Genomic DNA, 56,147 nt, shown 5'->3' with positions numbered 1-56,147 from the left:
GGCGCCAGGCCGATGTCATCGACCGCAGCCAGCTGCCGCCCGAGCAGGCCACGCCGTTGCCCTGAATGTCAGCGAGGTGAGCTAATGTCCGCATTCGCCCGATAGCGAACGCGATCATCGGTGTTCGTCGCCGAGTTCGGCATGACGCCTGGCGCGTTCCGGCGACTCGCCCTGAGGGCAGGGCAGAGGTTTCGCGGGTACAAGATGGGCGAGCGCGCGGGCGATAGAATCGCTGAAACCGGGGGACTTCCATGAAACGAGCGCTTCTTTGCCTTTGCCTCGCCACGGCCTCGTGCGCCGTGGCCGCCGCCGATCGAGAGCCGTTCCAGCAGGCCCAACAGGCGGTCGAGAAAGGCGAGTACAAGGCCATCACCAGCATCCTGGTCGCGCAGGACGGCAAGGTCGTCTACGAGCACTACTTCGACGAGGCCGGAGCGCAAGGGCGCCGCAACACGCGTTCGGTGACCAAGACGGTGGCGGGAATGCTCGCCGGGCTGGCGATCGAGGACGGCAGGCTGGTCGGCGCGTCCGCGCGCATCTTCGACGTGCTCCCGCCCGATCGCCGGCAGAAGATGCTCAACCCCGATCCGCGCAAGGAGGCGATCCGGGTCGAAGACCTGATGACGATGTCGTCCATCGTGGAATGCAACGACGACGATCAGTTCTCGCGCGGCAACGAAGAGCGGATGTATCTGATCGAGGACTGGGTGCAGTTCTACGCCGATCTTCCGGTGCAGGGCTTTCCTGGCTGGATGCCGAAACCGGCCGATTCGCCGCACGGCCGCAGCTTCCGTTACTGCACCGCCGGCGTGAGCGCGCTGGGCGAGGTGATCCAGACCGCCGTGCGCGAGCCGCTGCCGTCCTACGCGCAACGACGCCTGTTCGATCCGCTCGGCATCCAGGCGCCCGAGTGGCAGTTCTCGCCGCTGGGCCTGGCCCAGGCCGGTGGTGGCCTGGGGCTGCGCACGCGCGATCTGTGGAAGCTGGGCCAGCTGTATCTCGACGAAGGGCGCGCCGGCGGCAAGCAGGTGGTTCCCGCGGCATGGGTGCGTCAATCGCTGTCGCCGCAAGCGACCGCGCGCGACGATGCCGATTACGGCTACCTGTGGTGGCTGATGAAGATTCCCGACGGCAATGGCGGCGTCATCACGGCGCCCACGATGGCCGGCACCGGCGGCAATGCGGTGTACCTGCTTCCGCCGAAGCGGGCCGTGGTGGTCATCACCACGACCAATTACCGCGAACGGCAATCGCATGCGCTGACGCTCAAGCTGCTCACGCAGGAATTGATGCCCGGCCTGTAACGGACCCGCCCGAAACGCTGCGTGCGAATGCGCACGCAAGCGTGGCCGGCCCCGGCATGCATGAGCTCACCCGAACTTTCATCGTGCAATGGCAGCTGCGCTGACGGCCAACCCTCCATCACAGGTGCTCAGGGAATGAAGAGACTCCACCTTCTTGTTCTGGTCGTTTCGATGCTTGCCACCGCCGCCTGCGGCCGGGCATCTTCGCTCCATGGCCAGTGGGCCGTGGACGTCGAGGCGACGATCGAAAAGGCGAAGGACGCCGGCATCCCGGCTTCGCAGTCGCCTCGCATTCGGGAAATCTACGACGGGGGGCAGCTGGAGATAACGCGCGAAACGCTGGTCATGAGGGTCGCCGGCTATCCGGAGGCCGTTGCCCGCAATTACAAGGTCTTCGCCGAGGCGGGCCCCTGTTACATGCTGGAGATCGACGGCGCGCCCGGCGTGCACAACTACTGCGTCGAGAACGGCCGTCTGATCGTGAACGACCCCGGCGCGAAGATGGCGATTGTCTTCAAGCAGGCGTAGTGCATCCGTGCGAAGCCGCGGGCGCACTTCGCAGTCAGCGTAGCCGGCACGGGGCGCATGTTCCGGGGACTGTGGCTCGCGCCCCTTCCCGGGTTACGCTTGCCGCGAACCTTGGCGAGGTGAGGAGAGATCCCATGGCTGAAGATGTTGCCGCTGCCAACGTCAACCGCTCGTACCAGCTCGCGGCGTCGAGCATCGCGATCTTCACGTTCCTGCTGTTCTTCCTGTATCCCAAGTACACGGCCGGCCAGATCGACGGGTTCGTATACCAGGCCGCGTTGATCGCGATGGGCGTGGCGACGTTCGGGTTCGCGTTCTCGTCCTTCTACTACTACGGCGCATCGCTGGCCGGTCGTATCGACGATGACGAACGCGCCCGCTACTCGCGTCGGGGCGATCGCCTGTGGCTGATCGGCTGCATCCTGCTGTTCCTCACGCCGAGCCTGATCCTCTACACGGTCGGGCTGCTGATCGTCGCGGCGGCATGGTTCGCTCTGTGGCTGGTGTACGTGCTCTTCGTGATGCGTCATTTCCCGCGCATCCAGAGTGCGGGAAAGGACTGAGGGCGCAGGCGCAGGCAGTCCGATGCCTGAATGCGCCCGTGTTGTTCGCGAAGATCGCATTCACCGCTCCGGCACGGAGCCTTCAGTAGGGTGCCTGCTTCTCCGGGAGGCACCGACGATGACCAGGCCATTCGTACTCACTGTCGCCGCGCTCGCGTTGATGCTCGTGGGCGTCGCGCAGGCGCAGGTTCGTACCGAGCGCGTGCAGTTCGCCAAGGGCGCGTCCTCGAAGACGATCACCGGCAGCATCAAGGGCGACGAGAGTGTCGATTACCTCGTGGGCGCCCGTGCCGGCCAGACGCTCTCGGTCACCTTGAAGCCGGGCAATGCATCGAACTACTTCAACGTGCTGCCGCCCGGCTCGGACACGGCGCTGTTCGTCGGCTCCTCGTCGGGAAACACGTACAGCGGGCGCCTTCCGGCCAATGGCGACTATCGGGTCCGCGTGTATCTGATGCGCAACGCCGCACGCCGCAACGAGGCGGCCAACTACACGCTGACGATCGGCGTGACGGGCGCTGCGGCATCGGCGGCACCCGCGGCACCGGCCGGTAGCGCGGTGGTGACACCCGGCAACATGCCGGCGTTCTGCCGCGGCGAAGTGGCCGGCAACTACGGCACGCGGCCGGCCTACGTGAAGACCGATCCGGTCGTGCGACGCAAGGATGGAGGCAGCTCCATCACCGGCACCGTCGACAAGGGCAACGAAGGCGTGAAGCGGTTCGAATGCCGGTTCGACGCGAAAGGTCGCTTCATCGACGTCATGGCGCTGACCAGCGACGGCGAATGAAGCGGCGCGACATGCCCGCTCGGCCGCGAGGGTAGCGGCCCCCACGACCCGGCGACGAACCGACTAGACTCGGCATCCATCGCTCATGGGGGGAGCCATGGACCCGTACCAGTCGCCGACCCGAAACATCACCGTCGCCGAGATGCCACCGCTTCGGTGGCGAAGAATGCTGGTATGGGCCGTGCTGATCTTTGCCGCTGCGATGAGCATCGCGACGATCAGCGGCCTGAGCATGGCGTACTGGCCGCTGTACGGTGGCTCCATGGAGGAGGCCGTGGCCAACGCGCGGCTCGTTCGTCGGATCCTGTACGTCGTGGTGGGGGCGTTCCTCTACTGGCGATTCGCCGCCCCCATCCGCTCCCGGCGACTGTTGCACGTGGTCGTGCTCTACCTCCTGGTCCAGCTCGTCGACATGGGCGTCATGCGGTTCTTCATGGGGGCCACGCTGCGCGAATTATTCGATGTGGGGGCCCTGGGTCGTAGCCTGATGGCGGCCGCGCTGGGATACGCCGCGGCCCGTCTGGGATCGGGCCCGCGATCGGCCGCGCTTTCCGCCCGCTGAGCAGGCCGCCCGACTCGGCACATTCCTGCGCGCCGGAACCCCGGCGCCCGAGGACGTACTCCACAGTTCGGACTTCGTCGTGCCTCCGGGCACGCGCATCTAGTCCGTTCGTCACTTGACGCCCCCCGATCCGGCTCCCCACAGTCGGCGAGTTCTTGTCTCGTTCGTTCGCCCGCCGCGCCGCACCGGCGCCACCGGGCCCATTTGGGGGTACGACAACAGTGGATAGACGCTCCTTCCTTACGATGTCCGGCATTGGCGTGGCCGGCTTGATGATGCCGTTCGGCAAGTCCATCGCCGCCGAAGCCCTGCTCACCACGATGGACGTGGGCAAGAAGAAGGCCCTGGCCGACGCCGCGCTGCAGTCCGCCACGTCCGCCGGCGCGACCTACTGCGACGTGCGCATCGGCCGTTACCTGCGCCAGTTCGTGATCACCCGCGAGGACAAGGTCCAGAACGTGGTGAATACCGAGTCCACCGGGATCGGCGTGCGCGTGCTCGTCAACGGCGCGTGGGGCTTCTCCGCCACCAACGATCTGAGCACGCAGGGCGTGGTCAAGGCCGCGCAGCAGGCCGCCGCGATCGCCAAGGCCAACGCGAAGATGCAGAGCGCGCCGGTGCAACTGGCCAAGACGCCGGGCGTGGGCGAAGTGTCGTGGAAGACGCCCATCCGGAAGAACTCGATGGAAGTGCCGCTCAAGGACAAGGCCGACCTGCTGCTGGGCGTGAACGCCGCGGCCATCAACGCAGGCGCGAACTTCGTCAACTCCATGCTGTTCCTGGTGAACGAGCAGAAGTACTTCGCCTCCACCGATGGCAGCTACATCGACCAGGACGTGCACCGCATCTGGGCGCCGATGACCGTCACCGCCATCGACAAGGCCACCGGCAAGTTCCGCACGCGCGACGGTCTGTCCTCGCCGATGGGCATGGGCTTCGAATACCTGGACGGCGCGGCTTCGGGCAAGGTCGTTTCGCCCAACGGCGTGGTCAACTACGGCCTGTCGTACGACATGATGGAAGACGCCGTCGCTTCGGCGAAGCAGGCACGCGCCAAGCTCAGCGCGCCGTCGGTGAAGCCGGGCAAGTACGACCTCGTGCTCGATCCGTCGCACACCTGGCTCACCATCCACGAGTCCATCGGCCACCCGCTGGAACTGGACCGCGTGCTCGGCTACGAAGCCAACTACGCCGGCACCAGTTTCGCCACGCTGGACAAGCAGCGCGAGAAGTTCCAGTACGGCAGCGGCAACGTCAACGTCTTCGCCGACAAGACGCAGGTCGGCAGCCTGGGCGCCGTCGGTTACGACGACGAAGGCGTGAAGACCAAGAAGTGGGACCTCATCAGCAACGGCAAGCTGGTGGACTACCAGACCATCCGCGACCAGGCCCACATCCTGGGCAAGACCGAATCCGACGGCTGCTGCTACGCCGACTCGTGGTCGAGCGTGCAGTTCCAGCGCATGGCCAACGTGTCGCTCGCCCCGGGCAAGAACAAGCTGTCGGTCGCCGACATGATCAAGGACGTCGAGAACGGCATCTACATCATCGGCGACGGCTCGTTCTCCATCGACCAGCAGCGCTACAACGCGCAGTTCGGCGGCCAGCTGTTCTACGAGATCAAGAACGGCAAGATCACCCAGCAGATCGAGGACGTGGCCTACCAGATCCGCACGCCGGAATTCTGGAACGCCTGCGTCGCCGTCTGCGACGAAAGCGACTACCGCCTGGGCGGTTCGTTCTTCGACGGCAAGGGCCAGCCGGGCCAGGTCTCGGCGGTCTCGCACGGTTCGAGCACGGCGCGCTTCAACGGCATCAACGTCATCAACACCGCCCGCAGCCTCGGCTGATCGCGCGCTGGAGAATCACTAAATGAGCATCTTCACCGAAGAACAGTCCAAGGCCATCCTGGACAAGGTCATCAAGCTGTCCAAGGCGGACCAGATCAGCGCCACGCTGTCGGGCTCCATCGACGGCAACATCCGTTTCGCGCTGAACAACATCTCCACCAGCGGCATCGTGGACAACACCGAACTCGCCGTGGAAGTCGCCTTCGGCAACCGCGTCGGCACGGCGACCATCAACGAGTTCGACGACGCCGCGCTGGAACGCGTGGTGCGTCGCGCCGAAGACCTCGCCCGCCTGGCGCCGGAAAACCCGGAGTTCATGCCGGCCATCGAGAAGCAGACCTACAAGCCCAGCCCGACCTTCAGCGAATCCACGGCCGCCATCACGCCGGAATACCGCGCGAAAGTGGCGGCCGATTCGATCGGTCCGTGCAAGGGCGAGAAGCTGATCGCGGCGGGCTTCCTGGAAGACGGCCAGAACTTCGTGGCCATCGCCAACAGCCACGGCAACTTCGCCTATCAGCGCGGCGGCACGTTCAACTACACCTGCACCGTGCGCACCGAAGACGGTCGCGGTTCGGGCTGGGTCGGCCGAAACCTCAAGGACGCATCGGACTTCAAGGCCGACGCCGACATCCGCACCGCCATGCGCAAGGCCACCGAATCGGCCGAAGCCAAGGCGCTGGAGCCGGGCAAGTACACGGTGATCCTGGAACCGGCGGCCGCCGCGGGCCTGATCTCGTTCATGATGAATTTCTTCGACGCGCGCCAGGCCGATGAAGGCCGCAGCTTCCTGTCGAAGAAGGGCGGTGGCAACAAGCTGGGCGAACAGGTCTACGACTCGCGCGTGAACATCAGCGCCGATCCGTGGGACCCGCGCGCGCCGGTGCTGCCGTGGGATTCGGAAGGCCTGCCGCGCGAGAAGATGGCGATTGTCGAGAACGGCAAGGTCGTCGCGCTGAACTACTCGCGCTACTGGGCCAAGAAGCAGGGCAAGCGCGCCGTGGGCGAGCCGGGCAACCTGCTGGTGGCCGGTGGCGACAAGTCCACCGCCGACCTCGTTCGCGGCACGCAGAAGGGCATCCTGGTCACGCGCACCTGGTACATCCGCATGGTCGATCCGCAGACCGTGCTGCTGACCGGCCTCACGCGCGACGGCACGTTCTACATCGAAAACGGCCAGATCAAGCACCCGGTGAAGAATTTCCGCTTCAACGAGTCGCCGGTGATCATGCTCAACAACATCGAGGAACTCGGACGCCCGGTGCGCGTGGCCGGCGATGAATCCTCGTTCGTGATGATGATCCCGCCGATGAAGCTGCGCGATTTCACCTTCACCTCGCTGTCGGATGCGGTTTGACGCAAAGGGTGTTCGATCGTGCAGCGTCGTGATTTCCTCCACCTGACCGGTGCAAGCGTCGCCGGCATGCTGTTGCCCCATACCTCTGCATGGGGCAACAGCATCGCCGCCGAAGCCTTGCTGGAGCCGGTCGACACCGTGCGTCGGCGCAAGCTCGCCGACGCCGCCCTCACCACCGCGAAGGCCGGCGGCGCGCAGTACTGCGACGTGCGCGTGGGCCGTTACCTGCGCCAGTCGGTCATCACGCGCGAGTCGCGCGTGGAGAACATCGTCAACGGCGAGTCCTCGGGCGTCGGCGTGCGCGTGCTCGCCGACGGCGCGTGGGGTTTCGCCGCCACGCACCTGCAGACGCCCGAAGCGGTGGCCGATGCCACCCGCACCGCGCTGTCGATCGCCAGGGCGAATGCGCGCAACCAGACGCGCAAGGTGGAACTCGCGCCCACGCCGGGCGTCGGCGAAGTGCGCTGGGCCACGCCGATCCGCAAGAACGGCATGGAAGTGCCGATCAAGGACAAGGTCGACCTGCTGCTGTCGGTGAACGCCGCGGCGATGAAGGCCGGCGCGGATTTCTTCAACTCCACGCTGTTCCTGATCAACGAGCAGAAGTACTTCGCCTCCAGCGACGGCAGCTACATCGACCAGGACATCCACCGCATCTGGCTGCCCGTCACCGCCACCGCGGTGGACAAGGCCAGCGGCAAGTTCCGCACGCGCAACGGCCTGTCCGCGCCGATGGGCATGGGCTACGAGTACCTGGACGGTGCGAAGTCGGGCAAGTTCGCGCTGCCCGGCGGCATCACCGCTTACGGCACCAGTTACGACGTGATGGAAGACGCGGTGGCCGCCGCGCGCGACGCACGCGCCAAGCTCAAGGCGCCGTCGGTGAAGCCGGGCAAGTACGATCTCGTCATCGACCCGAGCAACCTGTTCCTCACCATCCACGAGAACGTGGGTCACCCGCTCGAACTCGACCGCGTGCTCGGCTACGAAGCCAACTACGCCGGCACCAGCTTCGCCACGCTCGACAAGCGCGATGCGGGCTACAAGTGGGGCAGCGACATCGTCAACTTCGTCGCCGACAAGACGCGTCCGGGCAGCCTGGGCGCGGTGGGTTACGACGACGAAGGCGTGAAGACGAAGCAGTGGGACCTGGTGCGCGACGGCGTCCTTGTCGACTACCAGGCCACGCGCGATGAAGCGCACATCCTGGGTCATGCGCAATCGCACGGTTGCAGCTACGCCGATTCGTGGTCGAGCGTGCAGTTCCAGCGCATGGCCAACGTCTCGCTGATGCCGGGCAAGACGCCGCTCAGCGTCGCCGACATGGTCAAGGACGTGGAAAACGGCCTGTATATCCACGGCCGCGGCTCGTACTCCATCGACCAGCAACGCTACAACGCGCAGTTCGGCGGTCAGCTGTTCTACGAGATCAAGAACGGAAAGATCACCGGCCTCGTCGAAGACGGCGCGTACCAGATCCGCACGCCGGAATTCTGGAACGCCTGCGTGGGCATCTGCGACGAGCGCGACTTCCGCCTCTACGGTTCGTTCTTCGACGGCAAGGGCCAGCCGAGCCAGGTCTCGGCGGTTTCGCACGGCGCGGCCACGGCACGGTTCAACGGCGTCAACGTCATCAATACCGCGCGGTCGATATGAACCGCGCGCAGTTCCTCCGCCTGATGCTGGGGGGCGCGGCAGCGGCGCTGCTGCCTCCTCTGGCACGGGCGGCGGGCGCGGAGTACGACTTCTGGCTGACCCGCCTGAAGTACGACTCCGGCGACTGGGACGTGGACCAGCGCATGCCGGCGAACCTGGTCACCTCGCTGATCGACTACACCACCCTGCGCGTGGACCCGAAGGAGCATGTGATCGCGCTGGCCGATCCGAAGATGCTCACCGCGCCGTTCTGCTACCTCGCCGGCCACAAGCTGGTCGAGTTCAACCCGGCCGAGCGGCGCAACTTCGAACGCTACGTGCGCAACGGCGGCTTCGTGTTCGTGGACGATTGCAACCACGACATCGACGGCTTGTTCGCCAAGTCGTTCGAAGAGCAGATGGCGTCGATCTTCGGGCCGAAGGCCTTGAAGAAGCTGCCGAACAACCACGCGCTGTACCGCAGCTTCTTCCAGTTCAAGGACGGCCCGCCGGCCACGACCTTCGAGCTCAATGGTTGGGGCGACGACCTGGTGCACGATTATCTGAAGGGCATCGAGATCGACGGCCGCCTGGGCGTGCTCTACAGCAACAAGGACTACGGTTGCGAGTGGGACTACGACTGGCGCAACAAGCGTTTCCTGGCCGAGGACAACACGAAGTTCGCGGTCAATATCGTGATGTATGCGTTGAATAGCTGACACCCCGGTCGTCATTCCCGCTTTCGCGGGAATGACGAGCAACGAGCGAAGGCGGACCGAAACGACATGAACGACACCCTCACCGAAGCCGACCTCAAGGCGCAGCTCGAGAAGCTCGGCACGCTGCGCAACGCCATCGCCCAGGCCATCGTCGGCCAGGACGCCGTGGTCGAGCAGCTGCTCATCGGCCTGCTGGCCGGCGGCCATTGTTTGCTGGAAGGCGTGCCGGGCCTGGGCAAGACGCTGCTGGTGCGCTCGCTCGGGCAGGCGCTGGAGCTGCAGTTCCGCCGCGTGCAGTTCACGCCGGACCTGATGCCCAGCGACATCCTCGGCACCGAACTGCTGGAAGAGGACCACGGCACCGGCCATCGCCACTTCCGCTTCCAGCCGGGCCCGATCTTCACCAACCTGCTGCTCGCCGACGAGCTCAACCGTACGCCGCCAAAGACGCAGGCCGCGCTGCTGGAAGCGATGCAGGAGCGCACCGTCAGTTATGCCGGCGTCACGCATTCGCTGCCGGCGCCGTTCTTCGTGCTCGCCACGCAGAACCCGATCGAACAGGCCGGCACGTACCCGCTGCCGGAGGCGCAGCTCGACCGCTTCCTGCTGCACATCCGCGTCGACTACCCGACCGAGCGCGAGGAGCGCGACATCCTCGCCCAGACCACCGGCACGCACTCGGCGCATGTGCCCAGCGTGATGCACGGTGAGGAAGTGCTGGCGTTGCAGGCACGCGTGCGCGAAGTGCATTTCGGCGAAGACCTGCTCGGCTGGGTGACGCGACTGGTGCGCGCGACACGCCCGGGTGAGGCGTCGCCCGTGGAAGTGAAGCAGTGGGTGAAGTGGGGCGCCGGCCCGCGTGCGGGCCAGTCGCTGGTGCTCGCCGCCAAGGCGCGCGCGTTGCTGCACGGACGCCTTGCTGCCACGCGCGAGGACATCGCCGCGCTCGCCGCGCCCGTGATGCGTCATCGCCTGCTGCTGTCCTTCGCTGCCGAAGCCGAACAGAAGGGCGCCGACGACGTGATCGCCGCGCTGCTGCGCGCCGTGCCGTTCAACGCCTGATCGAAACGCACGCGTGAACACGCCCGGCACCCGCATCGCCGACTTCATTCCGCCGCAGGTGCGCGCGCGGTTGAAGGACCTGCGTCTGACCTCGCGACGCGCGGTCGGATTGCAGGGGCTGGGCCTGCATCACAGCCGCAGTCGCGGCGCCGGACTGGAATTCGCCCAGTACCGCGCGTACGAACCCGGCGACGAACTGCGCCAGATCGACTGGAAGCTCTACGCGCGCTCGGACCGCTTCTTCGTGCGCGAGGCAGAGCGCGAAAGCCCGCTGGCCGTATGGCTGCTCATCGATGCCAGCGCGTCGATGGCGCAGGAAGACAAGGCGCGGCCGGGCTGGTCGCGGCTTGCGGCGGCGAAGGGACTGGCGGCGTGCATCGCCGAACTCGCGCTGAAACAGGGCGATCGTTTCGGCCTCGTCGCGTTGCGCGACGACGGCGTGCGCCTGCTCGCGCCCGGCGCCGGATTGCGCCAGCGCGACCGCTTCCTGCTGGAACTGCACGGCTTGCAGGCACGCGGCCGCTGGCCGTCGCCGGAGCAGTTGCGCCCGTTGTGGGAGCGCATCGGCGCGGGGGATCTGGTCGCATTGCTCAGCGACGGTTTCGATGACGGCGCGATCGAGGTGATGACGCGACTGGCCGCCGCGCGCCGCGAAGTGCTGGCGGTGCGCATCCTCACCGCCGAGGAGCGCGACTTCCCGTTCCAGGGCGGCCACCGCTTCCACGATCCGGAAACCGGCGAGGAACTGCTCGGCGACGGCGCGGCGATGCGCGCCGACTTCCTCGCGCGCTTCGTGCAGGCGCGACGCGAACTCGATGCGCGGCTGGACGCCAGCGGCATCCGCCATGCCGAATACGTCCTCGACCAGCCGCTGGACCTGCCGCTGCGTCGGCTGTTCGGCGCGCGCGACGCGGCGGAGTACGCGTGAGCCTGGCGTTCCTGATCCCTGCCGCACTGGCCGCGCTCGCGGCGCTGCTGCTGCCGCTGCTCATCCACCTGGCGCGGCGCAGCGAGCAGCGTCCCACCGAATTCGCCGCGCTGCGCTGGCTGCGGCAGAAGCCCAAGCCGCGCCACCGCATCCGCTTCGACGAATGGCCGCTGCTGCTGGTCCGCCTGCTGCTGGTGGCGTTGATGGCGGCGTTGCTGGCGCGGCCCGTGCTGCACGGCGGCGAGAGCGAGGCGCCGTATGTCGCGGTCGTTCCGGGTGTGGATGCCGCGCAGGTGCGAGCGTCCGTGCCGGTCGCGGCAAACGCGCGCTGGCATTGGCTGGCGCCGGAGTTCCCGCAGATCGACACGCAGCCCGCCGCCTCGAACGCGTCCATCAGCAGCCTGCTGCGCGACCTCGATGCCCATCTGCCGCCGGGCGTTGCGCTCACGGTGATCGCGCCCGAACGTTTGCAGGGCGCGGACGCGCAGCGTGTCGTCCTGTCGCGTCGCGTCGACTGGCGCGTAGTGCCCGGTGCGATGCCCGCGCCTGCGGCCTTGCCCGCCACGCGGGCGCCCGACCTCGTGGTGCGCCATGGAGTGGGCGCGGAGTCCGCGTTGCCCTATCTGCGTGCCGCCGTCGCCGCGTGGCAGCCGCCGGGCAACGCGCCGGTTGCGCTCGATACTGCGCCCGTCGCGCAGGCATGGCCCGGCAAGACGAAGCATCTGGTGAGGCTCGCTCCCGGCACGGTGCCGGCGAACGTGCGCGACTGGACTCGCGCGGGCGGAACGTTGCTGCTGGCTGCGAACGCCAGGCTCGAAGACGCACCGCCCATGGCCGCGCTGTGGCGCGACGAGGCGGGCGATGCGTTGATCGAAGGTGCCGCGTACGGACACGGCCGCGTGCTGCGCTTCACGCGCGCGCTCGTGCCGCAGGCGATGCCGGCGTTGCTCGATGCCGACTTCGCGCAGCATCTGCGCCGCGCGCTCGAACCCGCCGGGCCGCCGCCCGCACGCGTACTGGCGAAGGCCCATGCGCCCGCCGACGGCGGCGCCGTATTCCCGATCGCGCCGCGTGACGTGCAGCCGTGGCTGGCCCTTGCGATCGCGTTGCTGTTCCTGGTCGAACGCTGGCTGGCGACGGGCCCGCGCAGGGCGGTGGCGCCATGAGTGCGGCGAACCTCCTGCAGCACGCCTGGCAACAGGCACGCACGCGCCGCGCGCTGGATGCCATCGCGTGCGTGCTGCCGTGGGCGCTGGTCGCATCGACGGTGGCGTGGCGATGGCACGGCGTCGTGCTTGCGTCGACGGTGTTCGTCGTTGGCGTGGTCGCGGCGATCGCCTTCGGCGTGCAGCGTGCGCGCAAGCTCGACACGCGCTGGCTGGTGCAGCGCCTGGACGCTGCGCGTGCCGACATGGAGGACAGCGCCGACCTGCTGTTCGCGCCGGATGCCGGGCTGACAACTCTCGAACGCCTGCAACGCGAACGCCTGCAGACGCGCCTTCGGCACGGAGCGGCGCCCGATCTGCGGCCGCGCTGGTCGCTGCGCGCGATCGTGCTTTCGGCGGCGCTGGCGATGCTGGCCGCGGCGGCGGTGGTCTTCTGGCCCGCGCGACCGGCGCAGATGTTCGACGACGTCGTCGCGCAACTCAGCGGCGAAGCGGCGGCGCCCACGCACACGCGCATCGTCGAACAGAACCTGCGCGTGACACCGCCCGCGTATACGCGCCAGGGCGCGCGCGACGAACCCACGCTCGACACGCGCGCTCCGCAGGGAACGCGCCTGCAATGGGCATTGCGACTGGCCCCGCAACCCGCCGCAGCGGAACTGGTCTTCCACGACGGCCGCCGTGTCGCGTTGCGGCGCGACGGCGAGACATGGCGCGGCGACCACGTGCTCACGCGCTCGGCGCTCTACCGCCTTGTGCTGCGCGATGCACCGCCGCTGCGCGAAGCCCGGCCGCACCGCCTCGATGCCATCGCCGACCGCCCGCCGCAGGTGCGCGTGATCGAACCCGATCGCAGCCTCAGCCTCGCCACGCCGGGGCAGAAGGGGTGGCCGGTGGTGTTCGAGGCCAGCGACGACTTCGGCGTCGCGCCCGTGGCCAGGCTGCGCGTGACGCTTGCACAAGGCAGCGGCGAGAACATCACCTTCCGCGACCAGATCGTGACGCTGCGCGCCACGGGCGGCGCGACGGTGAAGCGCTTCGCGCATCACTTGGATCTGGGCGCGCTCGGTTTCGCCGTGGGCGATGACCTGATCGCCCAACTGGAAGTGGAGGACAACCGCACGCCGTCGCCGCAGACCGCGCGCAGCGCCAGCCTGATCCTGCGTTGGCCGTCCGAGCTGGGCACCGAAACCAGCGACCTGGAAGGCATGGTGCGCAAGGTGATGCCCGCGTATTTCCGCAGCCAACGCCAGATCATCATCGACGCCGAGGCATTGCTGAAGGACAAGCGCCGTCTCGATGCCGACGAATACCTGCGCCGCAGCGACGCGATCGGAGTGGACCAGCGCCTCCTGCGCCTGCGTTACGGCCAGTTCCTCGGCGAGGAAGCCGAAGGCGAGCCCAAGCCGCCGCCGACATCGGACGACGTGTCCGCCGTGACCGAATCCGACACCGAGGCGGCCGGTCACGCTCACGCCGACGAATCCAGCGCGCCGCAGGACGATCACGTGCACGACGACGCGAAGGGAACGGCCACGTTCGGCCAGGAAGGCGCAGTGCTGGAGGAATACGGCCACACGCACGACCACGCGGAAGCGGCGACGTTGCTGGATCCGGAAACGCGCGCCACGCTCAAGCTTGCGCTCGACGCGATGTGGCAGTCCGAAGGCCATCTGCGACAGGGTCATCCGGAGCAGGCGCTGCCTTACGCGTACACGGCGCTCAAGCACATCAAGCAGGTGCAGCAGGCCACGCGCATCTACCTGGCACGCGTGGGGCCGGAGCTTCCGCCCATCGACGAGACGCGCCGCATGAGCGGCGACCGTGCCGGCATCGCGCGTCGCGACGATGCGTTGGCGCGCGCGACGCCGCCCGATCCCACGCTCGATGCCCTGTGGCGCGCGCTGGACGACACGCCGGGGCGCGAGGCCGCGGCCGAGGTCGATTTCGCCGCGCTCGAACGCTGGTTGCGCACGAACGAATCGCGCGTTCCCGATCCGTTGTCGTTCATCGCCGCGGTCGATGCGCTGCGCGCGCAGCCCGCGTGCGTCGCGTGCCGGCATGAATTGCGTGCCCAGCTGTGGCCGCTGTTGCCGCGCCCGCCGGCGGCGGTGCCGCGTCGCGATGCAGGCGACGCGGACGGCCGTCGCTACCTCGACGCGCTGCGGCGGGAGACGACCCGATGAGCGATCTGTTCTCGCCGACGACGACGGCCGTCGTGCTCGCGCTCGCGGCGATGCTCGGCATCGTGCGCCTGCTCGTGCGCCATCTGCGCGCGGAGCCGTCGCAACGCTCGCATGCCTGGCGCATCGCGGCGCTGGTGATCGCGCAGCCGCTGTGCGCGGCGCTGCTGTACTTCGCGCTGTGGCCGCCGACGGTGCCCGGCGAGGCCGGAACCCTGGTGGTCGTCACGGCCGGCGCACCGCGTGCGCAGTTGGCGGCGGGCGACGCCGCGGTCGCGCTGCCGGAAGCACCGGCCTGGTCGGACGTGGAGCGCGCGCCCGATCTGGCGACCGCACTTCGCCGCCGTCCCGGAACGCAGCGCGTGCGCGTGATCGGAGCCGGCCTGGAGCTGCGCGATCTCGATGCGGCGTCGACCATCGCCATCGAGTTCACGCCGCCGCCGCTGCCGCGCGGGCTCGTCGAACTCGCCGCGCCGGCCCGCATCGCGGCCGGCGATGAATTCCGCATCTCCGGTCGTGCCGCACAGTTGGCCGGCGGGCAGGTCGAGCTGCTCGATCCCGCGCGTCGTCCGGTCGATCGCGTCGCGATTGCGGACGACGGGCGTTTCATGGTCACGGGCACGGCGCGCGGCACGGGAGGAATGCGGTTCCGCCTGCGCCTGCACGATGAGCGAAAGCGCGTCGTCGAGGAAGCCGATGTGCCGTTGCAGGTGCAGGAAGCCGCGCCGCCGCGCGTGCTTGTGCTGGCGGGTGCACCCGGGCCGGAGGTGAAGTTCCTGCGGCGCTGGCTCGACGATGCCGGCCTGCCGATGCACGCACAGATCGCGGTCGGTGGCGGCGTGCAGCTGGGCGACGCGCCGATCTCGCTGGATGCAGCGAGCCTGTCGCGTTTCGATCTGGCCATCGTCGACGAGCGCGCGTGGTCCGCACTGGGCGAGGGTCAGCGCGCCGCGCTCGAAGTGGCCGTGCGCGACGGGCTCGGCCTGTTGGTGCGCATCACCGGTCCCTTGTCTGCCGGCGAACGCGGTCGGCTGCGGTCGCTGGGCTTCGCGCTCGACGGTGGACGCGATTCGGTTCCGGTGAAGCTGGCTGCGGGCACGCGCGAGGATGCGATGGAGCGCGCGCGCATCGGCCCGGGAACGCAGGACGCACCGCGTGCGCACGACGCGGCGCCGGCAGAGATGCCGCCGCTGACGCGACGCGACGCGCGGCTGTCCGCGTCCGACGGCGTGGCGCTGCTGCGCGATGCGGACGGCACCGCGCTGGGCCTGTGGCGCGCGCACGGACGCGGTCGCGTGGGCGTGTGGTTGCTGGCCGACAGCTTCCGCCTGATGCTGGGCGGACGCGATGACCTGCATGCCGCGCTGTGGAGCGATGCGGTCTCCGCGCTTGCGCGTGCGCAGGCGGCGCCTGGCTTCGATATCGATGCGGATGCGCGACAGGACCGACGCGTCGCATTGTGCGGCGTGTCCGACGGCGCAAGGGTGATCACGCCGGACGGCGCTTCGCATGCGCTGCTGCGCGATCCCGTCACCGGCGCGCGCGCATGCGCAGCGTTCTGGCCGACATCGGAAGGCTGGCACCTGCTGCGTTCCGGCGATCGCACGCAGGCGTTCTTCGTTCGCGCGACCGATGCGGCGCCGGGGCTACGGGCGCAGGCATTGCGCGAGGCCACGCTGCAACGCGCGGCGGATTCGCAACGCAGTATGGCGCAGGCGGACGCCGCGCTGGCGCCGCGTCATCCGACGGCGCGCTGGCCGTGGTGGCTGGCATGGCTGCTGGCCAGCGGCGCGTTGTGGTGGCTGGAACGTTCGCGGGCCGGGCGACGCCTCAGCGCAGCGTGATCGCGCGCGAGGCGCGCGTGTCGACGTGGAGCGAATCGCGCAGCAGCTTCAGCGAAGCCTGCTTGCGCCCTGGCGTTTCCGATGCCACGCAGTCCGACGGCACGAACAGCCGGTAGCCGTGCATGCCGGCGTCGGTCGCCGTCGCGAGCACGCAGACATCGAGCGCGATGCCGGTGAGGATCAGCGTGTCGGCGCCGAGCCGGTCCAGCAGCAGGCGCAAGGGCGTGTCGTGGAAACCGGAGCGCTCGGGCTTGAGCACGAAGAAGTCATCGTCCTCGGGGTGCAGCAGCCTGACCAGCGGCGCGCCCAGCGATGCGTCCTGCGCGCACTGCGCGACGACCTGGCGGAAGTCGGAGCGCCATTGGCCGTAGTTGTCGTTGACGTAGACGACCGGAACGCCGCGCGGCTTCAATCGCGCCTTCAGTCGCGCGATGCGCTGCGCGGCCGGTCGCGCGGATGCGAGCAGCTTCGCGCCCTGCGCGAAGTCGAGCGCGTTGATCATGTCGATGATCAGAAGGGCGTGGCGTTTCACGTCGCGGCAGCCTCCAGCGATGGAAGGCTAGGGTCGGCGAACTTTCGTGAGCGCGATGTCTCGACGCATCCGCGCTTGCCGATGGACGCCACAACCTTCCACCGTTCGTCCTGAGCGTAGGCCGCAGGCCGAAGTCGAAGGACCCGGCGGGACCGTTGCGTGACCGGCCTGCTCATCCTTCGACTCCGGGGCTTCGCCCCCACGCTCAGGACGAACGGGATCGGATGGATTCGCCTCGCCGCTCGGGATGAAGTGCAAGGTCGGCGCCCCTCTGCCTTGTCGGAGGAGGGGCGCCAGTCACTTCGCAGAACGGCTCAGTTCACCGGTGCGTAGCGCAGCGTGAGGAACCACTCCCGCCCCGCCTGGTTGTAGAACGCCACCGTCTCGTACTCGCGGTCGAACACGTTGGCCACGCGGGCCTGCAATGTCAGCGCGGGCGTGATGGCGTATTCGGCGCGCAGGTCGAGTGTGCCGTAGCCGCCCAGGCGACGCGTGTTGGCGACGTCGTCGAAACGCGAGCCTTCGCCCACGGCGGTCAGGCCGATGCGGAAATCGCCGAATGCGCGGTCCACGTCGACACGCGCGCTGTTCTTCGCGCGGCGGGCGAGTTCGTTGCCTTCGTAGAAGCCGCTGCGGTTCTCGGTGTCGAGGTAGCTGATCGCGCCGGCGATGGTCCATTCGGCGACGGTCGTGTCCACGCCGAGTTCGGCGCCCTGCATGCGCGCGCGTTCGACGTTGTTGGGCAGGCCCAGCGCGGCGTCGAAGGCGATGAGGTCGTCGACCTCGGTGCTGAAGGTGTCCAGGCGCACGTTGAGCGTATCGCCGCGCCAGGCCACGCCCAGTTCCCAGGTGTCGGAATCTTCCGGACGCAGGTTCGCGTTGCCGAAGAACGGAAAGTAGAGCTCGTTGAACGTGGGCGCCTTGAACGCGCTGCCGTAGCCGGCGGTGATGCGCCAGTTCTGCGCGAACTCGATGCCGTATGCGGCGCTGCCGGTGGTGTGGCCGCCGAACTGTTCGTTGTCGTCGCGGCGCACGCTGGCTTCCAGCGATTGCGCTGCGAAGCGACCCTGGTACTGCACGAATGCGGCCTTGTTATCGCGGCTGCTCTCGTCGTACGGCGTGGTACTGCTCACGCTGTCTTCCAGCCAGTCCAGGCCGACGGTGAGCAGGTGGTGCTCGGCCAGGCCGAAGTCGCCCTGCAGCGTGGCGCTGTCGCGGTAGGTGCTGAAGTAGTCGAGGTAGGTGTCGCCGAGGTAGTTGTCGGACGCGTCCTGGTTGCGGCCGGCGGTGAGGTGCAGGTCGACGCGGTCGTTCGGGTGCCAGCGCAGCTTGCCCCCGACGACCTGCTGCACGGTCTTGGCGCGGTCGGTGAAGTCGCCGTCGAATTCGTTGTCGCCTTCGTTGCGCAACGCGTGGCCTTCCAGGGTCCACTGCTCGTTGAAGTCGACGCCGCCACGCACGGAGAGTGCGTCACGCGTGTAACCGTCGCGGTCGGGCTGCGAGTCCGGCGCGATGAAGCAACCGGCACCGTCGAAGGTCACCGGGTCGAAATAGCCGTTGCAGGCGTTGATGCCCTGCGTGTGGCTGCGTGAGTAGTCGGCGCCGAACCAGGCGCGGCCGTTGCCGCCGCCGAAGCCGGTGGCGAATTCGTTGAGGCCGTTGGAACCGCCGCCGACGGTGACGCGCGGAGCGAAGCCTTCGCGGTCGCGTCGCGTGAACACCTGGATCACGCCGCCGATGGCGTCGGCGCCGTACAGGCTGGAACGCGGGCCGCGGACGATCTCGACGCGGTCGATCAGATCGACCGGCAGATCCTGCAGCGAGGCCAGGCCGGACGTCGCCGAACCGATGCGGATCCCGTCGACCAGCACCAGCACGTGGTCGGATTCCGCGCCGCGCAGGAATAGCGTGGTGAGCTTGCCCTGGCCGCCCTGGTTGGACAGCGTGATGCCGGCGCGTCCGCGCAGCAGGTCGGGTAGCGAACGCGCCTGGCTGCGGCGGATCTGCTCGGCGTCGACCACTTCCACCGGCGCGAGCGCATCGTTGACCGTCACGGCGGTGCGGTTGGCGGTGACGACGACTTCGTCCAGATCGGTCGCCTGCGGCGCGGCGTGGGCGAGCGCGGGCAGGGCGAGCGCGCAGGCGAACGCGAGGGCGTGGACGGGGGCATTGCGGCGGAAGGACATCGGAATTCTCCAGCGCACGACGGCGCCGACGGCAAAAGGAACGGTTGCCGGGAGAGAGTGGGCCGCGGAATCGGAAGCGGAACGCCGACGTCGCCGCCGCGACGCCCTCCGCATCGCAACCAGTGGCGGGTCCATGCTGATTCCAGACAGGCTGTTTCCAGTCGGGACCCTTGCGTCGCAGGCCGGTCTCCGGACTCGCGAGTGGAGGAGGCCCTCCGGCTGCGGCGCCTTCCCGTGCGTGTGCACAGTGGCGGTGTGCCGAGCTCGAACTCGCTTACCGTTGCGGGGGCAGTGCCGGACTGGCCGCGTGGCGGCGTCACCGACTTCCCGTTTCAACCCGCCGGCAGGACGCCGCCGGGTCACCTCGAAGCGGGGCGAAGTCTACGGCATTTTCGCGTGGAGGCTTGGGTTCGCGGTGTGCAAAGCCCTCTCACGCTTGCGGGAGAGCGGTGGGAGCGAAGGAAAGCGCGCGGAGCGTTGAAGGGCCCAGGCGAGTCTGAAGCCTCGTCTCCGTTTGCCCTCATCCGCCCTTCGGGCACCTAGTCCCGCAAGCGGGAGAAAGGGAGGTGCTCGGAGTGCAGACTGTCTCGATCAGTCCCGATCCGCAGGCTCGTCGAACAGCGTCGGCATCGCGATGGTGTCTTCCTCGCGGGCCATCTGCGTCGTCGTAACCGGCGCGGCGGCCGGCTTGTAGCGCGGCGGCGGCAGCAGGGCGGTGGCGGCATCGGCGGCCTGGATGAGCTCGCCGCGGCGCTCGTCGGAAATCTCCTGCCAATGGCAGTCCTGCAACGCGCCTTCGATGGCGTACAGCAGGTTCAACGTCGGCTTGAAGCCGGCGCGCTTGACGCGCATGAAGGCCTCCACCGTGCCCACCGCGGCGAGGTCCTCGCGTGTGCGCAGTCCGACCTGGCGCAGCCAGGCGGCGGACTTCGGGCCGATGTTGCGCAGCTTGTCGGTGCTGGTCGTCATTCCAGTGACTCCACATATGCCCGCGCGATGGACTCCAGGCCGTGCTGGTCTTCAACGTTGAAACGGTCCAGGACCGGACTGTCGAGGTCGAGCACGCCGATCAGCTCGCCATTGGCGGAGACCAGTGGCACGACCAGTTCGGAGTTGGAGGCCGAGTCGCAGGCGATGTGGCCGGGGAAGGCGTGCACGTCGGGGACGAGCTGGGTCTGCCGGGTGGAGGCGGCTGCGCCGCACACGCCCTTGTCGAGCGGAATGCGCACGCAGGCGGGCAGTCCCTGGAACGGACCCACGACCAGCTCGGTGCCGTCGAAGAAGTAGAAGCCGGCCCAGTTGAGTTCCGGCACCGCGTTGTAGATCAGCGCCGCCAGGTTGGCGGCGTTGGCGATGCGGTCGCGTTCGCCATGCATGAGCGCACGCGCCTGCGCGAGCAGTTGCGCATACTGTTCCGACTTCGTGCCGCTTAGACTTTCGCTGGTGAACATGAGTGCCTCTTTTCCGCAGTCTACCAGCGTACTTGGGGCCGGCAGGGCCGCTCCGAAAGGGGCCGCGTCGTGAGCCGCGGCTGGTTCGTCACCGGCACCGACACCGGCATCGGCAAATCGCTGGCCAGTGCGACGCTGTTGCATGCGCTGCGCGCGCGCGGGTTGCGCGCGGTCGGCATGAAGCCGCTTGCCAGCGGCTGCGAGCGCACGCCGGAGGGATGGCGCAACGAAGACGCGCTCGCCCTGCAGGCGGCAAGCGCGCCGCGCCCTGCGTACGAGGACGTCAATCCATTCGCCCTGCCCAATCCGCTGGCGCCTGAACTGGCTGCCGCCGACGCAGGCATCCGCGTTACCCTTGCGCCGATAGAAAGCGCATTCGCACGCCTGTCCTCGCAGGCCGATGCGGTGGTGGTGGAAGGTGTGGGCGGTTGGGCCGCGCCGCTGGCCGCCGATCTGGACCAGGCGGACGTGGTGCGCGCGCTGGACCTGCCGGTGGTGATGGTCGTGGGGCTGCGCCTGGGCTGTCTCAACCATGCGCGACTCACCGCGCGGGCGATCCAGGCCGATGGTCTGCATCTGGTGGGCTGGATCGCCAACGACATCGACCCGGCCATGGAGCGCGCCGATGACAACTTCACGCTGCTGAAGCAGCACCTGCCGGTAGCGTGCTGGGGACGGCTCCCGTTCCGCGAAGCGCCCGATCCGGCACAGCTGGCGGCTTTGCTTCAACCGGCCTGATCGGCGATAGGCGTGACCAATGGGAGATGGGCCGCTCCCGACAAATGCTAGACTGGGCGGTATAGGAATTCGAACCCTACCCGGGCTGCGACGCCCGTCATGAAGGAATTGGAGTCTTCCCCCATGGTCAAGAACCCGCGCACGGTGGCGATCGCTGCCGCGTTGGCCCTCGTACTGTCCGCCTGCGGCGGCAAGGATCAGCCCCAGGGCGGCGAGATGCCCCCGCCGGACGTCGGTGTGGTCAAGGTGCAGCCGGGCGACGTGCCGCTGCAGAAGGATCTGGTGGGCCGTCTGGCCGCGTTCCGCAGCGCGGACGTGCGTGCGCGCGTTCCGGGCGTGCTGCAGCGCCGGGTCTATGAGGAAGGCAGCGACGTGAAGGCCGGGCAGGTGCTGTTCCTGATCGACCCGGCGCCGTTGCAGGCCGAAGTCGGCCAGGCCCAGGCCTCGCTGGCCTCGGCGCAGGCCAACTACGCCAACGCCAAGGCCGCCGCCGATCGCGCCCGCCGCCTGGCGCCGGAGAAGTTCGTCTCGCAGTCCGACCTGGACAACGCCATGGCCGCCGAGCGCAGCTCCGGTGCCGCGGTGAAGCAGGCCGAGGCGGCGCTGGCGAATGCGCGCATCAACCTGGGCTACGCCACGGTGACCGCGCCGATCAGCGGCCGCGCGAACCAGCAGCAGGTCACCGAAGGCGCGCTGGTCGGGCAGGGCACGCCGACGCTGCTCACCACGGTCGACCAGATCGACCAGCTCTACGTGAACTTCTCCCTCAGCGTCACCGAGCTGGAGCAGGTGCGTCGCGCGCAGACCACGCAGGGCGATTCGAAGGTGACCGTCGTCCTGCCGGACGGCACGCCGTACGAGCGCCAGGGCAAGCTGGACTTCTCCGGCGACGTCGTCGATCCGAGCACCGGCGCGATCGCGCTGCGCGCGCTGATCCCCAACCCCGACAAGACGCTGCTGCCGGGCACGTTCGTGACCCTCAAGACGGTGCTGGGCGTGACGCCCAATGCCTACCTGGTCCCGCAGGCCGGTGTGCAGCGCGATGCCAAGAGCGCCTTCGTGCTGGTCCTCGGCAGCGACGGCAACGTCGCGCGCAAGGACGTCGTGGCCGACCGCCAGCAAGGCGGCAACTGGGTGGTGACCAAGGGCCTGGCCCCGAACGACCAGGTCATCGTCTCCGGCGTGCAGCGCGCGCAGCCGGGCAAGCCGGCCAAGGTTTCGCCGGCCGACGCCGCGGGCAAGACCGCCGGCGATGCATCGAAGGCGCCGGCCGCGAAGGCCGCCGGTGAGGAACCGGCCAAGAAGGACTGACCCCACGCCATGTCCAGATTCTTCATCAACCACCCGGTCTTCGCCTGGGTCATCGCGATCCTGATCTCGCTGTGCGGCGTGCTCGCGATCCTGAACCTCGGCGTCGAGTCGTATCCCTCCATCGCACCGCCGCAGGTGACGGTGTCCACGTCCTATCCCGGCGCCAGCGCCGAGACGGCCGAGGGCGCGGTCACGCAGGTGATCGAGCAGCAGCTGACGGGCATCGACAACCTCGTCTACTTCTCCTCGTCCTCCAGCTCCAGCGGCGGTTCCAACATCACCCTGACGTTCACGCCGGGCACCGACCCGGACATCGCGCAGGTGCAGGTGCAGAACAAGGTCGCGCTCGCCACGCCGCGCCTGCCCACCGAAGTGGTGCAGCAAGGTGTGGTCGTGGCGAAGGCCAACGCGGGCTTCCTGAAGGTCGTCGCGCTGCGCTCGGACGACGAGTCGATGGACCGCGATGCCCTCAGCGACATCGTCGGTTCGCGCGTGCTCGACCAGATCGCGCGCGTGCCGGGCGTGGGCAGCACCCAGCAGTTCGGCAGCGAATACGCGATGAACATCTGGTTGAACCCTGACCAGCTGCGCGGCTTCGGTCTGTCGGCCACGCAGGTGCTCACCGCGGTGCGCGGCCAGAACGTGCAGTTCGCGGCCGGCAAGATCGGCTCCGACCCTGCGCCGGCGGAGCAGGGCTTCACTGCGACCGTGTCCGCCGAAGGTCGCTTCAGCACGCCCGAGCAGTTCGGCAACATCATCCTGCGCACGAACGGCGACGGCACCACGGTGCGGCTGCGTGATGTCGCGCGCATCGGCCTGGGCGCGACGTCCTACGGTTTCGACAGCCGCTGGGACGGCAAGCCGGCCGCCGGTTTCGCCATCCAGCTGGCGCCGGGCGCCAACGCGCTGGGCGTGGCGGAGGCCGTCACCAAGCGCATGAACGAACTGCAGGCCACGTTCCCGCAGGGCGTCACCTGGTTCTCGCCGTACGACAGCTCCACCTTCGTCGCCGTCTCGATCAAGGAAGTGATCAAGACGCTGTTCGAGGCGATCGTGCTCGTGTTCCTGGTGATGCTGATCTTCCTGCAGAACCTGCGCGCGACGCTGATCCCCACGCTGGTCATTCCCATCGCGCTGCTCGGCACGTTCCTGGGCATGTACTTCATCGGCTTCACGATCAACCAGCTCAGCCTGTTCGGCATGGTGCTGGCGATCGGCATCGTGGTGGACGACGCGATCGTGGTGATCGAGAACGTCGAACGCATCATGACCGAGGAAGGACTCTCGCCGAAGGCGGCGACACGCAAGTCGATGAGCCAGATCAGCGGCGCGGTCGTGGCGATTACGGTCGTGCTGGCGGCGGTGTTCATCCCCTCGGCGTTCCAGGGCGGTTCGGCGGGCGAGATCTACAAGCAGTTCGCCATCACCATCGCCATGGCGATGTTCTTCTCGGCGTTCCTCGCGCTGGGCTTCACGCCCGCGCTGTGCGCGACGCTGCTCAAGCCGACGGCCGACCATCATCGCGACAACTTCGTCTTCCGCACCTTCAACAAGTACTACGACAAGATCGCCAAGACCTACGTCGGCCACATCGGCCACGCGATCAGCCACGCACCGCGCTGGATGATGGTGTTCGGCGTGCTGGTGGTGCTGTGCGGATTCCTGTTCACGCGCATGCCGGGCAGCTTCCTGCCCGAGGAAGACCAGGGCTACGCGATCGCCCTGATCAACCTGCCGCCGGGCGCGACGATCAATCGCACCAACGCCGTGCTGGAAGAAGTGCGCGCGACGATGGCGAAGGAAGACGAGTTCGACGGCATCTTCACCGTCGCCGGCTTCAGCTTCGTCGGCCAGGGCGAGAACGTGGGCATCGCGTTCATCCGCCTCAAGCCGTGGGACGAGCGCAAGGTCACCGCGTCGGAGTTCATCCAGAAGGCCAACGGCGCGCTGTTCGGCATCCGCGACGCGCAGATCTTCGTGATCAACCTGCCGACGGTGAGCGGCCTGGGCCAGTTCGGCGGCTTCGACATGTACCTGCAGGACCGCCAGGGCCAGGGCCGTGAGGCGCTGACCGAAGCGCGCAACACCCTGCTGGGCAAGGCCGGTGAGGACAAGGCGCTGACCGGCGTGCGTCCGAACGAACTGGAAGCCTCGCCGCAGCTGCGCCTGGACGTCGACCGCGTGCAGGCGACCTCGATGGGCCTGTCGGTGGGCGACATCTACAGCGCGATCCAGCTGATGCTGGCGCCGGTGTACGTCAACGACTTCGTCGACGCGGGCCGAGTGAAGCGCGTGACGATGCAGGCCGACGGCCCGTACCGCACGGGCCCGGAATCGCTGGCGCGCTTCTACACGCCCAGTCCGCTGACGCAGGCGGGCCCGGGCGAAGCGACGTCGATGGTGCCGCTGTCGAACGTGGTGCGTAACCACTGGATCACCGCGTCGCCGTCGCTCACGCGATACAACGGCTACGCAGCGGTGGAAATCGTGGGTTCGCAGGCACCGGGCCACAGCTCGGGCGAAGCGATGACCGCGATGGCGAACATCGTCGAGAAGGACCTGCCGCAGGGCTTCGGCTACGACTGGACGGGCCAGTCGTACCAGGAAATCCTGTCGGGCAACCAGGCGCCTGCGTTGCTGGCGTTGTCGATCCTCGTCGTGTTCCTGTGCCTGGCCGCGTTGTACGAAAGCTGGTCGGTGCCGGTCGCGGTGCTGCTGGTGGTGCCGCTGGGCGCGCTCGGCGCGGTGCTGTTCTCGCTGCTGCGCGGATTGCCCAACGACATCTACTTCAAGATCGGCCTGATCACGGTGATTGGTCTTGCGGCCAAGAACGCGATCCTGATCGTGGAGTTCGCCATCGAGCAGCGCCAGCACGGCAAGACGCTGCGCGAGGCGACGATCGAGGCCGCGCACCTGCGCTTCCGTCCGATCCTGATGACGTCCTTCGCCTTCATCATGGGCGTGTTCCCGCTGGCGATTTCCAGCGGCGCCGGCGCGAACTCGCGTCACGCCATCGGCACCGGCGTGATCGGCGGCATGATGTTCGCGACCTTCCTCGGCCTGCTGTTGATTCCGGTGTTCTACGTCGCGGTGCGTCGCCTGCTGGGCGACAAGATGGACGAGAAGCCGGTGATCGAACAGGACGACGAGGATGAACACCTGCGGCCGCGACCGGTGAGCTGATCCCCGGAACCGCAGAACGGAAAAGCCCGCCGGATGGCGGGCTTTTTCTTTGCATCGACGGATGCGGCGATGCAGGATCAGCGGGTGGATATCGGGTTCGAAGGATCCGGCCACGAGCGCCCGTCCTGCGGCAGCTGAGCGTTCGGATCGTGCACGCGCAGCAGGCGCGCGGGCAGCTGGCTGGAGTTGAACAGCACGAGGTTCGTGCCGCCGGTGCACGCGGCGGACGGAAAGAGAATGCCGGCCGCGCCGGCATCGAGCGCGAGGTCGCCCAGCACCCAGCTCGGCGGCTCGTGCGTTCGTCGAAGGCGAGGCGACGCCAGTTGCAGGCGTACTCGGCCCAGATCGGATCCCAGCCGTCGCCCTCGTAGCCGCGCGCGAAATCCACCACGAGCAACGGACCGACCAGGAAAGTCACCAGCGTGCCGGGCGGCAGCAGTTGCTCGTGCTGGCGGTATTCCTCCACGGCCGTCTCCAGTTCGCGGGACAGGTACAGCGCTTCCAGTCCTGCGCGATTGAAGCGGCCGCCCTTCAGTGCGGCGCCGGCGCCGGAGGTGGGCGCATGCGACCAGCGCGGGACGATGACGCGGTACAGCGCGTCGCCATCGCCCAACTCGCGCAGGATCATCCGGTCGCGCCCCCGGCGATGGATTCGATGTAGTCGATGACCACCTGCGCCTTGCCCGCCTGCACCAGCGCGTCGGCGGTGAGGTAGTCGAATTCCGGCAGCGGGTCGTTCATGAACCAGAAGATCGCGCGTGCCCGATCGCCGCCGGCCACGTCTTCGGCCGCGGCGAGCACGCGCACGACATCGCGCAGGTACTGCTGGAGGTGTTCGTTCTGCGGGCGTGCGGTGGGCGTGTTGCGGCTGACGCGGGCGCGCTCGGCCAGGCTCTGGATCTGCAGGCCCAACGCCTCCCCGATCCGGCGGGGGGACAGGTAGACCTGCTCGGGCTCGCGCAGGGATTCGGCGAGGCTGGTATGAGGCTTCATGACGGCGTTCATGAGCGGGCTCCGGCAGTGCGTGCACGGATTATGCACCAGATTCGCCCGAAATACGACCGACCACCCGCGCCCGGTTCAGGCGCCCGGAAAGAAAAAACCCGGCCGCTTGCGCTGCCGGGTTTCCAGACCGCCGGGAGGGGTGGCGGTAGATCGGAAAAATAAAGCCAGTTAAGGAGAGAGATTCGGAATTACTTGGCAGCGGCCTTCGGGGCGCCGGTGGCGGCCTTCACGGTCGTTTCGACGCCGGCCTGCACGCCGCGCGCGGCGGTTTCGAACTGCGACTTGGCCAGCTCGGTGATCGCACCGTGGGCCTTCAGCGTGCGGCCGAAGACTTCCTGGCCGGTGGCGACACCGCGCTCGAAGTTCTCGCGGGCAACCTGCGCGCCCTTCGGCAGCAGCGTCTTGAGGGCCTCGAAATCACGGGCCTCGGCGGCCTCGCCAAGGAAGGCGAAGGTGGCGTTGACGCGGTCCTCGATGGCCGACAGCTGCAGGCCGAACACGGCCTCGGCGTTGTCGAGGGCCAGGCGGTTGACCTGCGCGGCCGTCTCCGCGAACTGGCGCGTTGCGGCGGCAAACTGTTCGTTGAACGGCTGGTACATGCTGGTCTCCTGGGCAATCCGGGGAAGGGTGGATTGTGCGGTGCAGCATAGCGCTGGTTTTGTTGCAGTGCAACACGTCCGGGAACTCGATTCAGACACCGTTGGGCCTCACAGGACCGATGGCAGAATCGGACTGCGCCGGGCTCGGCCGGTGCGCACAGCTTCGCCAACCAGGATGACCGGACGATGATGGATGCGACCGCCCGCTCCCCACTGCTGCGCCGCCTCGGGCGCGCCCTGTCCGGAGCGGCCCTGGTCGCGGCCGGCCTGACGGCGCTCCCGGCCGCCGCGCAGTCGCCCCCGGCCCGGAATGAACCGGCCTGCGTCGGCCTCGTCCTCGGCGGCGGCGGCGCGCGCGGTTCGGCGCACATCGGCGTGCTCAAGGTGCTCGAACGCGAGCGCATCCCCGTGTGCAAGATGGCCGGCACCAGCATGGGCTCGATCGTCGGCGGCCTGTACGCCACCGGCTACACGCCGGCCGAGATGGAAAACCTGATCGAAACCATCGACTGGGCCGACATGTTCGTCGACGACCCGCCGCGCCCGGGCCAGCCGATGCGCCGCAAGGACGCCGACTTCCGCTACCTGCTCGACCTGGAGATCGGCTACGTCGACGGCCGCGTCGTGCTGCCCGTGGGCATCGTGCAGGGGCAGAAGCTGCTGATGCTGATGCGCCGGCTGACGATCTCGACCTGGAACGTGCACGACTTCGACAATCTGCCGATCCCCTTCCGCGCCGTGGCCGCCGACATCGTCACCGGCGACAAGGTGGTGTTCCAGGACGGCGACCTCGCGCTGGCGATTCGCTCGAGCATGTCCGTGCCGGGCGCGTTCGCGCCGGTGCGCGTGGGCGATCGCCTGCTGGTGGACGGCGGCATGGTCGACAACGTGCCCGTGGACGTCGTGCGCGAGATGGGCGCGCATCGCCTCATCGTGGTCGACGTCGGATCGCCGCTGCACAAGGAAGAAGCGCTGACCAATCCGATCGTGATCATGGATCAGATGATCTCGGCGCTGATGTCCAACAAGACCGAGCGCACGCTCGCCACGCTCGGTCCCGGCGACGTGCTGATCCGCCCCGAGCTGGGCGACATCACCGCGGCGGAATTCAACCGCGGCGCCGAGGCCATCGCGATCGGCGAGCGCGCCGCCGAAGCCGCGCTGCCGCGGCTGCGCGCGCTGTCGGTGGACGAGGCGACCTACGCCGCGTACCGCGAGCGCCAGCGCAAGCGCGATTTCGATCCCAAGCTGGTGTCGTTCCTCGACGTGGTCGAAGGCCGCTCGCCCTCGGCGACGCGCCAGGTCGAGCGCGCCGTGGCCGACAACCTCGACAAACCGTTCGACGCCGAGCGCCTGGAGAAGGACATCGGGACGGCCTATGGCGACGGGCGCTTCCAGCAGATCGACTACCGGCTCGTCGAGCGCGATGGCGAACGCGGACTGCAGATCATCCCGGCGGAAAAACCGTGGTCGGCCTTCGGCAAGCTGGGCTTCCAGCTCGACGACAACTTCAACGGGCGCAACAGTTACATGGTCTCGGCGGAGCTGACGTTCAACGACGTCAACACGCTCGGCGCGGAGTGGCGTAACGTGATGCGACTGGGCCGCATCACCGGCCTGCGCTCGGAGTTCTACCAGCCCTTCGGCGAGACCGGGGCCTTCTATCTGCAACCTTCACTGGAGCTGCGCAACGAATCGCTGCCGTTGTGGCGCGACGGCAACCAGCTTGCCGAGTTCCGCATCAACCGGCGCCAGCTCGCGCTGCAGGCGGGCTTCACGCCGCAACCGGAATGGCGCATCAGCGCGGAACTGCTGCGCGGTCGCGATCGCGGCGACCTGCTGATCGGCAACCCCGCCGACTTCAGCGGCGCGCAGGAGGAGTACGCCGGCATCATGTACAACGCGACGTGGGACACGCTGGACAGCATCAACTTCCCCACGCGCGGTGTGCGCGTCAGCGCGGACCTGGAGACCTACTACGAAACGATGGGCGCGAACGTGGAAGGCAACGTCGCGCGGCTCACCGGAGACTGGGCGCAGGCATGGGGCCGCTATCACCTGCTGCTCGGCGCGCGCCTCACCAGCGCGCTGGAGGACGACAACTTCTTCCAGGCGCAGGGCTTCCTGGGCGGGTTCCTCAACCTGTCGGGCTTCGACGAACGCGCGCTGGCCGGCAACCAGACCGCGCTGGCACGCGCGGTGATGTACCGCCGCACCGGCAACACGAGCCGATTGTTCTCGCTGCCGATGTACGTCGGCGCGAGCCTGGAAACGGGCAATGCGTGGACGAGCAAGGACGCGGTGGACGCCGACGATCTGATCCTCGCCGGCAGCCTGTTCGTCGGATTCAGCACGCCACTGGGGCCGATGTTCCTGGCCTACGGCGGCAACGACGAAGGCGAGAGCTCGTGGTACCTGACGTTCGGCTCGCTGCTGCGGCCGGAGGTGAAGTGAGGCGTGTGAGCGACGCGTAGCCGTTACCCGGGCCCGGCCATTCTGACCGGGCGTTCGGCAGGCCACGCGGCCGTGCCGCGTAAGCGGCCAGCCTCACCCTTTGTAGCTGCACCCCGACGTGCAGGTCTCGTGCACGACGACCTCCGACAACAGCGGCAGCGCCGGCTTCAGACGCTCCCAGATCCACACCGCCAGTCGCTCGCTGGTGGGGTTCTCGAGGCCTTCGATGTCGTTGAGGTAGTGGTGGTCGAGCCGGTCGTAGAGCGGCTTGAAGGCCGCCTTCACGTCGGCGAAGTCCATCACCCAGCCGGCGTGCGGGTCGATGTCGCCCTCGACGTGGAGTTCGATGCGGAAGCTGTGCCCGTGCAGGCGCGCGCACTTGTGGCCTTCCGGGACGTTCGGAAGGCGGTGCGCGGCTTCCAGCGTGAATGCCTTGAAGATCTTCATGCGCGCAGTTTACCGCCTGCGGCGGCGGTCGCTGCGCCCCCCGGGCCGCCCGCGGCATCCAGACAGGAAAGCCTCCGGAACGCCGCCCATGCCGAACCTGCTCCGCATCGCCGCCCTCCTGCTGCTGTCCGCCTCGGCGGCCGTGCACGCCACGCCCGCGTCCCGCGTGCACGTCGACGCCGTGGCCGCCGCGATCGCCGACCGCTACTTCGACCCCGAGCGCGGCAAGCGCATCGCCGACGACCTGCGCCGCGACGCCGCCACTGGCGCCTACGACGCGCTCCAGGCGCAGGCACTGGCCGACGCGCTCACCGCGCGCCTGCGCCCGCTCGACCGCCATTTCCGCGTGCGATGGAGCGCACCGGGCGACGCCGCGCGCCCGCCCGCGCCGCGCAGGACGCCGCGGACTTCATCGCCCAACGGCATCGTCGAAATCGACGTCCTGCCCGGCGACATCGGCTACCTGCGCCTGGACGGCTTCGCGCACTTCGAGCCCGACGACACCGATGCGCCTGCGCGCGTCGCCATCGACGCCGCGCTGGCAACGCTCTCCGGCACCGGCGTGAACGTGATCGACCTGCGCGGCAACCGCGGTGGATCGCCGAGCATGGTCGGCTATCTCGCCAGCGCGTTCGTCGAACCGGACGCCGACGTCTACAACGCCTTCCACACGCGCACCGATACGTTCAGCGAGGCGCCCCTGCATCCCTACGCGCACCCGCGCACGCGCGTGCCCGTGTACGTGCTCATCGACGGCGGCACCGCCTCGGCGGCCGAAGCGTTCACCTACACGTTGCAGAGCGCACGCCGCGCGACCGTCATCGGCGAGCGCAGCGCGGGCGCGGCCAATCCCGGTGGCGAGGTCGACGTGGGCGCGGGCTTTCGCGTGTTCGTATCCGACGGAACGCCGGTCAATCCCATCACGCGCACCAACTGGGAAGGCAGCGGCGTCGCGCCTGACGTGGCGGTCGCCGCTTCCGATGCGCTGGACGAAGCACTGCAACGTGCCCGTCGATCGCCCTGAACACGCCGCGCGCGTTTACACCGGATTCGCATCCGTGAACGCAGGCCCTGCGCGAACTGCGCGATATCGGTGATTTCACGCGGGGATACACGCCGACAACGAAAGCTGTCGGCACTTTCCAGTGGAGGACTCGCATGAAGATCCATACCAACGCGAAGCTGTTTGCCGCCATTCTCGGCGCCGTGGCGATCATCTCCACGCCGATGATCGTGCTCGCGCAGGATCGCGCCCAGGCCGAAGCGGAAGAGGAAGGCTCCGCGCAGCCCGTCAACGACACCTGGATCACCACCAAGGTGAAGGCCGACCTCATGGCGACGTCGGACGTGCCGGGCACGGAGATCGACGTCGACACCGTCAACGGCACGGTGAAACTGTCGGGCACGGTCGACAGCAAGGCCAAGCACGACAAGGCCATCGCGGTGGCGAAGGGCATCAAGGGCGTCAAGAGCGTCGATGCCAGTGGTCTGGCCGTCGCCAAGACGGGCAAGTAATCCTGCGTCGGCCTTTCAGCGGCCGCATGCAGGCACGAGCGCCCGGGTGTCCGCACCCGGGCGTTCTTGTCATCGGTAGCGGAGGACACGGGCATGGCGATGGAGAAGAAGCCGGCGTCGAAGGCCGCCGGCACCGCAGCGAAGCAACGGGCGATCCAGAAGAAGGTCGAGGCGAAGGACGCCAGGCAGGCCAAATCGCCCGCGAAGAAGGCATCGTCCAGGAAGGCCGTGCAGGCCGGCACACGGCGGCAACCGGAAAACCCGCTTCCCGCGCAGCACCAGCAAAAGCCGGGCCGCGAGCGCGACCTCGACCCGCAGCCGCGCTACATGGCGCCCGACTACAAAGGCAGCGAGAAGCTGCTCGACCGCGTCGCCATCGTGACGGGCGGAGATTCCGGCATCGGGCGCGCGGTGGCGGTGCTGTTCGCGCGCGAAGGCGCCGACGTCGCCATCGTCTACCTCGACGAACACGAGGACGCCGAGCAAACGCGCGCCGCAGTGGAAAAGGAAGGCCGGCGCTGCCTGGTGATTCCCGGCGACGTGAAGGATTCCACCTTCTGCAACGGCGCCGTCGCCGCGACCGTCCAGGCGTTCGGGCGGCTGGACATCCTCGTCAACAACGCCGCTTTCCAATTGCACGCCAAGAAGCTGGAAGACATCACCGACGAACACCTGCAGGAAACCTTGCAGACCAACATCGCCGGCTACTTCCACATGGCACGCGCCGCACTGCCGCACCTCAAGCGCGGCGCGTGCATCATCAATTCCGGCTCCGAGACCGGCCTGTTCGGCTCGCCGCACCTGCTCGACTATTCGGCGACCAAGGGTGCGATCCACGCCTTCACGATGTCGCTGGCGAGCAACCTGCTCGAACGCGGCATCCGCGTGAACGCGGTGGCGCCGGGGCCCGTGTGGACACCGCTCAATCCGGCCGACAAGGCGGCGAAGGACGTGGCGAAGTTCGGTGCGTCCAGCGACATGGGGCGGCCGGCGCAACCGGAGGAACTATCACCGGCCTACGTGTTCCTGGCTGCGCCGGTGTGCTCGTCCTACATCAGCGGCATCGTGCTGCCGGTGATGGGTGGGCCGCATGGGTGAGCAGGAACGCGCGCAAGACGAAGGCAAGGTCACTCTCAAATTCCGTCATCCCGGCGAAGGCCGGGACCCAGGCCCTCAGCGTGCGGGCACTCCCTCTGCGGTGAATATCCTCACCGTCATTCCCGCGTAGGCGGGGCTTTGGGGCCGTCGCATGGCACGCTTTCGTGTTGCCTGTGTGCAGCAACAGCAAAATGGATAGTGCCGCCGTGCGGCGGCCCAAAAGACCCAGCTTTCGCTGGAATGACGTGATGGGGCGGATGGCGTGACGGCCTGGGTCCCGGCCTTCGCCGGGATGACGGATTCGGGAAGGTGATGGGCGACTCCTTGCCACACCGCGCATCACACCACGCACCACGCACCACGCATCACGCACCACGCATCACGCATCACGCATCACGCACCACGCACCACGCACCACGCACCACGCACCACGCATCACGCATCACGCATCACGCATCAAACCACGCATCGCATCCCGCATCACACCCCTTCCTCCTCCTCCGGAATCCGCCGCTCCCGCAGCTTCGCCAGCGCTGCTTCCTCGCGCGCGCCCATGATCATCTCGGCCAGCCACTTGATCAGGATCGCGGTATAGGCCTTCTGCGCGGGCTTCTGCGAGAACGCGTGGTCGGCGCCCTCGACGATGCGGCGCGTCAGCGAGCGCGTGCGGTGGAATGCGTTGGCGTAGTTGTCGATGACCGGATGCGGCACCACCGTGTCGTGCTCGGCCGCGACCAGCAACGCGTGGCCCCGATACGCCGCACATGCGCGCAGCACGCGGTTGTCCTGCATGTCGATCCGGCGCTGGCGATAGGCGTTCAGATCCGTGTCGATGTGCAGCTGGAGCTTGGGCAGTTCCCAGCCCTCGTCCATGTAGATCGCCGGCGAACGCAACGCCAGCCAGCGCACCGGCCGCTGCGCCGTCATCAAGGCCGCCAGGTATCCGCCGTAACTGATGCCGACGACCGCCATCGCGGTGGGATCCACGTTCGGCCGCGCGGCCAGCCAATCGTAGGCGGCGAGCAGATCGGCCAGGTTCTGCGGGCGGTTCACCTTCTCCCAGTGACGCGCCGTGCGCTCGTGGCCGCGCAGGTCGAAGGTGAGGCACACGCAGCCGATACCGGCCGCTTCGCGTGCGCGTACCAGATCGTGTTCCTGGCTGCCGCCCCAACCGTGCACGAACAGCACGCCCGGCATCCGCGAAGGCGGCGAGAGCACCGTGCCGCACACACGATCCTGCTCCACTGCCAGCTCGATGCTTTCGAGGCTAACGTCCATGCGCATCGTCCTGCGCATCGAGTACGGCGTACTTCGTCATCGGGCCGACGGCGGGGTCTTCGCCGTGGAAGTACACCTGCGCGCCGAGCGGCGCGTCGATCAGTTCGTAGGTTTCGTGCGTGGAGACATGCACCTGCGACAACCTGGGATCACGGTGCATCGCTTCCAGCGCTAGGATCTCCGCCGGTGTCGCGCCGCCGATGCGCCAGGACTGCTCCAGCACGCCCGTTCGCGGCACGCCCGACGGATCCACGCCGAGCGCCACGTCGTAATTGCGCCTGGAGGCGAAGAACTCCGGATACGCGCGCGAAACCTCCGCGTCGTAGCGGATCGCACAACGCAGCACGCGACGTTCGGCCTCGTCCTGCAATGTCGCCATCACGTCCTCCAGGCCGCCACGCAGGCAGGCCTGGCTCGATCCGCCGTACACCGCCACGCCGTGCCGGTTGCGCGTGAGCCGCTGCATTCCGAAGTAGGCGATGCGCTGCTCGCCCACCGCCACCGTACCGACGCTGTAGGTCTTCACCGGCTTGAGGTTGAGTTCCACCACCGCGCCCAGGCGTTCCAGGCAGTCCACATCCAGATGCGCCAGCGCGGCGTCGAGCGTCTTGCGATCGGTGGCGACCGATTGGCCGACGCCGCCGATGCCGTCGGCGCGCTTGATGCGGGCCGGCAGACCCTGTTCGAACAACTGTTTTGCCGCGCGCGCCACGTCGTCCACGCTGAAAGCGGCGAAGCCGGGCACGGTGACCTCGTCGAGCGCGGCGCCCAGCGCGTGAGACCAGCCCACGGGCACGACGCGCGCGCCGTCGACGAGCCGATGCGTGATCGACTTGGTCGCCACGAACGGATGCGGCACGACGCCGCCCAGCAACTGCTCCGGCCCGTGGATGCGCAGTGCACGCGCGTCGGCGGTGGACAGCGTGCTGTCGGGCAGGAAGTACCGCTCCGGCGGCGCGGCATCCGCGTCCGTGTCGGGTGCATGCACGCCGCCGTACTCGTAGCCGAGCAGGCCGGCCAGTCGTTCGCCGATCCAGCGTCCGGTGGCCGCCTCATGCTCGGTTCGACGCGCGCGCCGCAACAGTTCGACGACGCAGCCGGCACCCTGCGCGCATGTCGCGCGCCCGGTGTCCGATGCGGTGGATGCCCAGGCTCCGCCGGCCGCCATCGCGCGCGTCAATCCGGAGCCTTGGCCGGCACGAACGGCGACGTCGGGTCGCTCGCGGGGAAGGTTTCCTCCAGCGCCTGGTCCTGGTTCTCGCTCTCGTGCTGCTTGCGCTTCTCGCGCTCGCGCGCGTCTTCGGGCTTGTCGTGTTGTGTCTTGCGGTGCTCGTCGTGGACGGGCGGGTCCTTGCGATCCTGCGACATGGCGTGCCTCCTTCGGCGTGCGTCGTCGTTGCATTCGACGATACGTCCGGCGCCGGGTAACGCCGCGTGATGGCACCGCCGGTCGCGCGATCGCGTGAAGTCGGCGTGTGTTCACGCGGAATTTGCGTTGCGCGGCGGAAGGTCTTCCCGCGGCGACGGGCCGCGCGGCGCGTACGCAAAGTCGCCATGAGCCTGCACGCAAAGTTCACGGTCTTCGCCAAGGCGGCCTCGCGCTGGACGGGCAACGCCACGGCCTTCGGGCTGGCGGTGCTGGTGATCCTGGCCTGGCTGGTCAGCGGCCCGATGTTCGGGTTCAGCGACACCTGGCAACTGATCATCAACACCGGCACGACGATCATCACCTTCCTGATGGTGTTCCTGATCCAGAACACGCAGAACCGCGACACCGAGGCGATGCAGATCAAGCTGGACGAACTGATCCGCGCCACGCGCCGTGCCGAGAACGCGCTGCTGGACCTGGAGGAAATGGACCAGGACGAACTCGATCGCATGCGCAAGCGCTACGAAGACCTGGCGCGCGTCGCGCGCGATCACGTCGAGGCGCGACAGCGCGGCTCGGCTACGCGCAAGCCGCCGCGCGATGCGTCGGGGTGAAGTGCGCCTCTTCTGCATGCGGAAGAGGGGTTTTCTCCGTTACGGGACGGCGCATGTCGCGTGCGCATTGAGCCCCTCTCCCGCTTGCGGGAGAGGGGTTGGGGTGAGGGCAGGCGGCCGCATTCGCGCACCTCGCCCTCATCCGCCTGCCGGCACCTTCTCCCGCGCGCGGGAGAAGGGCTTCCACTGATACGCCACAGGTACTGCGCCACCCTCGCGCGGGCAGTGAGTCACCCTCGCGAGGGCAGCCCGCCACCCTCGAACGAGTCGCGGCGAGGATCGCGAGGCTGCGCGGCAGGGTCGCGAAGGCGCAACAACGCCCTCGCGCTGCGAGTAAGTCGTATCGCGAGGGTGTTCCGACACCCGCACGAGGGCATCGTCGTACCCGTGCGAGGGCGCCGGAGACTCGATCGAGGGCGCCCGCATGCCCACGCGATGCGACCAAGTAGCAGCGCGAGGGTGCTCCGCACCCCGCGTGAGGGCACCGTCATGCCCGTCCGAGGGCGCCGGAGACTCGATCGAGGGCGCCCGCACGCCCACGCGATGCGACCAAGCAGCAGCGCGAGGGCATTCCGCACCCCGCGCGCGGGCATCGCCACGCCTGTGGAAGCTTGCAATCAGAACGCGATGGTCGCCGTCACCATCAACGGATCGCCCTTGAGCCGCCGCTTCACGTTGAACTCGGAAAGCCAGCGGGCCGCGAACTCGACCTGTCCGCCGTCCCACTTCTTCGTGTAGTTGACGGTCGGTCCCAGCGCCAGCGCGTGGCCCTTGAAGCCGTCGAGGCGATCGGCGGTCGGGCCTTCGTCGTCTTCCAGCTGCTCGATCCACCCGCCGATGCCGCCCACGCCCCAGCCGTTGGCGAAGCGCTTGACCAGTTGCGCGTCGAGGCGGAACACGGCGCCGTTCTTGTAATCGGTCGCGTCGTTGCGCGTGTAGAAGTCCACCGCGCCGACGGCGGTGAATTCCAGCGTGCCCTTCTGCATCAGCTGCGTGTAGCCGACCGTGGGCGAGTAGGTCCAGTTGTTGAGGCTCAGGTTCGCCAGGCGGTCGGGGTCGTAGCTGCCCCAGTCGCTGTAGATGTACAGCGCCAGCGTCATGTGATGCGTCTGGTCGAAGTGGTAGCCGGCAATGATCGGCGCGAAGAAGGGATCGAACACGTCCCAGTCGGCCTTGTCCTTGACCTGGCCCGTGCGCGGGCCGAGCGCGACGTTCGCGGTGACGTCCACGGTGGCGAACGGCAGCGTCGCCATCGAGGCGAAATTCCAGCGCCCTTCGCCGGTGTCCCACACGTACAGGCCGGTCACGCTGACCATGTCGAAGTCCGCGTCCAGGCCGAGCGTGAGCAGGTTGTTCACCGGCGTTTCGCGCGAGCCGCCGATCTCGCCGGAGTAGTGCACGAAGCCGATGGCCGCGTTGAAGCCCGGCGTCGGCGGAACCACGCCCGCGAAGGACTGCACGGTGGTGCCGGTGATGGTGCGGCCCAGCGCGCCTTCGGTGGCCAACGCAGGCGGCGCGAGGCCGAGCGTGGCCAGCACGATGCAGGACGCGGACAGGTTGCGTGTGTTCATCGATCTCTCCCTGGCAATGAAGCGGGCCATCGCGTACTCGCCGGCCCATCGCGGGGCCGTGCGTGGCGGCGGGCGCTGTAGCCGCCGCCGCCGCGCGATGGCGGAATGTCAGCGTCGGCGGCCACCGCCGCCGCGGAAGCCGCCTCCACCCAGGCCCGGACGGAAGCCGCCAACCGGCCGTTGATAACCGCCGGCCGGGCGCTGCATGCCGCCACCGCCACCGGCCGGACGATCGAATCCGCCGCCCTGGCGCTGGAAGGCGGCGGGATTCAGCGCGCCCGAGCTGCGCTGGTCGCCGCGTTCGCGCGCGAAGCGGTCGCGGTCGAGGGTGGAGGGATCGATGTTCTGGCGCGTCTGTCCGGACACGTTCTGCGAACGGTCGGGACGGTCCACTTCGCTCCAGCCGTTTTCGTCGTGCTTGTAGACCTCGCCGTTGCGTCCGGCGTAGACGTTGTCGTTCACCTCGACGACGCCTCCAAGGTTCAACGTGCCACTGTCGGCGTTGTAGTGGAATCCACCCGCGCCGCGGGCCTCGTTGCCGCCCGGTCCCTGCGTGTTGAACGCACCGCCCGCGGCCGCGCCGCCGGGGCCGACCGCTGCGCCGCCCGCCGCCTGCGTCACGCGGCCCGTGTTGGTGTTCACCACCGTGCGTTCGCCCGCGCGCGCGGCCTGGCCGGTGTACGGATTGACCGCCGCCGCGCCGCCGCCCGCGACCACGCGCCCGGTTTCCGGGTTGTAGCGGATGCCCTGCGCGCCGGCCGAGGTGGTGCCGGTGTAAATGTTGGTGTTGACGCCCGCGCGGCCGATGCCGCGTCCGCCGGTGGCTTCGTTGTAGTAACCGCCGCGCGCGCCGCGCCCGACGTTGCCCGTCCACGGATCGGCCCATGCCGCGGCGGTACCGCGCACGGCCGCGTTGCCCCAGTGGCCGTAGACATTCCACGCCGCCGCGCCGCCGCCCCACCAGCCGTAGGGATACACGGGGCCGTACCAGGGACCCCACCATGGGCTGTACGGCCCGTACCAGCCGTCGTACCAGCCCCAGCCCCAGCCGAAGGTCCAGCCCACCCACGGATTCCAGCCGAAATACGCGCCCATGCCGTAGGTGGCCGGGCAGCCGTACCAGTACGCGCCGACCCACGGCGTGCACGCGTAGCCGGTGCCGTAGACGACGACATCGTCGGTCACCACCGTGCCGTAATAGCCCGGCGTGTAGCCCACGTACACCTCGTCGCCGCTGCCGCCGTACACGCGCACGTAGGTGACGTAGTGCAACGGCGAACTGGTCGGGATCGCGTAAATCTCCGCCGGCACGCTGGTGGCCACCGACCACGGGCCGGTCGCCGCCTTCGCCGTGAACCACACGCCCTTGTCGACCGCGTAGTAACCGCCGTCGGCCACGCGGATCACCGGCACCGCGGTGTTGCGCGCGTACTGCAACTGCGTGCCTTCGATCGGCGCGAACTGCGGCGCGCCGTCGTAGGCGACGGTCAACTTCGCCTGACTCTTGTTCACCGACGCGGTCTGCGGGATGTCGTTGGCGATCAGCGCTTCCCTGGACTCGGGCGTGCCGGGAATGGACGCGAGCACGCCGCTCTTGTCGCTGTCGGGCGGGATCTTCGCGAACTCCGCCGGCAGCGCGCCCGGCGCGACGTACTTCCACGGGCCCTTGCTGCCGGGCGCGGTGAACCAGCGGCCGGACACCAGCACGTACCACGCGTTGTCGGCGCCGCCGTCGACGAACACGTCCGCGCCGGTGTTGGCGATGTAGCTCAGCTTCGTGCCCGGCACCGCCGCGAACTGCGGCTCGCCCTGCACGGTGATGAGCTCGGCTGGACGCGTGCTGACATGGATTTCGGGAACGCCGCCGTTGGCGAAGGCCTGCTTGAGCGCATCGGGCGGATTGTCGAGCGTGTCCACCTGCTTGGACGACACCGCCTGCCGCATCGCGTTGGTCAATGCGGCATCCACCGTCGCGACCGCGCTCCACGGGCCGGCCAGCGACGACGCTTTCGCCCAGTGCCCGCCGAGGTAGGTGTAGTACTGTCCGCCCTGTTGCAGCAGCAGCGAGCGGCTGTTGATCACGCGCTGCACGCCGGCGACGCCGCTGGGCTTCAGTGCCGGCGGGCCATCGACCAGGATCAGCACCGCCGCCTGCGTGCTGAAGAGGATGTCCGGCGGATCGTTGCGCACGGGCAGCGACGCGGGCGTCTTCGCATCGACCGCGGCGATCGCCATCGCCGATTCGAGCTGGTCCAGTGAAACGGTGAGCGTGGAGCGCTGCTTGAGCTGCGCGCGCGCCAGTTCCAGGTACTGCGCCTGCTTCGCCGTCGCGGTGGGGAAGGTGGCGCCGGTGAGTTGCAGGTCGGTGAGCACGACCGCGCGCGCGTCCTTGTCGATCTGCGTGCGCGCCTGGAAGGTCACCACGCCGTAATCGGCGGTGTCTTCGGGCTTGCCGTCGGGACCGTTGTGCGTGCCGGTCTTGACCGACATCGCGAAGCGGCCCTTGAGCTGGTTGCCTTCCCAGCTGTCGTACTGCGGCTGGTGCACGCTGAAACTCGTGCCCTGCTGGGTGAACTGACGCGGGAACGGGCGCGCGTCGATGTTCGCCGCCGCGCCCGCGGCCGGTGCCTGTGCGAGCGCGAATCCCGGTTCGACCGACATCGCGGGACACATCGCAAACGCCAGCGTCGCGGCGAGCACCAACGAGTGAATACGCATGAGGACTCCGTGTTGCATGCGGCACGTCGCAGCGTGCGTGGAAGGCCGGATGTGCCGACAGCGGCGCACCTCAGCCCGGCGGGTTCACCACGACGTACTGCACGGTCGTTCCGGCGTACTGCGGCTGGTACCAGGTGCTCCCGCACTGCTGGTAGGCCACGCCGTTGACCACTGTGGTCACGCAGCTGGGCGGCACCGAGTACACGACCGAGCCGATCGCCGCCGCGGTCACCGCCACCGCCGTCGTCACCGCCGCCGCGGTCGCGATGGGATGGTCGTCGTACCAGCCGCCGTGCCAGTGGTCGTCCACGTCGATGTCGATGTCGTTGTGGATGTTCACGTCGCGGTTGATGTTGGTGTTGCGGTTCACGTTCGTGTTGCGGTTGACGTTCGTGTTGCGATTGACGTTGCCGCCGTGGCTGACGTTCGCACCGCGGTTCGCCGCTGCGGCATGGCCGCCGCCACCGGCGTGGTTGACGCTGGTGCGTGCGCCGCCGCGCGCACGCGGTCCGGCGTCCGCGTCGAAGCTCACGCAAAGCAGGGCGGTGGTGCCCGCGAGCAGGCCCAGGCAGGCACCGAGCGGAATGGCATGGCGAGCTGCGTTCATTTCGCGTCCTCCACGGCGACGACATCGACTTCCACGAGCTTGATGCGACCGGCGTCCTTGGGGGGCGTGAAGGCGAAGTCGGCATCGCGGACCGCGGCGTTGGTGTTCCAGGTCAAGGTGCTTGCGAACTGCGGCTGCGTCGGATCGTCGGTGGTGGTGATCACCAGCCGGCGCGGCAGCGGCTTGTCGCCCGCTTCGATCCACAGCTGCCAGTCCACGCCGTCCTGGCGGAAGGCGTACTGGTCGGTGACGCTGCCATCGATGCGCGCCGGGCCGACGAAGACCGCCGACTTGAGCGCGGACACCGGCGCCTTGTCGGTGCCCCACAGGAACAGGTCGGCCAGCGGCAGTTCGATGCCGTACTTGTCCTCGGCCACGGCGAGCAGCTTTGCGATCGTCGGCGGCGCATCGGTCTGCGCGTAGAGCTTGTTCTTGGGGCCGTAGACCGTCAGCGTCTTGCCGTCGTAGAACAGCTGGCGCTCCTTGCGGTCGGTCTTCATGTCGATGCGAAGGCCGTTGGGAACGCGCACCTTGTAGTCGATCGTGCCGGGGAACTGCAGCTTCTGGTCGTCTTCGGTGACCAGGTCCAGCGTGGTGTCGGCGCGCAGGCCGAAGCTCTTCAGGCTGCGCAGGTACTTGGCCATCCTGTCGAGCGCGGCGAGGGCTTCGGGCTGCACCTTGGCCGCGGCGGCGACGGCCGCCGAAGGCGGTACATCCGCCTGGCCCTCGGCCATGACCGGAGCGGCCGTCGTGCACGACAACAGCGCGATGGCAGCGAACAAGGGCGAACGACGCATGGCGCATCTCCTCGATGTGACGGCCCCGACCGATGCCGGACCCGGTGCCGCGTGCAGGACGCGACGTATGGCGCAGCCCTACCGTCCGGCGTGTGCCGGTGCGGTGTTCGGATGGCTGTGGACGGTGGAACCCTGGCCCGGTGGCCCGTGGCCGACATCACGAGGTGCGTCGTGCGCCCGCTCATTCGTGCGCCGCGCATGGCGGCGACACGGCATGGGTTGCGCGCTCGACATCGTCCCTCCCTCCCGACGGTCCGTTTCCGCTGGCGAATGACGCGTGCGATGGACGACATCGATGGCCGTGCGCCGGCCTGGGTTCACCGCCGACACATTTCCGGCCGGCTGGCGTGAAACCACCGTGATGACGCGGCCTGCACTTCATCGTTCAGGCTGAACGAAACACCGTCGGACGCGTGTCGCCCGCGTCGCGCAAAGCGTCCGGTGCTACGGCGGATCGGATCGCGCGCAGGGGTCAGCGATCGCCGCTGTTGTCCTCGCGGTCGCCACGATGCGTGATGCTGCGCATGTGCAGCTCCAGCTCGGCGATCTGCTCGGCCAGATACCGCGTCTGCGCCTCGTCCAGATGCTGCATGTCGCCCAGCATTGCCGCCAGTCGCGACAGGCGTTCGCTCTCCTCGCGCACGTTCTGGCGCTGGCGCAGCGTCTGCTGTTCGTCGGCGTTGACGGTGCTGCGACGATGCAGGTCGATGAGGATGTCGTACAGGCGCTCGGCGATGCGTCGGTCGCTGTCGCTCCACTGCACGCTCTGGCCGCGCACGGTCTCGCGCCAGGCCGCGAAACTGCGACGCGGTGCGATGCGCGTGCCGTCGTCGGTGGGCACGGTCGCCTTGTGCGGCGTGCCGGCCCAGGTGACCTCCTCGATCTGCTCCTTGCGGAAGCAGTACAGGCCGTCGCCGTCGCGGCCGAAGGCCATCGCCAGCACGCCGGCAAGCCCGTCGGCGGGGTGCGACTGGCTGCGCCAGTCCTCTCGCCGGTGGGTCATCGCCACGGCGCCCGCGCGCGCGGCGCCCCAGGCGCACAGTTCCGACAACGACTCCCCGCCCGGCACCGGGCCGATGCTGGCCTGGCGCGAGCCGAGGATCATCAGCACGCCGTCGGCGTCGAGCAGGCGCGCGACCACGCGCAGATAGGTCGGCAGCACGTCGGCCAGCGACTGGCCTTTCAGCGTCGACTCGCGCAGCACGTCGCCGAGCTGCTGGCTCTGGTCGAACAACGCCATCGTCGTGGCCTGCTCATGCCCGGCCACGCGCATCGAAACGTACATGCCGAACAGGTCCGCCGTGGCGCGCATGCCGGGCCCCACCGGGCGCGGCGTGCGGTGGTGGCAGGCGATCAGGCCCCACAGGCGGCCGCCGCTGACGATGGAGATCGACATCGACGCGCCCACGCCCATGTTGCGCAGGTATTCCACGTGCACCGGGGAGACGCTGCGCAGTGCGTGGTGCGTCAGGTCCAGCGGGGCGCCGCCGACGTGCAGCGCAGGCTCGATCGGCACCGGCGCGTATTGCGCATCCGGAATCACGCGCAGGCGGTTGAGCAGGTAAAGGTGACGCGCCTGTGCCGGAATGTCGGAGGCCGGATAGCGCAGGCCCAGGTACGGTTCGACTTCGTCGGAGCGCGCCTCGGCGATCACTTCGCCGGCGTCGTCGGCGCGGAAGCGGTAGACCATGACGCGGTCGTAGTCGGTCAGTTCGCGCACCAGCGAGGCGACCTGCTGGAAGAAGCCCGGCGCGGGGTCCTGCCCCGCGATGCGCCCGATCATCGCGTTGGCGGTGAGGCCCGTGCTGCCGTCCGCGGTGGTCTGCGGCTCGATTTCGATATGCACCAGGCCCTGATGCAGGTGCGTGCTGACGTCGCACAGCGCGCCGTCCCGGCCGAGGTTGACGGTGGCCACGCGTTGCGCGGCCAGTCCAGGTTCGATGAACCGCAATGCGTCGGCGATGGCTTCCAGGAAGCTGCCATCGACATGCTCGCGCAACGACGTGCCGAGCAGGGCGCGCGGCGGCAGGTCGAGCAGTTCGGCCACGTTCGCCGAGACATGCCGCACCGTCCAGTCGGGCCAACTGCAACTGATCAGGAAGCCGTGCGGCTGGATCGCGCCGGACAGGTGGATCGGCTCGCGCGCGCAGACCTCGGCCTCGGTGGTGACGTTGACGTTCATGCAGGGACTCGTTCGAGGCGAAGGGCGTGCAGCAGCGCGGCTTCCACCGCGGCGAAGGCGGTGTTGCTGGCGACGACGAGGCGGTGCAGTGCGTCGGCGTCGGGCGCGGAGGACTCCAGTTGCGCGAGCAGCGCTGGCCATTGCGGCGATGCGGCGTGCTCATGGAGGTAGCGCGCGCCGGAGGCGGCATTGAAACCCAGCCCTTGTGCCTGCCGCAGCAGCATGCGCGCGCCGAGCGACGAACCTTCGAAGACGTAGGCCCAGCCCAGGCGTTCGTAGGGATCGTGCGAAGCGACGGCGGGGCGTGCGATTGCATCGGGGTCGATGCCCAGCGCGTGCAGGTCGGCGCGCAGCAGCGGCAGGTAGCGTTCGCGCGTCCCTTCCGGGAGGCAGGCACTGGCGACGAAGCGGTGCATCGCACGCAGGTAGGCGGCGTAGTCGTCGCGCCGGCCGACGCCGTGCGGCAGCAATGCGTCGACGCGCTCGTGCGCAGGCGCGGTGGCCTGGCGGAGGTGACTGCGGAGGGTGCCCAGCGACATCGAGATGGCTTCCACCGCTCAGGGGCGCCAAGCCTAACCCATCGGCGGAAGCACCGTGGGCGTCGCCTAGCCCCGCATGGCGACCTCGCGCTGGTTGCGCGAAGCGGTGAACGCGGAGGGATGTTCGCCGATGCGGAAGCCCATGCCGGGGATCGTCTGCAGCAGCGGCGTGTCGAAGCCGCGGTCGATCGACTTGCGCAGGATGTAGAGATGGCTGCGCAGCGAGTCGGAGTCCGGCAACTCATCGCGCCACACTTCGCGCTGGATCTCCTCGCGGCTGACCACGCGCGGCGCTTCGCGCATCAGCAATTGCAGGATCTGGAAGCCGATCGGCGTGAGATGAATGGCCACGCCTGCACGCTCCACCGTCATCGACTGCGGGTCCAGCAGCAGGTCGCCCACGCGGATGGGCTCGCTCGCGGCCCTGTGCGAGCGACGCATCAGCCCGCGCAGGCGCGCCTCCAGCTCTTCGATGGAGAAGGGCTTGGTCAGGTAGTCGTCGGCGCCGGCCTCCAGGCCCGACACGCGGTCCTCGATGCTGTCGCGCGCGGTGAGCATGAGGATGGGCGTGGCGCGACGCTGCTCCTGGCGGATGCGGCGGCAGACTTCCACGCCGTCGATGCGCGGCAGGTTGCGGTCGAGCAGGATCGCGTCGTAGGGGTTGTTCGCCGACAGGCTCAACGCTTCGGCGCCGTCGCGGGCGAAGTCCACCTCGTAGCCGCTGGCTTCGAAGAAGCCGCCCAGCATTTCCGCGATGGGCAGGTGATCCTCCACGATCAGGATGAGTCGGCCGTTGTTGTTCATGTTCATGTCCGAAGTCGCTTGATGCTTGATTGGAAGACTCGGTGAACATTCGTGATGCGAACGTGACAATCGCGCGAAGGAATGCATCGCGCAGCGCTAATTCACGACATCGTCGCCGCGACGAACACAAGATCGGCCCTCGTCTTTACACGGAGCAATCCCATGGCAACAACGAATCATGAACTGCGCGTCATCAACGGTCTGATCGAAACCACCATCGACAGCGTGGAGGGCTATCGCGATGCCGCCCAGGACGTGCAGAACAACACGTTCCGCACGATGTTCGAGCGCCGCGCCAGCGAACGGCAGGCGGCGGTCGCGGGCTTGCAGGCTTACGTCGTGTCGCACGGCGGCAAGGCCGAGGACTCGGGCACCGTGCTCGCCTCCGCGCATCGCGTGTTCGTGGATCTTCGCGCGGCGCTCTCCAAGGGCGACGAGGCGGTGGTGAAGGAAGTCGAACGCGGCGAGGACCACATCAAGCACAAGTACGAGGACGCGCTGAAGGACGTGGAGCTGTCTCCTTCCGCACGCGATACCGTCGACAAGGCATTCGCTTCGGTCCGCGCCGGCCACGACGAGATGAGCCGGCTCAAGCACGGCCTGGAAGGCCTGCACTGACAGGCGCGGCCGCGCGCGGCGGACTTCGGGGCACAGGCGGATGAATCCCGACGTGATCGGCTGGCTCGCGTCGGCCGTCCTGCTGGCGACGCTGGTGCGCCAGATCCTCGCCACGGCGCGCGACCCCGACGCGAAGGGCGTATCGCGCTGGCTCTTCGTGGGCCAGTGCGTCGCGTCGCTGGGGTTCGTGGTCTACAGCGTGATGGTGGGGAACCCGGTCTTCGTCGCCACCAACGCGGCCATCCTGGTCACGGCCGTGGTCGGACAGTGGGTCGTGGCGCGGCGGAAGTCGCGCCACGACGCGCAGCAAGGGCATGGCTGAGGATGGATCTGAAGAGCGGTTATCCGTTCTGGGCCGTCAAGAACGGCCTGATGCAGTCCTTCGCCCCTTTGCGCGAAGAGCTTCGCTGCGAAGTGGCGGTGATCGGCGGTGGCATCACCGGCGCGATCATCGCCGACGCGCTCGCCAATGCAGGGCACGAGGTCGCCGTGTTCGAACAGCGCGATGTGGGGTGGGGCAGCAGCGCGGCGAGCACCGCGCTGTTGCAGTACGAGATCGACACCCATCTGACGGATTTGTCGCGGCAGATCGGGCTTGCGCAGGCGACGCGCGCCTACCGCGCCTGCCAGGACGCGATCGGCACGTTGGGCGAACTGGCGCGCGGCGTGCGCGATGTCGACTTCGATCGCAGCGACAGCCTTTACTTCGCCAGTCATCGCTGGCACGTCAGACGGCTGAAGGACGAGTTCCAGGCGCGTCGCCGCGCGGGACTGGACACGCACTGGCTGGAGCGTGAGGACATCGCCGAGCGCTACGGTTTCGATGCGCCCGCGGGACTGCTCACGTCCACGGCGGCGCGGCTGGACCCTTACCGTCTCGCGCATCGCCTGCTGCAACGCCTGCGCCGCCGCGGTGCGGGCGTGCATGGCCGCACGCGTCTCAAGCCGGTGGACGTGGGCTCGCGTCAGGTCGTGCTCGCCAGCGAGGACGGCGTGCGCGTGACGGCGCGGCATGTCGTCGTCGCCACGGGCTATGAAGCGCAGCGCTGGATTTCCCGGGACGTGGCGAAGAATCGCAGCAGCTACGCCTGCATCAGCGAGCCCGTCGACCTTGGTGCGCTCGCCGACACGATGCTGTGGGAGACCGCGCGGCCGTACCTGTACATGCGTGCCACTGGCGAGTCGCGCCTGCTGGTGGGCGGCGAAGACGATGCGATCGATGTTCCCAAACGCCGCGACGCGCGCGTGGAGAAGAAGGCCGCGCGCCTGATGAAGCGCGTGGAAGGACTGTTTCCCGGGCTGTCGCTCAAGCCCGCCTTCAGCTGGGGCGGCACCTTCGCCGAAACTTCGGACGGATTGCCCTTCTTCGGTCCGCACCCGCAATGGGGGCCGCGCCTGCTGTTCGCGATGGCCTACGGCGGCAACGGCATCGTGTACAGCATGATCGGAGCGGACCTGCTGCGCGCATGGCTGGAGCGGCGTGCGCACCCGTTGAAAGGTTTGTTCGGATTCGAGCGGCTGCGCTGAGGCGCGCTTCGCTCAACGCTTGCGTTCGCGCCTGAGCCACGCGCGGATCACCAGCCCGATCAGCGAGGCGAACACCAGCCACGACACGACGTCGAACACACCGTCGCCCACGAGCGCGCTGACGAGGCCGACGACGCTGGCAAGCGCGATCCAAGCCGGAACGATGAAGGGATTGCGCGGTGTGGCGGCGGAGCGGTTCACGACGCGGCTCCGGCGTTGCGGGCGTGTGCGAGGGCGTTCTCCGGCAGGCCGCTGCGTTCGATCTCGGCGATGCGCGTGTCGGTGCTGCCGCGCTTGAACCACAGGTACAGGCCGCTCACCAGGACCGCGATCGTCAGCAGGTCGAACAGCGCCCACAGGAACTTCAGCGGCAGACCGCCGTAGTCGCCGAAATGCAGCGGCTGCGACAGCAGCAGCGTGGTCATGTAGCCGGGCAGTTGCGGCCGTGCGGTGAGTTCACCGGTTTCGGCGTCGATCAGCACCGGGCGGTACAGGCGCTCGGTCAACGGCGTGTCGCCGTGCATGAAGACGCCGTAATGATGGTCGCCGCTGTAGCCGGTGCCGGGGAAGCTCACGAATGCCGGCGTCATGCCCGGCTCCGCCGCGCGCGCGGTGGCGATGGCGGCGTCGAGCGAGGCCAGGCGTTCGGGACGCGGGCGGCCTTCGTATCGCCGGGCGAACTCGCCCAGTTGCTCGGACTGCCAGGCCTGTTCCAGTGGTTGTGCCAGCGTGTTGATCGCGCCGGTGATGCCGACGACGAAGGCCCAGCCCAGCGTCACGATGCCGAGCACGTTGTGCAGGTCCAGCCACGCAAGCCGCCGGCTGCGTCCCGTTCGCAGCGTGCCGAAGGAGAGCTTGCGCATGAACGGCCCGTAGAGCACGAGGCCGGACACGATCGCCACCGCGAACAGCAGCGCCATCGCGCCGAGGAACAGCATGCCCGGCAGGCCAACGAACACGTCGGTGTGCAGCCGGTAGAGGAAATACATCACGCCTTCGTTGAACTGCGCGACCGGCAGCACCTCGCCCGTGTACTGGTGCATGACGGCGGTGTGCATCTCCGGCGGCGGTGTGTCGGGACGCGCACCGGTGTTCACGTAGACGCTGGGCGAGTGGTCGTCCCAACCGAAGAACAACGGCACGTCGCCCGGGTATTGGGCGAGCGCCTTCGTCACGAGGTCATCGACGTTGGCCGCTTGCATGCCGGGCGGCGCCGGAGCGACCTCGGCCTCCGCGCCGGTGAGGTGGGAGATCTCTTCCCAGAACACCAGCGGAAGGCCGGTCACGCACAGCAGCAGGAGGAACAGCGTGCACACCAGGCTGGTCCACTTGTGGATCAGGAACCAGGCCTTGAGTGTGCTTCGCTGCATGGCGTCCTCAGAAGCGGTAGGTGAAGGTGCCCACGACGGTGCGCGTGTTGCCGCTGAAGCAGTCGCCGAAGTTGCGGCAAGGCGCGAAGTATTCCTTGTCGAACAGGTTGGTCACGTTGAGCGAGAAGATCCACGACGGCATCTGCAGTTCCAGCAGTGCGTCGGCCAGGGTGTAGCCCGGCGTGCGCACCGTGCTGGCGGCGCCGGTAGAGACGGTGCCGCCGACATAGCGGCCGCCCAGGCCCGCGCGCAGCAGCGTGTCGTCGCCGAGCTGGAAGCCCTTTGCCAGCCACAGCGATGCCAGATCCTGCGGCGTGTCGTTGAGGCGCTGGCCGACTTCCGGCGCGAAGTTGCTCTTGGTCACTTCGGCTTCGTTGTGGCTGTAGCTGGCGGTGACGGTGAAGTCGTTGTCGAAGACGTACGCGCCTTCGAACTCGATGCCCTTGGACTCGATCTCGCCGGTCTGCACGACGTTGAGCACGTTGTCCGGATCGTTGGTCTGGCGGTTGGTCTCGGTGATCCTGTACAGCGCCGCGGTGAACATGGCGTTGCGGGTGGGCTGCCACTTCACGCCGGTTTCGACCTGGTGGCCGCGCATCGGATCGAACGAATTGCCGAACAGGTCCTGGCCCGGCACCGGCAGGAACGACTCGGTGTAGGTCACGTAGGGCGAGACGTTCGCGCCGACATCGCCGATCAGGCCGACGCGGTAGGTCGTGGCGTTGTCGGTCTGATCCGGCAGGCCCTGCGTTTCGGACACGGCGCGGTCGCGACGCGCGCCCAGCACCAGCGAGACACGGTCGGCGTAGCGGATCTGGTCCTGCACGTACACGCCGGTCTGCGTGGTGCGCTGGTCGGGAAGTTGCGTGTATTCCGGCACCGTCACGCCGGTGGAGACCGGGTTGTAGATGTCGATGGGCGTAGCGAGGCCTGAGAACGTCGACGACTCCTCGCGGAAATCGGTGTAATCCACGCCCGCCAGCAGCACGTGCCGGAACGCGCCGGTGGCGAAGTCGAACTGCAGCGAGTTGTCGGCGGTGAGGATGCGGTCGTGCGGCTTCACACCGTAGCTCAGGCGGTTCAGCACGCGGCCGTCTTCGTCGATGAAGGGGTTCTCCGGATTGCTGTAGGTGTCCGGGAACAGCTCTCGGAAGTCGGTCTTGGAATCGATGTAGCGCAGGTTCGAGTGCCAGGTCACGACATCGTTGAAGGCATGGTCGAACAGCACCGTCGCGCTGGCCACGCGTGCATCGAGCTTGTCGAAGTCCTTGTCGCCCAGGAACGTGCCCGGGTCGAGCTTGCGGCCCGGCGGTGCATGAAGCGTGGCGGCTACCGGCAGGAACTGCTGGCTCGATGCGGTCTCGTCGCGCTGGTAGCTGGCCATCACGGTGAGGTTGGAGTTATCGCCGCGCCAGGTGATCGACGGCGCGATGTAGATGCGGTCGTCGTCGATTTCGTCTGTCTGCATGCCCGAGTCACGGATCACGCCGACCAGGCGGCCGGCGAGGTTGCCCGAATCGCCGAGCTGGCCGGTGACATCGCCCTGCAACTGCTTGCGGTCGAAATTGCCCAGTTGCAGGCCGATCTCCCCGCCGTCCCGGAAGCTCGGGCGCTTGCTGATCGCATTGATGATGCCGCCGGTGGCGCCGGCGCCGTACAGCACCGAGGACGGGCCGCGCACCACTTCCACGCGTTCCAGGCCATAGACCTCCGGTCGCGCCATCGGGCTGAAGTTGTAGAGGCGGCGCATGCCGTCCAGGTATTGGACCGGGTCCAGGCCGCGGATCGTGCTCGCGTCGCCTCGCGTGTCCAGGCCCCAGGCATCGGCCGTGACGCCGGCGCTGTAGCGCAGGGTTTCCTGCAGGTTGCGTGCGCCGCGGTCGGTGAACAGTTGCGAGGTGATGACGCTGATCGCCTGCGGCGTCTCCATCAGCGGCGTATCGGTTTTCGTCGCGGTGCTGGCGCGCTGGGCGATGACGGTCACGCCGTCGAGCGCATGGGCGTCATCGCCTGCCTGCTGCGCATGGGCGATGGCGGAAGCCAGGGCAGTGGGCACCAGCAGCGACAGTACGGCCAGACGACGGCAACGCATGGAACGGGACATCGATCCGCTTCCCCTTATGAACAGGGAGCGGATTATCAGGAGCGGCGCCCATCAAATGCAAATGATTCTCAAGAACATCGCGTCATTGCCGCCGTTGCCGCCAAGCCAGGCAATCTCGGCGTGGCGCCGGGCGTGCTGCAGGCAACAAAAAACCCGCATCGCTGCGGGCTTTGGGTGTCTCTCGCGGATGGTGGCTATGGGTGGACTCGAACCACCGACCCCAGCATTATGAGTGCTGTGCTCTAACCGGCTGAGCTACATAGCCGCGCCTTACGGATCAATGGCTTATCTGGGCCCTGACCCTGGTAGGAGGTGCTGGTAAGTGGCCCTTAAGCCGGATTCCAGGGCGGGGTGTCGCACCATGTGATACTCGGCTGGGCATATTTGCGGATCAACCTCAAATGGTCGGCTCGACGAGCTGGTCGGGCCGTTGCTTGGGCCGTCGCCTGCGGCCAGAAATAGCGGATTCAAAGGAACAAGATGACCAACGGGACCACCTGCTTCGACGTATTCGAGCAATGTGCGCTGGCAGTGCAGGCCGGGGAGCTGATCGAATCCGTCTCTGCCAAAGACAAAGAGTTTCACTTTCAGAACTGGTTTCAGCAGCGCCTGCAAAAGCTCGCGGTTCACTTCGAAGGCTCTGGACGTAACACGTATCCCGACTTCAGCTTGGTCGAATACACCGAGGGCTACGAGATCAAGGGGCTTGCATGGCCTGGCCGTGAGCGTGACTATGATTCGAATAGCCAGGTGCCGACCGGCCACCACAACGGCCGCCAAATCTTCTACGTGTTCGGCCGTTACCCGGCTGATCTGTCCGTCTATAGCGATCAGGGTAATGGTCGCAAACAGTACCCCGTTGTTGACCTCGTGATCTGCCACGGCGACTTCCTCAACGCCGACCACAACTATGTCCACAAGAACAAGAGTGTTAAAGGCTTCGGTACCTACGGCGACATCATGATTCGCGACCGAAAGATGTACGTCGCGCCGACGCCCTTTGCACTGACCGAAGGCACGACGGGCTTGATGACCCTGATACTTCCAGAGCACTTTGGTAGTGACGACCGCTATCAGGAAGTAGGACGTCTCACCCGAGTCGAGGCCGAGATGCTGGTCGTTGGGTACAGCTTCGATCTGCGTACGAATGAGCTGCGTGCCGAGCGCATCCCCAATCCCAAGGCAGGGGCCCAGCATCGGTTCGTGGCTTATCGACTTAAGAGCCAGGCCAGCAAGCCTGTTTCGATGACCGGCACCCCCGTGCTGCCTGATGAAAGCAATCAGCCAGACGAAGAATGAACATCTTCACCAACAATGCGGTGTTAATTCGCGCAGCCGCTGCGACCGCACTGGAATGCGACTTCCCAGTAGTCGAGATTAGTCAGATCGCCGAGCAGGAGAGCTGGCGGAAGGAAATTAACCGGCCCATCTACCATATCCACAAGTGGTGGGCGACCCGGCTCGGATCGGTGTTTCGGGGCATCACGCTCGGGGCCTTGAGCCAGCCGGGTGCCGACATCTGGGCGCAGTTTTACAAAGTGCATGACTTAGCCGGGAAGGTGGTGCTCGATCCTTTCATGGGCAGCGGTACGACCCTGGGCGAAGCCGTGAAGCTTGGGGCTAAGGCTATCGGTTGCGACATCAACCCCGTCAGCACCTTCCTTGTCCGTCAAGCATTCACGCCCGTATCGGAGACTAAGCTTCGGGCCGCTTTCGAGAGGCTGGAGCGAGATGTGGCTCCGGAGATTCGCCGCTATTACCAGACGCGCGACCCACAGACTGGTGAGCTCATCCCCGTCCTGTACTACTTCTGGGTCAAGACGGTTACGACGCCTGAGGGCGAGGTGATACCGCTGCTGTCGCGCTATGTGTTCGCTCAGGATGCATACCCGAAAAGGAAGCCTCGGGCACAGATTGTGTGCCCTAGCTGCTGGGGTGTGCTGGAGGATCGCTATGACGCCACCGACCTCCGCTGTCAGCGGTGCAATCATCAATTCAATCCGCAACAAGGCCCAGCCGCTGGTCAGTACGTCACGACCAAAGACGGTTTGAGATACCGCATCAAGGAGTTGCTTCCCGAGGACGGCACTCCGCCTGCGCATCGCATGTACGCGATGATGGCCCTGCGCGCAGACGGCTCGAAAGTCTATCTTCCGGTGCGCGACGAAGACTTAGCCCTTTACGAGGAGGCCCAGGGGAGGCTTGCCGGTGAGGCATTGCCTCTACCTAGAACCAAAGTCCGACCCGGTCATAACACTGACCAAGCACGCGGTTACAACTACACACAGTGGCGCGACTTCTTCAATGCACGCCAGTTGCTGTGCCTCGGTCTGCTCCTAAGGGAAATCCTTGGTCTCGAGGATGAAGCTGTGCAAGAGCAGATGCTTTGCCTGTTCTCCAGCACCTTGGAATTCAACAACCTGTTTTGCAGCTTCAAGGGTGAGGGTACCGGCGCCGTGCGGCACATGTTCTCGAACCACATCTTGAAGCCGGAGCGCGCACCGCTCGAAAATTCCGTGTGGGGCACCGAGAAGAGCAGTGGCACGTTCAGCACTTTATTTGAGTCCAGGCTACTGCGTGCCAAACGCTACCTGGACGAGCCCTTCGAGATCGCGTTAGAGCACGACCACAACGGAAATCGGACAGGCTCGCGTAAGACAGTTGCGAGTCACCCTGTTCGTGCTCGACGCGTCGAGACGTGGGCTGATCTTGACGCGGCTGAGCATGGCTTGCTGATTCTCAACGGCGACAGCTCCAGACTTTCCGTTCCTGCCGGAACGGTGGATGCTGTTGTGACTGATCCACCATACTTCGACTTCGTACACTACTCCGAGCTGAGCGACTTCTTTTTCGCTTGGCTCTCGCCCGTGCTGCGCGACCGCTACCCATGGATGGCTCGCGAGGATTCGTCCGACCAGGGCGAAGTACAGCACAAGGACCCTCGTGTGTTTGCTCGGCAGCTCGCCGCAGTTTTTAGTGAATCGTGCCGGGTGCTGAAAGATGAAGGGGTGCTTGCCTTTAGTTTTCATCACTCTAGGGCTGAGGGATGGGCGGCTATCTACGAGGCAGTCTCCACGGCTGGACTACAAGTGGTTGCAACGCATGTGGTCCACGCAGAGTTACGTTCAGCGAGCCCAAAAAGTGCAGCTAAAGAGCCGATCAGCGTAGACGCGATACTGGTGTGCAGAAAAAAATCTAGCGTAATGAGACCGCGCCTTGGGGAAGCGAACGTCTATGACTGCGTGCGAGCATCCGCGAGTCGGCTGGAGCATGCCGGAATCAAGCTCTCTGCGGCAGACCACTTTGTGATTGGAGCCGCGTATATGATGATCCTCGGTAGCATCGAGGGCCTCAGCCCAGAGCAAGTCCAAGCTCGTATCGATGAGGTCAAAGTTGGCCTGGCCCGCCCCATAGCAGCCGGCGAGCCTGCCGACGATGTGTTGCAGCCGATCAGTGAGGTCGCCAGGTGAATTCCGCCACGAAGGAACCCGCAATCCGCCTGCTTGAAGGTGAACAGCTTTCATTCGGCGTTACGGATATTTCTCAAGTAAAGGAGGTTTCCGACGACCTCATAAACGAGAAGTACATCCGAGGTGAGATTAGGATCGTCACGGAACAGGCGCGCTACCCTCTCAGCACCATTGCGACGATAGTGGAGAGTTCGTCGTACCGACTATCGCCGGAGTATCAAAGGCGCCATCGATGGTCTCGAGCTCAGCAGGCGAGATTGATTGAATCGTTGATTATGAACGTGCCGATTCCACCGATATTTCTCTACGAGTACGATTATTCGAAGTACGAGGTCATGGACGGGCTGCAGCGTCTCACGGCCATTCATGCTTTCTACAGGGACGAGTTTCCATTGACGGGGCTTAGTCAGTGGCCCGAGCTAAACGGCCGTGTTTACTCTAATTTGCCCTCAAAAGTGCGAGAGGGGATCGATAGGCGCTATCTCTCGTCGGTTATTTTGCTCAAAGAGACGGCGAAGAATGAAGAAGACGCTCTCCGGCTAAAGCAAATGGTATTCGAGCGAATTAACAGCGGCGGTACTCGCCTGACGGGGCAGGAGACCCGCAACGCAATATTTGACGGCCCACTCAATCGTCTTTGCATTGATCTCTCCAAGAACGCGTCTCTTTGCCGGTTGTGGGGCGTGCCGCTCCCGGAGCCCGCTGAACTTCAAGGCGGCCCTGCGTCTGATGATCGCTTAGAGAATCCGTCGTTCCGGGAGATGGAGGACGTGGAGCTCGTCCTACGCTTCTTTGCTTACAGGCAAAAGCATCAGCTTCACAAAAGTACAGTTCCATTAGGAAGCTATCTCGATGCGTACCTTAGGCATGGGAATACGTTTCCTAAAAGTACTCTGGACAGCCTCCGGGAGGTCTTCGAGGCAACGATTCAGTTGGTCGAAGACGTCTTCGGAGAGCAGGCTTTCTGGCTTTTGCGCAAACGCAAGGATTCATGGTCGTGGCTTGAACGACCAACAACGACGGTATACGACGCGTTAATGGCTGTAATGAGCCGCCATATCTCGGACGGTGACGCACTTCGCCAGATCGTACCGACTGTGCGAGAGCGGCTCGAAGGCTTCTATCGCGAGCACTATGCAGTGTTTGAGGGGAGGAACGTGAATCCATCAGCTCTCGTGCAGCGAGAGCAGACTTTTGAGCAGTTCATCGGCGACGCCCTAACGCCTTCATGAAGTCTTCCCTGTCTGACCTGATAAGCGGAATCAGACAGCTAGACGCGTTTCTGAGTAACACAGAACGTCAAGCCGAGCTGATCGCGCTACTTAACGCCCGCCCTGAGCAGTTGCCGCATTCCGAAGCGCAACTGGTTGGAGAGGTGGTTGCTTCGGCAACAAGCTCTCGTCAGTACGTTTACATGGTGGCGATCGTAGCTCTTTATGGCTTGCTGGAGCGATATGCCATATCAGCGATCAACGACTACGTAATGGAAGTAAGTCGCATAAGTGGAACTTACGAGCGTTTGCCGGAAAGGATACGAGCCAATCATTTACAAGCGTCTTTACGGTTGAC

At 67.3% G+C, this 56,147-nt stretch carries 51 protein-coding genes, 1 tRNA gene, 1 pseudogene and 1 riboswitch (2 of these 54 cut by a window edge); of the genes and pseudogenes, 30 read left to right on the top strand and 23 right to left on the bottom strand.

Annotated features, from left to right (window positions below; translation table 11 throughout):
- The 15 genes from AAFF32_RS00795 to AAFF32_RS00725 all read left to right on the top strand — a co-directional run.
- On the top strand, positions 1 to 65 hold the 3' end of the coding sequence (locus tag AAFF32_RS00795; protein ID WP_342316164.1) for a DUF6491 family protein. The gene continues 439 nt to the left of window position 1, outside the view; 65 of the gene's 504 nt are visible here — the last part of the coding sequence; its start codon lies beyond the left edge, outside the window; it ends in the stop codon at positions 63 to 65.
- Between the two features lie 186 nt (positions 66 to 251).
- On the top strand, positions 252 to 1,304 hold the full coding sequence (locus tag AAFF32_RS00790; protein WP_342316163.1) for a serine hydrolase: 1,053 nt from the start codon (positions 252 to 254) through the stop codon (positions 1,302 to 1,304).
- 135 nt (positions 1,305 to 1,439) lie between these two features.
- The gene (locus AAFF32_RS00785) at positions 1,440 to 1,832 is read left to right on the top strand and encodes a hypothetical protein (RefSeq protein ID WP_342316162.1); all 393 of its coding nucleotides are present in this window, start codon (positions 1,440 to 1,442) and stop codon (positions 1,830 to 1,832) included.
- Positions 1,833 to 1,966: 134 nt separating this feature from the next.
- Positions 1,967 to 2,395, top strand: a complete 429-nt coding sequence (locus tag AAFF32_RS00780) for a hypothetical protein (protein WP_216965850.1) — start codon at positions 1,967 to 1,969, stop codon at positions 2,393 to 2,395.
- A 118-nt stretch (positions 2,396 to 2,513) separates the two neighbouring features.
- On the top strand, positions 2,514 to 3,185 hold the full coding sequence (locus AAFF32_RS00775) for a hypothetical protein (protein WP_342316161.1): 672 nt from the start codon (positions 2,514 to 2,516) through the stop codon (positions 3,183 to 3,185).
- 97 nt (positions 3,186 to 3,282) lie between these two features.
- Positions 3,283 to 3,747, top strand: coding sequence for a hypothetical protein (locus AAFF32_RS00770; RefSeq protein ID WP_342316160.1), 465 nt, complete (start codon positions 3,283 to 3,285; stop codon positions 3,745 to 3,747).
- A gap of 221 nt (positions 3,748 to 3,968) precedes the next feature.
- The gene (locus tag AAFF32_RS00765) at positions 3,969 to 5,597 is read left to right on the top strand and encodes a TldD/PmbA family protein (RefSeq protein WP_216965855.1); all 1,629 of its coding nucleotides are present in this window, start codon (positions 3,969 to 3,971) and stop codon (positions 5,595 to 5,597) included.
- A 22-nt stretch (positions 5,598 to 5,619) separates the two neighbouring features.
- Positions 5,620 to 6,954 (top strand): TldD/PmbA family protein, encoded by a 1,335-nt coding sequence (locus tag AAFF32_RS00760; RefSeq protein ID WP_342316159.1) that lies wholly within the window; start codon positions 5,620 to 5,622, stop codon positions 6,952 to 6,954.
- 18 nt (positions 6,955 to 6,972) lie between these two features.
- Entirely contained in the window at positions 6,973 to 8,610 is a 1,638-nt protein-coding gene (locus AAFF32_RS00755; RefSeq protein ID WP_342316158.1) for a TldD/PmbA family protein, read from the top strand.
- The gene (locus AAFF32_RS00750) at positions 8,607 to 9,308 is read left to right on the top strand and encodes a DUF4159 domain-containing protein (RefSeq protein WP_342316157.1); all 702 of its coding nucleotides are present in this window, start codon (positions 8,607 to 8,609) and stop codon (positions 9,306 to 9,308) included. Before AAFF32_RS00755 ends, AAFF32_RS00750 begins: the two co-directional genes overlap by 4 nt.
- A gap of 66 nt (positions 9,309 to 9,374) precedes the next feature.
- Entirely contained in the window at positions 9,375 to 10,370 is a 996-nt protein-coding gene (locus AAFF32_RS00745) for a MoxR family ATPase (RefSeq protein ID WP_342316156.1), read from the top strand.
- Positions 10,371 to 10,383: 13 nt separating this feature from the next.
- Positions 10,384 to 11,298: a DUF58 domain-containing protein gene (locus tag AAFF32_RS00740; protein ID WP_342316155.1), complete on the top strand. Its 915-nt coding sequence runs from the start codon at positions 10,384 to 10,386 to the stop codon at positions 11,296 to 11,298.
- A complete protein-coding gene (locus tag AAFF32_RS00735; RefSeq protein WP_342316154.1) occupies positions 11,295 to 12,464 on the top strand; it encodes a BatA domain-containing protein in 1,170 nt (389 codons plus the stop codon). Before AAFF32_RS00740 ends, AAFF32_RS00735 begins: the two co-directional genes overlap by 4 nt.
- Positions 12,461 to 14,650 (top strand): hypothetical protein, encoded by a 2,190-nt coding sequence (locus AAFF32_RS00730; RefSeq protein ID WP_342316153.1) that lies wholly within the window; start codon positions 12,461 to 12,463, stop codon positions 14,648 to 14,650. Before AAFF32_RS00735 ends, AAFF32_RS00730 begins: the two co-directional genes overlap by 4 nt.
- Positions 14,647 to 16,491: a carboxypeptidase regulatory-like domain-containing protein gene (locus AAFF32_RS00725; RefSeq protein WP_342316152.1), complete on the top strand. Its 1,845-nt coding sequence runs from the start codon at positions 14,647 to 14,649 to the stop codon at positions 16,489 to 16,491. Before AAFF32_RS00730 ends, AAFF32_RS00725 begins: the two co-directional genes overlap by 4 nt.
- Here AAFF32_RS00725 and AAFF32_RS00720 read toward each other — a convergent pair.
- The 4 genes from AAFF32_RS00720 to AAFF32_RS00705 all read right to left on the bottom strand — a co-directional run bounded on the left by AAFF32_RS00720 (position 16,478) and on the right by AAFF32_RS00705 (position 20,660).
- Positions 16,478 to 17,023: an isochorismatase family cysteine hydrolase gene (locus AAFF32_RS00720; protein WP_342316151.1), complete on the bottom strand. Its 546-nt coding sequence runs from the start codon at positions 17,021 to 17,023 to the stop codon at positions 16,478 to 16,480. The genes AAFF32_RS00725 and AAFF32_RS00720 overlap by 14 nt on opposite strands.
- 314 nt (positions 17,024 to 17,337) lie before the next feature.
- A complete protein-coding gene (btuB, locus tag AAFF32_RS00715) occupies positions 17,338 to 19,209 on the bottom strand; it encodes a TonB-dependent vitamin B12 receptor (RefSeq protein ID WP_342316150.1) in 1,872 nt (623 codons plus the stop codon).
- A gap of 162 nt (positions 19,210 to 19,371) precedes the next feature.
- Positions 19,372 to 19,580: riboswitch (cobalamin riboswitch) on the bottom strand.
- Positions 19,581 to 19,800: 220 nt separating this feature from the next.
- Positions 19,801 to 20,178 carry a TfoX/Sxy family protein gene (locus AAFF32_RS00710; protein ID WP_216965870.1) on the bottom strand — a complete coding sequence of 126 codons (378 nt, stop codon included), beginning with the start codon at positions 20,176 to 20,178 and terminating at the stop codon, positions 19,801 to 19,803.
- On the bottom strand, positions 20,175 to 20,660 hold the full coding sequence (locus AAFF32_RS00705; RefSeq protein WP_216965872.1) for a GAF domain-containing protein: 486 nt from the start codon (positions 20,658 to 20,660) through the stop codon (positions 20,175 to 20,177). Before AAFF32_RS00705 ends, AAFF32_RS00710 begins: the two co-directional genes overlap by 4 nt.
- Positions 20,661 to 20,729: 69 nt before the next feature.
- On the opposite strand from AAFF32_RS00705, the gene bioD reads away from it, so the two are divergent.
- The 3 genes from bioD (at position 20,730) to AAFF32_RS00690 (ending at position 25,892) form a co-directional block, all read left to right on the top strand.
- Complete coding sequence (gene bioD, locus AAFF32_RS00700) at positions 20,730 to 21,398, top strand: dethiobiotin synthase (protein WP_216965873.1); 669 nt, start codon at positions 20,730 to 20,732, stop codon at positions 21,396 to 21,398.
- 123 nt (positions 21,399 to 21,521) lie between these two features.
- The gene (locus AAFF32_RS00695) at positions 21,522 to 22,709 is read left to right on the top strand and encodes an efflux RND transporter periplasmic adaptor subunit (RefSeq protein WP_216965874.1); all 1,188 of its coding nucleotides are present in this window, start codon (positions 21,522 to 21,524) and stop codon (positions 22,707 to 22,709) included.
- Between the two features lie 9 nt (positions 22,710 to 22,718).
- Positions 22,719 to 25,892, top strand: coding sequence for a multidrug efflux RND transporter permease subunit (locus tag AAFF32_RS00690; protein ID WP_216965875.1), 3,174 nt, complete (start codon positions 22,719 to 22,721; stop codon positions 25,890 to 25,892).
- A gap of 77 nt (positions 25,893 to 25,969) precedes the next feature.
- Here AAFF32_RS00690 and AAFF32_RS00685 read toward each other — a convergent pair whose 3' ends face one another.
- From AAFF32_RS00685 to AAFF32_RS00670, 4 genes and pseudogenes are all read right to left on the bottom strand, one after another.
- Positions 25,970 to 26,215, bottom strand: coding sequence for an RES family NAD+ phosphorylase (locus AAFF32_RS00685; protein ID WP_342317189.1), 246 nt, complete (start codon positions 26,213 to 26,215; stop codon positions 25,970 to 25,972).
- A gap of 131 nt (positions 26,216 to 26,346) precedes the next feature.
- Positions 26,347 to 26,520: pseudogene (locus AAFF32_RS00680) on the bottom strand (RES domain-containing protein); the annotation flags it as partial.
- A complete protein-coding gene (locus tag AAFF32_RS00675) occupies positions 26,517 to 26,897 on the bottom strand; it encodes a DNA-binding protein (RefSeq protein ID WP_342316149.1) in 381 nt (126 codons plus the stop codon). The gene AAFF32_RS00675 and the pseudogene AAFF32_RS00680, both read right to left, overlap by 4 nt.
- A gap of 188 nt (positions 26,898 to 27,085) precedes the next feature.
- Positions 27,086 to 27,496 (bottom strand): phasin family protein, encoded by a 411-nt coding sequence (locus tag AAFF32_RS00670; protein WP_216965885.1) that lies wholly within the window; start codon positions 27,494 to 27,496, stop codon positions 27,086 to 27,088.
- Between the two features lie 189 nt (positions 27,497 to 27,685).
- Between AAFF32_RS00670 and AAFF32_RS00665 the strand changes: the two genes are divergently transcribed.
- The gene (locus AAFF32_RS00665; RefSeq protein WP_216965887.1) at positions 27,686 to 29,950 is read left to right on the top strand and encodes a patatin-like phospholipase family protein; all 2,265 of its coding nucleotides are present in this window, start codon (positions 27,686 to 27,688) and stop codon (positions 29,948 to 29,950) included.
- 93 nt (positions 29,951 to 30,043) lie between these two features.
- Here AAFF32_RS00665 and queD read toward each other — a convergent pair whose 3' ends face one another.
- A complete protein-coding gene (gene queD / locus AAFF32_RS00660) occupies positions 30,044 to 30,397 on the bottom strand; it encodes a 6-carboxytetrahydropterin synthase QueD (RefSeq protein WP_216965890.1) in 354 nt (117 codons plus the stop codon).
- Positions 30,398 to 30,485: 88 nt separating this feature from the next.
- Here queD and AAFF32_RS00655 point away from each other — a divergent pair, with 88 nt between their 5' ends.
- The 3 genes from AAFF32_RS00655 (at position 30,486) to AAFF32_RS00645 (ending at position 33,010) form a co-directional block, all read left to right on the top strand.
- On the top strand, positions 30,486 to 31,421 hold the full coding sequence (locus tag AAFF32_RS00655; RefSeq protein WP_216965892.1) for a S41 family peptidase: 936 nt from the start codon (positions 30,486 to 30,488) through the stop codon (positions 31,419 to 31,421).
- Between the two features lie 134 nt (positions 31,422 to 31,555).
- Positions 31,556 to 31,912, top strand: coding sequence for a BON domain-containing protein (locus AAFF32_RS00650; protein ID WP_216965894.1), 357 nt, complete (start codon positions 31,556 to 31,558; stop codon positions 31,910 to 31,912).
- A 93-nt stretch (positions 31,913 to 32,005) separates the two neighbouring features.
- On the top strand, positions 32,006 to 33,010 hold the full coding sequence (locus tag AAFF32_RS00645; RefSeq protein ID WP_342316147.1) for an SDR family oxidoreductase: 1,005 nt from the start codon (positions 32,006 to 32,008) through the stop codon (positions 33,008 to 33,010).
- A gap of 480 nt (positions 33,011 to 33,490) precedes the next feature.
- Here the strand turns inward: AAFF32_RS00645 and AAFF32_RS00640 are convergent, their stop codons facing one another.
- From AAFF32_RS00640 to AAFF32_RS00630, 3 genes are read right to left on the bottom strand one after another with little or no spacing between them, the layout of a single operon-like run.
- Complete coding sequence (locus AAFF32_RS00640) at positions 33,491 to 34,288, bottom strand: alpha/beta fold hydrolase (protein WP_216965898.1); 798 nt, start codon at positions 34,286 to 34,288, stop codon at positions 33,491 to 33,493.
- Complete coding sequence (locus AAFF32_RS00635) at positions 34,278 to 35,456, bottom strand: DUF3182 family protein (protein ID WP_342316146.1); 1,179 nt, start codon at positions 35,454 to 35,456, stop codon at positions 34,278 to 34,280. Before AAFF32_RS00635 ends, AAFF32_RS00640 begins: the two co-directional genes overlap by 11 nt.
- Before the next feature lie 8 nt (positions 35,457 to 35,464).
- Positions 35,465 to 35,656 (bottom strand): hypothetical protein, encoded by a 192-nt coding sequence (locus tag AAFF32_RS00630; protein ID WP_342316145.1) that lies wholly within the window; start codon positions 35,654 to 35,656, stop codon positions 35,465 to 35,467.
- A 186-nt stretch (positions 35,657 to 35,842) separates the two neighbouring features.
- Here AAFF32_RS00630 and AAFF32_RS00625 point away from each other — a divergent pair, with 186 nt between their 5' ends.
- On the top strand, positions 35,843 to 36,271 hold the full coding sequence (locus AAFF32_RS00625; RefSeq protein WP_342316144.1) for a low affinity iron permease family protein: 429 nt from the start codon (positions 35,843 to 35,845) through the stop codon (positions 36,269 to 36,271).
- A 617-nt stretch (positions 36,272 to 36,888) separates the two neighbouring features.
- On the opposite strand, the gene AAFF32_RS00620 is transcribed toward AAFF32_RS00625, so the two are convergent.
- From AAFF32_RS00620 to AAFF32_RS00590, 7 genes are all read right to left on the bottom strand, one after another.
- Positions 36,889 to 37,842 carry a transporter gene (locus tag AAFF32_RS00620; protein ID WP_342316143.1) on the bottom strand — a complete coding sequence of 318 codons (954 nt, stop codon included), beginning with the start codon at positions 37,840 to 37,842 and terminating at the stop codon, positions 36,889 to 36,891.
- Between the two features lie 108 nt (positions 37,843 to 37,950).
- The gene (locus AAFF32_RS00615) at positions 37,951 to 40,560 is read right to left on the bottom strand and encodes a hypothetical protein (RefSeq protein ID WP_342316142.1); all 2,610 of its coding nucleotides are present in this window, start codon (positions 40,558 to 40,560) and stop codon (positions 37,951 to 37,953) included.
- 70 nt (positions 40,561 to 40,630) lie between these two features.
- A complete protein-coding gene (locus AAFF32_RS00610; RefSeq protein ID WP_342316141.1) occupies positions 40,631 to 41,167 on the bottom strand; it encodes a hypothetical protein in 537 nt (178 codons plus the stop codon).
- Positions 41,164 to 41,964 (bottom strand): DUF2092 domain-containing protein, encoded by an 801-nt coding sequence (locus AAFF32_RS00605; RefSeq protein ID WP_342316140.1) that lies wholly within the window; start codon positions 41,962 to 41,964, stop codon positions 41,164 to 41,166. The genes AAFF32_RS00610 and AAFF32_RS00605 overlap by 4 nt, the downstream gene beginning before the upstream one ends.
- A gap of 472 nt (positions 41,965 to 42,436) precedes the next feature.
- Positions 42,437 to 44,146 carry a GAF domain-containing protein gene (locus AAFF32_RS00600; protein ID WP_342316139.1) on the bottom strand — a complete coding sequence of 570 codons (1,710 nt, stop codon included), beginning with the start codon at positions 44,144 to 44,146 and terminating at the stop codon, positions 42,437 to 42,439.
- A complete protein-coding gene (locus tag AAFF32_RS00595) occupies positions 44,143 to 44,685 on the bottom strand; it encodes a biliverdin-producing heme oxygenase (protein ID WP_342316138.1) in 543 nt (180 codons plus the stop codon). Before AAFF32_RS00595 ends, AAFF32_RS00600 begins: the two co-directional genes overlap by 4 nt.
- A 66-nt stretch (positions 44,686 to 44,751) precedes the next feature.
- Positions 44,752 to 45,495, bottom strand: a complete 744-nt coding sequence (locus tag AAFF32_RS00590; protein WP_216965916.1) for a response regulator transcription factor — start codon at positions 45,493 to 45,495, stop codon at positions 44,752 to 44,754.
- A gap of 156 nt (positions 45,496 to 45,651) precedes the next feature.
- Here AAFF32_RS00590 and AAFF32_RS00585 point away from each other — a divergent pair, with 156 nt between their 5' ends.
- From AAFF32_RS00585 to AAFF32_RS00575, 3 genes are read left to right on the top strand one after another with little or no spacing between them, the layout of a single operon-like run.
- The gene (locus tag AAFF32_RS00585) at positions 45,652 to 46,107 is read left to right on the top strand and encodes a PA2169 family four-helix-bundle protein (protein ID WP_342316137.1); all 456 of its coding nucleotides are present in this window, start codon (positions 45,652 to 45,654) and stop codon (positions 46,105 to 46,107) included.
- Positions 46,108 to 46,147: 40 nt separating this feature from the next.
- Positions 46,148 to 46,429, top strand: a complete 282-nt coding sequence (locus AAFF32_RS00580) for a hypothetical protein (protein WP_216965921.1) — start codon at positions 46,148 to 46,150, stop codon at positions 46,427 to 46,429.
- A gap of 2 nt (positions 46,430 to 46,431) precedes the next feature.
- Positions 46,432 to 47,634, top strand: a complete 1,203-nt coding sequence (locus tag AAFF32_RS00575) for an FAD-dependent oxidoreductase (RefSeq protein ID WP_342316135.1) — start codon at positions 46,432 to 46,434, stop codon at positions 47,632 to 47,634.
- A gap of 12 nt (positions 47,635 to 47,646) precedes the next feature.
- Here AAFF32_RS00575 and AAFF32_RS00570 read toward each other — a convergent pair whose 3' ends face one another.
- From AAFF32_RS00570 to AAFF32_RS00555, 4 genes are all read right to left on the bottom strand, one after another.
- Positions 47,647 to 47,835 carry a hypothetical protein gene (locus AAFF32_RS00570; protein WP_216965925.1) on the bottom strand — a complete coding sequence of 63 codons (189 nt, stop codon included), beginning with the start codon at positions 47,833 to 47,835 and terminating at the stop codon, positions 47,647 to 47,649.
- Complete coding sequence (locus tag AAFF32_RS00565; protein ID WP_342316134.1) at positions 47,832 to 49,004, bottom strand: PepSY-associated TM helix domain-containing protein; 1,173 nt, start codon at positions 49,002 to 49,004, stop codon at positions 47,832 to 47,834. Before AAFF32_RS00565 ends, AAFF32_RS00570 begins: the two co-directional genes overlap by 4 nt.
- Before the next feature lie 7 nt (positions 49,005 to 49,011).
- Positions 49,012 to 51,108 (bottom strand): TonB-dependent siderophore receptor, encoded by a 2,097-nt coding sequence (locus AAFF32_RS00560; protein WP_342316133.1) that lies wholly within the window; start codon positions 51,106 to 51,108, stop codon positions 49,012 to 49,014.
- Positions 51,109 to 51,296: 188 nt separating this feature from the next.
- A tRNA-Met gene (locus AAFF32_RS00555) sits at positions 51,297 to 51,373 on the bottom strand.
- A gap of 215 nt (positions 51,374 to 51,588) precedes the next feature.
- Here AAFF32_RS00555 and AAFF32_RS00550 point away from each other — a divergent pair.
- The 4 genes in view from AAFF32_RS00550 to AAFF32_RS00535 are tightly spaced (each overlapping or abutting the next) and all read left to right on the top strand, a layout consistent with a single transcriptional unit that may run on beyond the window.
- Positions 51,589 to 52,407: a hypothetical protein gene (locus AAFF32_RS00550; RefSeq protein WP_342316132.1), complete on the top strand. Its 819-nt coding sequence runs from the start codon at positions 51,589 to 51,591 to the stop codon at positions 52,405 to 52,407.
- Positions 52,404 to 54,578, top strand: a complete 2,175-nt coding sequence (locus AAFF32_RS00545) for a DNA methyltransferase (protein ID WP_342316131.1) — start codon at positions 52,404 to 52,406, stop codon at positions 54,576 to 54,578. The genes AAFF32_RS00550 and AAFF32_RS00545 overlap by 4 nt, the downstream gene beginning before the upstream one ends.
- Entirely contained in the window at positions 54,575 to 55,810 is a 1,236-nt protein-coding gene (locus AAFF32_RS00540; protein ID WP_342316130.1) for a DUF262 domain-containing protein, read from the top strand. Before AAFF32_RS00545 ends, AAFF32_RS00540 begins: the two co-directional genes overlap by 4 nt.
- Positions 55,807 to 56,147: the beginning of an MAE_28990/MAE_18760 family HEPN-like nuclease gene (locus AAFF32_RS00535; RefSeq protein WP_342316129.1), read on the top strand. It continues 742 nt past the right edge of the window; only the first 341 of its 1,083 coding nucleotides appear in the window; it begins with the start codon at positions 55,807 to 55,809; the stop codon falls past the right edge of the window. Before AAFF32_RS00540 ends, AAFF32_RS00535 begins: the two co-directional genes overlap by 4 nt.

The organism is Lysobacter sp. FW306-1B-D06B (genome assembly GCF_038446665.1).
Taxonomy (GTDB): domain Bacteria; phylum Pseudomonadota; class Gammaproteobacteria; order Xanthomonadales; family Xanthomonadaceae; genus Lysobacter_J.
The sequence above is the reverse complement of the archived record's forward strand: the minus strand, read 5'-3'. Positions and strand labels throughout refer to the sequence as shown.

What these genes read in the sequence shown, in the direction of transcription:
- AAFF32_RS00790 (WP_342316163.1), top strand. Translation starts at nt 252, where the DNA reads ATGAAACGAGCGCTTCTTTGCCTTTGCCTCGCCACGGCCTCGTGCGCC.
- AAFF32_RS00785 (WP_342316162.1), top strand. Translation starts at nt 1,440, where the DNA reads ATGAAGAGACTCCACCTTCTTGTTCTGGTCGTTTCGATGCTTGCCACC.
- AAFF32_RS00780 (WP_216965850.1), top strand. Translation starts at nt 1,967, where the DNA reads ATGGCTGAAGATGTTGCCGCTGCCAACGTCAACCGCTCGTACCAGCTC.
- AAFF32_RS00775 (WP_342316161.1), top strand. Translation starts at nt 2,514, where the DNA reads ATGACCAGGCCATTCGTACTCACTGTCGCCGCGCTCGCGTTGATGCTC.
- AAFF32_RS00770 (WP_342316160.1), top strand. Translation starts at nt 3,283, where the DNA reads ATGGACCCGTACCAGTCGCCGACCCGAAACATCACCGTCGCCGAGATG.
- AAFF32_RS00760 (WP_342316159.1), top strand. Translation starts at nt 5,620, where the DNA reads ATGAGCATCTTCACCGAAGAACAGTCCAAGGCCATCCTGGACAAGGTC.
- AAFF32_RS00750 (WP_342316157.1), top strand. Translation starts at nt 8,607, where the DNA reads ATGAACCGCGCGCAGTTCCTCCGCCTGATGCTGGGGGGCGCGGCAGCG.
- AAFF32_RS00745 (WP_342316156.1), top strand. Translation starts at nt 9,375, where the DNA reads ATGAACGACACCCTCACCGAAGCCGACCTCAAGGCGCAGCTCGAGAAG.
- AAFF32_RS00730 (WP_342316153.1), top strand. Translation starts at nt 12,461, where the DNA reads ATGAGTGCGGCGAACCTCCTGCAGCACGCCTGGCAACAGGCACGCACG.
- AAFF32_RS00725 (WP_342316152.1), top strand. Translation starts at nt 14,647, where the DNA reads ATGAGCGATCTGTTCTCGCCGACGACGACGGCCGTCGTGCTCGCGCTC.
- btuB (WP_342316150.1), bottom strand. Translation starts at nt 19,209, where the DNA reads ATGTCCTTCCGCCGCAATGCCCCCGTCCACGCCCTCGCGTTCGCCTGC.
- AAFF32_RS00710 (WP_216965870.1), bottom strand. Translation starts at nt 20,178, where the DNA reads ATGACGACCAGCACCGACAAGCTGCGCAACATCGGCCCGAAGTCCGCC.
- AAFF32_RS00705 (WP_216965872.1), bottom strand. Translation starts at nt 20,660, where the DNA reads ATGTTCACCAGCGAAAGTCTAAGCGGCACGAAGTCGGAACAGTATGCG.
- AAFF32_RS00695 (WP_216965874.1), top strand. Translation starts at nt 21,522, where the DNA reads ATGGTCAAGAACCCGCGCACGGTGGCGATCGCTGCCGCGTTGGCCCTC.
- AAFF32_RS00690 (WP_216965875.1), top strand. Translation starts at nt 22,719, where the DNA reads ATGTCCAGATTCTTCATCAACCACCCGGTCTTCGCCTGGGTCATCGCG.
- AAFF32_RS00675 (WP_342316149.1), bottom strand. Translation starts at nt 26,897, where the DNA reads ATGAACGCCGTCATGAAGCCTCATACCAGCCTCGCCGAATCCCTGCGC.
- AAFF32_RS00670 (WP_216965885.1), bottom strand. Translation starts at nt 27,496, where the DNA reads ATGTACCAGCCGTTCAACGAACAGTTTGCCGCCGCAACGCGCCAGTTC.
- AAFF32_RS00665 (WP_216965887.1), top strand. Translation starts at nt 27,686, where the DNA reads ATGGATGCGACCGCCCGCTCCCCACTGCTGCGCCGCCTCGGGCGCGCC.
- queD (WP_216965890.1), bottom strand. Translation starts at nt 30,397, where the DNA reads ATGAAGATCTTCAAGGCATTCACGCTGGAAGCCGCGCACCGCCTTCCG.
- AAFF32_RS00655 (WP_216965892.1), top strand. Translation starts at nt 30,486, where the DNA reads ATGCCGAACCTGCTCCGCATCGCCGCCCTCCTGCTGCTGTCCGCCTCG.
- AAFF32_RS00650 (WP_216965894.1), top strand. Translation starts at nt 31,556, where the DNA reads ATGAAGATCCATACCAACGCGAAGCTGTTTGCCGCCATTCTCGGCGCC.
- AAFF32_RS00645 (WP_342316147.1), top strand. Translation starts at nt 32,006, where the DNA reads ATGGCGATGGAGAAGAAGCCGGCGTCGAAGGCCGCCGGCACCGCAGCG.
- AAFF32_RS00640 (WP_216965898.1), bottom strand. Translation starts at nt 34,288, where the DNA reads ATGGACGTTAGCCTCGAAAGCATCGAGCTGGCAGTGGAGCAGGATCGT.
- AAFF32_RS00635 (WP_342316146.1), bottom strand. Translation starts at nt 35,456, where the DNA reads ATGGCGGCCGGCGGAGCCTGGGCATCCACCGCATCGGACACCGGGCGC.
- AAFF32_RS00630 (WP_342316145.1), bottom strand. Translation starts at nt 35,656, where the DNA reads ATGTCGCAGGATCGCAAGGACCCGCCCGTCCACGACGAGCACCGCAAG.
- AAFF32_RS00625 (WP_342316144.1), top strand. Translation starts at nt 35,843, where the DNA reads ATGAGCCTGCACGCAAAGTTCACGGTCTTCGCCAAGGCGGCCTCGCGC.
- AAFF32_RS00620 (WP_342316143.1), bottom strand. Translation starts at nt 37,842, where the DNA reads ATGAACACACGCAACCTGTCCGCGTCCTGCATCGTGCTGGCCACGCTC.
- AAFF32_RS00615 (WP_342316142.1), bottom strand. Translation starts at nt 40,560, where the DNA reads ATGCGTATTCACTCGTTGGTGCTCGCCGCGACGCTGGCGTTTGCGATG.
- AAFF32_RS00610 (WP_342316141.1), bottom strand. Translation starts at nt 41,167, where the DNA reads ATGAACGCAGCTCGCCATGCCATTCCGCTCGGTGCCTGCCTGGGCCTG.
- AAFF32_RS00605 (WP_342316140.1), bottom strand. Translation starts at nt 41,964, where the DNA reads ATGCGTCGTTCGCCCTTGTTCGCTGCCATCGCGCTGTTGTCGTGCACG.
- AAFF32_RS00600 (WP_342316139.1), bottom strand. Translation starts at nt 44,146, where the DNA reads ATGAACGTCAACGTCACCACCGAGGCCGAGGTCTGCGCGCGCGAGCCG.
- AAFF32_RS00595 (WP_342316138.1), bottom strand. Translation starts at nt 44,685, where the DNA reads ATGTCGCTGGGCACCCTCCGCAGTCACCTCCGCCAGGCCACCGCGCCT.
- AAFF32_RS00590 (WP_216965916.1), bottom strand. Translation starts at nt 45,495, where the DNA reads ATGAACATGAACAACAACGGCCGACTCATCCTGATCGTGGAGGATCAC.
- AAFF32_RS00585 (WP_342316137.1), top strand. Translation starts at nt 45,652, where the DNA reads ATGGCAACAACGAATCATGAACTGCGCGTCATCAACGGTCTGATCGAA.
- AAFF32_RS00580 (WP_216965921.1), top strand. Translation starts at nt 46,148, where the DNA reads ATGAATCCCGACGTGATCGGCTGGCTCGCGTCGGCCGTCCTGCTGGCG.
- AAFF32_RS00575 (WP_342316135.1), top strand. Translation starts at nt 46,432, where the DNA reads ATGGATCTGAAGAGCGGTTATCCGTTCTGGGCCGTCAAGAACGGCCTG.
- AAFF32_RS00565 (WP_342316134.1), bottom strand. Translation starts at nt 49,004, where the DNA reads ATGCAGCGAAGCACACTCAAGGCCTGGTTCCTGATCCACAAGTGGACC.
- AAFF32_RS00560 (WP_342316133.1), bottom strand. Translation starts at nt 51,108, where the DNA reads ATGTCCCGTTCCATGCGTTGCCGTCGTCTGGCCGTACTGTCGCTGCTG.
- AAFF32_RS00550 (WP_342316132.1), top strand. Translation starts at nt 51,589, where the DNA reads ATGACCAACGGGACCACCTGCTTCGACGTATTCGAGCAATGTGCGCTG.
- AAFF32_RS00545 (WP_342316131.1), top strand. Translation starts at nt 52,404, where the DNA reads ATGAACATCTTCACCAACAATGCGGTGTTAATTCGCGCAGCCGCTGCG.